Here is a 49,496-nt window from a genome sequence, read left to right as displayed (position 1 = left end):
CCCCCGCCGCCCGCCCCGCCCCCCCCCCCCCCCCCCCGGGGGGGGGGGGGGGGCCGGCCCCCGCCCCCCCCCCGGGCCCCGCCCCCCCCCCCCCCCCCCCCCCCACCACATGCTCAGACGCGGATGCGACATTTCGTGCACGGCACGCACATTATCAGAAGGGTATGGGCACTCGTGCCGGAGGAGGACTATCGTGGATTCATGTTCGTCGTATTGCTGAACTACACGGCTCCGCAATCGGACATCGACGGCGCATTGGTGGATCACTATGAGTGGGTGAGCAGACATTACGAGGCCGGTGACTTCATCACGACCGGCCACCGCGCTCCGGAACCGGGCCGCCCGCTGACCGGGGGCGTGCTCATCGCCAGATCCATGTCCCGCGGCAGGCTGGAGGCCATCCTCGCCACCGATCCCTTCGAGCTGCGAAAACTCGCCCGGCACGAAGTGATCGAATTCCAGGCGCTGCGCACCGTGCCGGAAATGGCGAAGTACGCCGACCAGCTCGTCCCGACCAGCGAATAAAGCGTTCGCGCTGATCCGCGCCTGGGCTGCCGCGCCGAGGAGCGGATCAATGCGATCCCTTTTCCTTCGACTCCTTCTTCGCCTTCTTCTGCGCTTTCTTGACTTCGCGTGCTTTCGCGTCCTTCAACGCTTCCCGCAGCACCACGATCGGGCATTGCTTGCACGGCGGTTTCGAAAGGCAGCACTTCCGCTTGACCTTGATCGTTTTCTTGCCCACGACTGGCTTCCCGCTGCCGGAGGGGTCCGCTCGGGGACCGGACACCGCCACCCTAGGTCGGTCCCGCTGGTTCCGGCGAACCAGCGGCCGCGGGTGTTGCGCTCAACACCTGTCCGCGGCCCCGTTCGGGAAGTGCTCTACGCTGGACTAGGCCGCGTGTCGACAACGCACCGAGCCTCAGCAAGTGTCGGGCCTTCGACAATGACGGCCCCGCCGTCCGCGATCGGCCGCCTTCTCACGATGGGTGAGCCTGCCGGAGCACGGGGTTCTCGGAACGCGGGTCCGCGCCGGGGGCCGCAACTTCCCGCAGCGGCGGCAGCGGGACGGCGGTCGGCCGAGGTCGACTAGCGCCCGCCGCCAGACCTGATCTTCGTCTTCCAACTCATGGAGTGCTCGCGTGCCCGCCACCAGCGTCGCCGAACCGAACCAGCGGATCCGCAATGATCTGCGCAACGTCGCGATCGTCGCGCACGTCGACCACGGTAAGACCACCCTGGTGGACGCCATGCTGCGGCAATCCGGCGCCTTCTCCGAACGTGCCGAACTCGTCGACCGGGTCATGGACTCCAATGACCTGGAACGGGAAAAGGGCATCACGATCCTGGCCAAGAACACGGCCGTCCGGCGGGAGACCGAGGACGGTCCCGTCACCATCAACGTCATCGACACCCCGGGCCACGCCGACTTCGGCGGCGAGGTCGAGCGCGGCCTGTCCATGGCCGACGGCGTGGTGCTGCTGGTCGACGCCAGCGAAGGCCCGCTGCCGCAGACCCGCTTCGTGCTGCGCAAGGCGCTGGCCGCGAAGCTGCCGGTGATCCTCGTGGTGAACAAGGTCGACCGCCCGGACGCGCGCTGCGCCGAGGTCGTCGAAGAGGCCCACGACCTGCTGCTGGACCTCGCCTCCGAGCTCGACGACGGCGAGGGCTCGGTGGACATGGACGCCGTGCTGAACCTGCCGGTGATCTACGCCTCCGCCCGCTCCGGGCGCGCGAGCCTCACCCAGCCCGCCGACGGCGACCTGCCCGAGGACGAGGACCTCACCGCGCTGTTCGACGTGCTCATGGAGCACGTGCCCGCGCCGGTCGGCGACTACGAGGCACCGCTGCGCGCCCTGGTCACCAACCTCGACGCCTCCGCCTTCCTGGGCCGCATCGCGCTGTGCCGCATCCACGCGGGCACCATGCGCAAGGGCCAGACCGTCGGCTGGTGCCGCGAGGACGGGTCCGTGGAGAAGGTGCGGATCACCGAACTGCTCATCACCGAGAACCTGGACCGGGTACCGGCCGCCGAGGCGCACGCCGGTGACCTGGTGGCGATCGCGGGCATCCCGGACATCACCATCGGCGACACCCTCGCCGACGCCGACGACCCGCAGCCGCTGCCGCGGATCACCGTGGACGACCCGGCGATCTCGATGACCATCGGCGTGAACACCTCGCCGATGACCGGCCGCAACGGCGGCACGAAGGTCACCGCGCGGTTCGTGAAGAACCGCCTCGACGCCGAGCTGATCGGCAACGTCAGCATCAAGGTCGTGCCGACCGAGCGCCCCGACACCTGGGAGGTGCAGGGACGTGGCGAGCTGGCGCTGGCCGTGCTCGTGGAGACGATGCGCCGCGAGGGCTTCGAGCTGACCGTGGGCAAGCCGCAGGTGGTCACCAAGACCATCGACGGCAAGCTGTGCGAGCCGTTCGAGCGGCTCACCATCGACTCCCCGGAGGAGCACCTGGGTGCGATCACCCAGCTGCTGGCCGGGCGCAAGGGGAAGATGGAGACGATGGAGGGCCACGGCACCGGCCGCATCAAGCTCGACTACGTGATCCCCTCGCGCGGCCTGATCGGCTTCCGCACCGAGTTCCTCACCGAGACGCGCGGTACCGGCATCGCCAACCACGTCTTCGAGGGCTACTTCCCGTGGGTCGGCGAACTGCGCACCCGGCACAGCGGCTCGTTGGTGGCGGACCGCACCGGCCCGGTCACCAGCTACGCGATGATGCAGCTGGCCGACCGCGGCACGTTCTTCGTGGAGCCCGGCGCCGAGGTGTACGAGGGCATGGTCGTGGGCGAGAACCCGCGCGCCGAGGACCTCGACATCAACGTCACCAAGGAGAAGAAGCTCACCAACATGCGCTCCGCCACCGGCGACGAGCTGGAGCGGCTGGCCCGGCCCCGCACGCTGGGCCTGGAGGAAGCGCTGGAGTTCTGCTCCGCCGACGAGTGCGTCGAGGTCGGGCCGGACGCGATCCGGGTCCGCAAGGTCGTGCTGGACGCGACGACCCGCGGCCGGGAGCGTTCCCGGGCCAAGGCTCGCGACAACGGCTGAGTTCCCTGAGCAGAAGCTGAGCGTTTCCACCCCGGTGTGCGGCGCCGCGAGGACGCGCGGAACCATGAGTGCTTCCGCGCGTCCTCCGACAGGGGGACATCGCGTCCGCCTGCGATCGGCGACCGGGAACGAGGGGAGGTTCGGCAGCGTGCACCAGGGTCGACGTCCGCTCACCGTGGTCAGCTTGCTGGTGACGATCGGGAGCTTGGTGGTGGCGTGCACCGACGCGCCGCCGCCTCCGCTGGTCGCGCCGCCGGAGCCGAGTCCGCAGACGGCTCCGTCGACGCAGCCGATGCCGACCGAGGTCGTCGTCGGCGTCGACTCGCTGGAGGGCGGGTTCAACCCGCACACGCTCGCGGACCTGTCGCCGACGAGCTCGGCGCTGTCCAGCCTGATGCTGCCCTCGGTGTTCCGGCCCGGGCCAGACGGGGCGAACGCGCTGGACACGACGCTGATGGAGTCGGCGGAGGTCGTGCCGGAGGCGGAGCGGTTCACGGTGCGCTACCGGATCCGCAAGGAGGCGGCCTGGTCGGACGGCGCGCCGATCGCCGCCGAGGACTTCGTCTACCTGTGGGAGCAGCTGCGCTCCCAGCCCGGCGTGTCGGATCCCGCCGGGTACCAGCTGATCGACGACGTGCAGTCGCGCAACGGCGGCAAGGCCGTCGAGGTCACCTTCGAACGGCCCTACCCGGGCTGGCAGAGCCTGTTCGCGAACCTGCTGCCCGCGCACCTGCTGCGGGACGCGCCGCGCGGGTGGACGACGGCGCTGGACAACGGCTACCCGGCCTCGGGCGGGCCGTTCGCGATCCGCCAGGTCGACCTGCAGCGCGGGGAGATCATCCTGGAGCGCAACGACCGGTTCTGGGGCAAGCCCGCGGTGTCCGACCGGATCGTGCTGCGGGCCAGCGACCAGGCCGGTCAGGTCGCCGCGCTCCGCAGCGGGGACCTGCACATGGCGGTGTTCGGCGCGGACCGGAACACCATGGGCGCGCTGCGCGACCTGGGGTCGTCGGTCCAGGTCAGCACCGTTCCCCGCCCGGCGACGATGCAGGTGCTGCTGCGGCCGACCAGCGCGCAGCTCGCCGACGCCCGGGTGCGGAACGCCGTCGTGGCCGGTCTGGACCGCGAGGCGCTGATCGACGTCGGCAGCGGTGGCGGGCCGGGGGACCAGCTGCACGCGCACGCCCAGGTGCTCGCGCCCTCGGAACGCGGGTACACCCCGACCGAGCCGCCCGGCACCGACGGACCCGATCCGGCGCGCGTGCAGCGGCTGCTCACCGAAGCCGGGTACGAGCACCGCGCCGGGGCGTGGACCAAGGACGGCCGCACGCTGAACCTGGTGATCGCGGCCCCGTTCGAGCACGAGCAGTACATCCGGATCGCCGAGGACGCGGCGGCGCAGCTGCGGGCCCAGGACATCCAGGCCACCGTGGTCACCCCCACCGGCGACCAGCTCTTCGGCGAGATGCTGCCGGCGAATCCGCTGTCGGAGGAACCCGGTGCGGCGAGCTCGGTGGACATGGCGATCGCGCCGCGCCCGGCCGACGGAGATCCGGCGGCGATGATGGCCACCTCCTACGGCTGCCCGGGCGTCGACTCGGACGACCAGCCGTTCCCGTTCACCGCCACGGGGTTCTGCGACCAGCTGCTGCAGCCGACGATCGACGCCGCGCTCAGCGGGGCGCTCCCGTTCCCGGAAGCCTCGGCGAAGGTCGAATCGGTGCTGTGGTCGCAGGCCGTGGCGCTGCCGCTGTACCAGCAGGCGCAGGTGCTGGCGTTCGGCCGGGACGTGACCGGGGTGCAGCGCGGGAACGGCCTGTCGGGCCCGTTCTCCACCGCGGCCGATTGGAAGGGCACCCCCAGCGACAACGACGGGTACTGACCTCCGGCCGGGCCGGGACAGCGAGGAGAGAGCGTGGATTCGGGGCCGTTGCAGCAGATCAGCACGTTCCACATGCGCCAGCGCATGACGTTGATGGTCAACCGGTACGAGATCCGGGCCGACGACGGCCACGGCGGCGAAGGCGAGCTCGTCGCGTTCGCGCAGCAGAAGCGGGTCGCGCTCAAGGAGCAGGTCACGCTCTACGCGGACACCGACAAGACCCGGCCGGTGGCGGGTTTCCGGGCGCGGAAGGTGATGGACCTGGCCTCCGGCTACGACGTCACCGACGCGGCGGGCGCGCCGATCGGCTCGTTCCGCAAGGACTTCCGCAAGTCGCTGACCCGGTCCACCTGGCACGTGGAGCAGCCCGGCCACCCCGGCTGCGTCGGGCACGAGCGCAGCAAGGCGATCGCGCTGCTGCGCCGCGGGTGGGAGTTCATCCCGTTCATCGAGAACATCCCGTTCTTCTTCCCCTACCACTTCGACTTCACCGTGGACGGGGAGGTCGTGCTGTCCGTGGAGAAGAAGTTCGCGCTGCGGGACCGCTACGTGATCACGGTCCGGGACGACCGGCTGGACCGGCGGGTGGTGTTCGCGCAGGCGGTCGCGCTGGACGCGCTGCAGGGCCGCTGAGCTGATCGTCCGGGGGATCCGGTCCACCGGCTCGGGTGAAAGTTGATCGACGCTGGTTGACAGGGCGCGTCGCCGGCTGCTCGACCACCGCGCGGAGGGGCGCGCCGCGCCGATTACGCTGTGCAGGTGACGCTGACGGCTCCTCCCCGGTTGTTGCTGGTGCACGCGCATCCGGATGACGAGACCCTCTGGACCGGCGGGACGATCGCCCGCTACGCGGCGCGCGGTGTCCAGGTGACGGTGGTGACCTGCACCCTCGGTGAAGAGGGCGAGGTCATCCCGGAGAGCCTGCGGGGACTGGCCGCCGACCAGGCCGACCAGCTCGGCGGCTACCGGGTGGGCGAACTGCGCTCCGCCTGCGCGGCGCTGCGGGTGGCCGACCACCGCTTCCTCGGCGGCATCGGCCGGTGGCGAGATTCCGGGATGCTGTGGGAGGAACCCGGCCGCGCCGGGGCGCTGCCCTCGGCGCACCCGCGGGCGTTCGCCGTCGGCGACCTGGCCGAGCAGACCGATGCGCTCGCCGAAGTCCTGCACGAGGTGCGGCCCCAGGTCGTGGTGACGTACGCGGCTGACGGCGGCTACGGCCATCCCGACCACGTGCGCGCGCACGAGGTGACGATGGCCGCGGCCGAACGCGTCCCGGACGTGCTGCGGGTGTTCCACGCGGTGCCGTCCCGGGACCGGATCCGCGCCGGGCTGGTCGAGCTGGCCACCGCCGAAGCACTGCCGTTCGAGCTCCCCGACCCGGCGGACCTGGCGAGCGTGCCCGACGAATCGATCACCACGGTGATCGACGTCGCGGACCACCTCCCGGCCAAGATCCGCGCCCTGCGCGCCCACGGCACCCAGGTCCGGGTGTGGGTGGACGAGTGGAACAACGAGGACGGCCCCGGCGCCTACGCGCTGTCGAACGGAGTGGCGCACCCGCTGACCGGGACCGAGCACTACGTGCTGGCCACCGGTGATCCGGCGGGCGGCGAGCAGGACCTGTTCGGCGGGCTCGGGGTGAGCGGGACCGAACCGGTGGAGCCGAGGTGAGCGGCCTCGACCGGCTGGTGTTCGGCTTCCTGCTGCTCGACGCGGTGGTACTGGCGCTGGTGGAGGTGCTGTACCTGCCGCTGTGGATCGGGAGCACGCCGTTCCCGATCACCACTGCGGTGGCGGCGGTGACGACGCCGATGCTGGTCTCGGCGGCGGGCCGGCTCGCGCCGAGCAGGCGGGTGGCGGCGGCCCCGCTGGTGGTGTGGTTCGCCACCATCTTCGTGTTCGGCCTCTTCGGCCCCGGCGGCGACGTCATGCTGATGGGCAACGACTGGCGCACGTTGTTGCTGATCGGAGCGGGGACGCTGCCGTCGGCGATGATGCTCGGGATCGTCCTGGGCAGGTCCGCCGGCAGGTGAGGGGGCGGCCGTGGCCGAGGTGCTGACCGACGAGCGGGTCGCGGTGGTGCTGCGCCCGTTCGTGCGCGCGACGACGCCGCTGCTGGAGGTGCTCCGGGAGTCCGATCCGCTGCGGCTGCGCGGCCGGTTCGCCGACGCCGCGGCGGGAGCCGAGGCCGCGGATGTCGTGAACGCAGGCACCGAGAACGCGGGCGTCGGGAACGCGGGCGTCGGAAGCGCGGGAGCCGAGAGCGCGGATGCCGAGAACGAGACCTCTTCCACCGCCCCGCGGGCCCCGGCACCGGACGAGTCGCCGGAGAGCGGGCCCGCCGCGGCCGAGCCGTCCCGCACCCCGGACGACTCCGCGGCGGACGCGCCCGGGGTGCTGCACAAGCTGCTGCGCCAGCTGGACGGCATGCGCCTGCCGGGCAGCTCCACCTGGGACGCGATGAGCGTCGACGAGCGCTGCGACTGGTGGGCGCAGCGGGTGGGCAGGCTGGTCGCGGTCGTGGCGGGCCTGCCGCGGTTCGGCGGCGCGCTCACCTCGCGGCTGCCGATCCGCAACGCGCTCGGGATGGCCGGGCAGGGCCTGGTGCTCTCGGCGATCGCCGCCGAGCACGGCGTGGCGGACCGGGCGACCCGGGTGCGGCTGATCGCGAAGGTGCTGCTGGACCGCGATCTGCCCCCGGAGGTCGCGTCCGGGGAGCGGGGCGGTGCGCAGGCCGAGGAGGACGCGATGACGGCCGAGCTGACCGAGGAGCTCGACGAGGCCCGCCGCACCGGCGGCACCCGGGTGCGGGCGGTGGTGCGCACGGTGTGGCGAATGGCACGTGCCCTCTGGGAGATCGACTCCGAACTGGACAAGCGGCCGCAGGGCCGCTTCTACCACGAGTGGATCGGCAACGTGCCCGTCGTCGGCGTCGTGGGTGGTTACCTGGGCGAACGGTCCGCGCTGCGCCGCATCGCGAAGCAGGGTGCGAAGTGGTTGCGGGCGGATGCCCACGGGGCGGGACACTAGCGATCCGAGGAGTTCATGGCGTTTACCGCCCTCGGCGCCCCGAAGTATGGTCGAAATGGTGCCCGCGCGACGGGACCACCTTGGTTCGCGGCGGTGGGCCCGGGGGATACTGGCATCGGCCGGGTAGCGGAAGCCTGGTCCGGATCGAAACTAGCAGGAGAGCAACCGTGACCTACGTGATCGCCGAGCCCTGCGTCGACGTGCTCGACAAGGCATGCATCGAGGAATGCCCTGTCGACTGCATCTACGAGGGCGGGCGGATGCTCTACATCCACCCCGATGAGTGCGTCGACTGCGGTGCTTGCGAACCGGTCTGCCCGGTGGAGGCCATCTACTACGAGGACGACGTCCCGGACGAGTGGGGCGCCTACACGAAGGCGAACGTGGACTTCTTCGACGAGCTCGGTTCGCCCGGCGGCGCGGCCAAGGTCGGCAAGGTCGACAAGGACGTCGAGCCCGTGACCAGCCTGCCGCCGCAGGGAGAATGAGCTCCGGGACGCGCGAGCCGCGCGGTCCGCGGCTGCCGGATTTCCCGTGGGATTCCCTGGCCGCCCAGACCGCGACGGCCCGCTCGCACCCGGACGGGCTGGTGGACCTGTCGGTCGGGACCCCGGTCGACCCGGTGCCGGAGCCGCTGCGCGCGGCGCTGGCCTCGGTCGCCGAGGTGCCCGGCTACCCGGCGACGCACGGCACGCCGGAACTGCGCGCCGCAGCCGTCGAGGCGCTGGCCCGCAGGCACGGGGTGACCGTCGACCCGGCGGCGGTGCTGCCGACGATCGGCTCCAAGGAGCTGGTCGCCTGGTTGCCGACGCTGCTGGGCGTGCGGGCCGGTGACGTGGTGGCGATCCCGGAGCTGGCGTACCCGACCTACGAGGTCGGTGCGAAGATCGCCGGCGCCGAGGTGGTGCGGCTCGCGCCGGGGGAGGCCCCGCCCGCGGGGACAGCGCTGGTGTGGCTGAACTCGCCGTCCAACCCGACGGGCCGGGTGCTGGACGCGGCCGCGCTGGCCGAGTCGGTGCGCGCGGCGCGCGAGGCAGGGGCCGTGGTGGCCTCCGACGAGTGCTACCTGGCGCTGGGGTGGGAAGCCGAGCCGGTGTCGGTGCTGCACCCGTCGGTGACCGGCGAGGACCCCACCGGGGTCCTGGCGGTGCACTCGCTGTCGAAGTCCTCGAATCTGGCCGGCTACCGCGCCGGGTTCATCACGGGTGACCCGGACCTGGTGGCGCGGCTGCTGGAGCTGCGCAAGCACGCGGGCATGATCATGCCGCGGCCGGTGCAGCAGGCGATGACGGCGGCGCTGCTCGACGACGAGCACGTCGAGGCGCAGCGCGAGCTGTACGCGGCCCGCCGCGCGGTGCTGCGCCCCGCGCTGGAGGCCGCCGGGTTCACCATCGAGCACTCGCGCGCGGGCCTGTACCTGTGGGCGACGTGCGGGGACGACGCCTGGGAGACGGTGGGCCTGCTGGCGCAGCGCGGCATCCTCGTCGCGCCCGGCACGTTCTACGGTCCCGGCGGGCAGCGGCACGTCCGGATCGCGCTGACCGCACCGGACGAGCGGATCGAGGCGGCCGCGGCGCGGCTGGGCTGAGCGGCGGGCGGCCGCCGGTCGAGCGCGCCGCCCGCTCACACCTTCGCGGCACTGCTGCGCAGCTCGCGCCAGCGCTCCCACCACTGCTCCCGGTGGTCGACCCGGCGGGCGTGCTCCCGTTCGACGAGGCGACCGGACACGAACGCGAGCCGGACGTCCGGCCCGAGGTCCGCGAGCAGTCGCCGCACCTGTTCTTCGGCGTTGCGAGCGTCGTGGAGTTCGCCGAGCACGTCCTGGAACCGCTTCGCGGCGGCGAGCAGCTGCCGCATCGGCTTGCCGGACACCGGCTCGGCGAGTTCCGCGGTCCACCGCAGCCGCTTGCCGAGGAGGCGGAGCTCGTGCAGCTCCTCGTCGGTCGCGCCGGGGCCCACCTCGTCGACCGCGCGGCGCAGCCGGCGGTACTGCTCGGCGACGAGGGCGCGGAGCTCGCGCATCCCGCTCTGCTCCACGGCGGAGGCGGGCAGCGGTTCGCGCACGGCCGAGGTGAGCGCGTCGACCAGCGCCCGGTAGCGCTGCCCGGCCAGCACGGCCAGCAGCGCCTCCCGCGCGGCGCGGTGCTCGCGGCTCGCGGCGTCGAACAGCCTGCCCGCCGATTCCCGTTGCGCCGCGTCGAAATCGGCGGCGTCCCGGTGCAGCCGCGCCAGCAGCACGTCCAGGTCGCGGACCACGCCGAGCTCGCGGCCGAGCCAGCCGAGCTCCGCGCGCAGCGGTTCCGACCAGCGCTGGTCCAGGAAGGGGGCGGCGGAGCGCAGGACCACTCGCATCCGGCGCACCGAGATCCGCATCCGGTGCACCGGTTCGGCGGTCTTCTCGCGTCCGGCCCCTGCTTCGCCGTCCAGCAGGGCGCGGGTGCTGAGGTCCAGCGCGGCGCGGACGTGCTCGGCGATCGGGTCCGCCCGGCCCGCCACCAGCGGTTCGGGTGGCAGGCCGGGCGTACCTGCGGGGCGGTCCATACCACCAGTGTCGCCGATCCGGGCCCGGTGAACCCCCGCCCTTCGGCGGTCGGATCGGCGTAGTGGTCAGTCGTTCGCGTGCAGCGCCGCGTTCAGCTCGACCTTCCCGCCGGTGCGCGGGCGGACCTCCACCGCGCCGGTGGCGGAGTTGCGCAGGAACAGTAGACCGTCGGATCCGGACAGCTCGCGCGCCTTCGTGAGGGTGCCGTCCGGCAGCGAGACCTTGGTGCCCGCGGTGACGTACAGCCCGGCCTCCACGACGCAGTCGTCGCCGAGGGTGATGCCGACGCCGCCGTTGGCGCCGATCAGGCAGCGCTCACCGATGGAGATGACCTCCTTGCCACCGCCGGAGAGGGTGCCCATCACGGACGCCCCACCACCGACGTCGGAGCCGTCCCCGACGACGACCCCCGCCGAGATCCGGCCCTCGACCATCGACGCGCCGAGCGTGCCCGCGTTGAAGTTCACGAAGCCCTCGTGCATGACGGTGCTGCCGCTGGCCAGGTGCGCGCCCAGCCGCACCCGGTCCGCGTCGCCGATGCGCACGCCGGACGGCGTCACGTAGTCGACCATCCGGGGGAACTTGTCGACGCTGTGGACGGTGACCGGGCCGCGGGACCGCAGCCGCAGCCGGGTCGCCTCGAAGCCCTCGACCGGGCAGGGGCCGTGGTTGGTCCACACGACGTTGGACAGCAGCCCGAACATGCCGTCCAGGTTCTGCCCGTGCGGGCGGACCAGGCGGTGCGAGAGCAGGTGCAGGCGCAGGTAGATGTCGTGGGTGTCGGCGGGCTCGTCGGAGAGCCTGCCGATCTCGGTGCGCACGGCGACGACCTCCACGCCGCGGGCGTCGTCGCGGCCGAGCAGTGCGGCCCCGGCCTCGCCCAGGGACCGCACCGCTTCCTCGCCGGTCAGCCGGGTGGTGCGGGATTCGCCGGGCTCACCGAGCTTGACGGTGGGGAACCAGGTGTCCAGCACGGTGCCGTCGTCGGTGACGGTGGCCAGGCCGATGCCGTGGGCGCCGGTGCTCTGCGGGTCGGGTGTCTGCGCGCTCATGCGAAAAACGGTAATCGGCGCATTCCGGCACCGCCCTGCAGGGGTCGGCTCGGCAGGCGGCACCGGCACTGTTCGTGATCGCGCGATTGCCGGGAGCGAGCGCGGATTCCGGCCGCTGGACCGTCCACCGTGGACTCCGCGGGTGCGGCGGCGTCGGCGCGGCGGTGCGCGCACCGCCGCGGGTAGCCTGCCTCGGGTGACCGACCTCCTCGATCTCCGCGCCGATCCCGTCGAGCTGACCGCCGCGCTGGTGGACATCCCCAGCGTCTCCCGGGACGAGCGGCGCCTCGCCGACGCCGTGGAGCACGCGCTGCGCGCCCAGGCACCGCACCTGGAGGTGGTGCGCAACGGCGAGGCCGTGCTGGCCCGCACGAACCTCGGGCGCGCGTCCCGGGTGTTGCTCGCCGGTCACCTGGACACCGTGCCGATCAACGACAACCTGCCGTCCCGGCGCACCGGTTCCGGGGCCGACGAGGTGCTGCACGGTTGCGGGACCGTGGACATGAAGGGTGGCGACGCCGTCCTGCTGCACGTGGCCGCGGCGCTGCCGGAACCGCGCCACGACCTCACCTTCCTGTTCTACGACTGCGAGGAGATCGCGGCCGAGCACAACGGGCTGAACCGGATCGAGCGGGAGCTGCCGGACTGGCTGGACGGCGACCTGGCGATCGTCGGCGAACCGTCCAACGCCAGCATCGAAGCGGGCTGCCAGGGCACGCTGCGGGTGGAGATCCGCACCAGCGGTGCCCGCGCGCACACCGCGCGCGCGTGGATGGGGGAGAACGCGATCCACGGGGCCGAGCCGATCCTGCGCAGGCTGCTGGACTACGTGCCGCGGCAGCCGGTGATCGACGGCCTCCAGTACCACGAAGGCCTGCAGGCGGTGCGGATCGAAGGCGGGGTCGCGGGCAACGTCGTGCCCGACTCGTGCCTGGTCGCGGTCAACCACCGCTTCGCCCCGGACAAGTCGCTGGCGGAGGCCGAAGCCCACGTCCGCGAGGTGTTCGACGGTTTCGACCTCACCGTCGTGGACGGCTCCGGCGGCGCGCTGCCCGGCCTGGGTTCGCCCGCCGCGGCCGAACTTGTGGCGGCCGCGGGCGGGGAACCGGTGGCGAAGCTCGGCTGGACCGACGTGGCCCGGTTCGCCGCGCGGGGGCTGCCCGCGGTGAACTTCGGCCCCGGCTCGCCGACCCTGGCGCACACCCAGCAGGAGAACGTGCCCACCGCCCAGATCCGGAGCTGCGCCGAGGCGCTCACCCGCTTCCTGAGCTGAGGCCGGGGGCGATGCGGGCGTCGCGCACCTGCGGGACGCCCTCGACGTCGGGGACCCCGGCGGGGTCCGGGATCTGGTCGAGCGCGGCGGGATCCGCGGTGGGTCGCCGGGTGGGCCGCTCGTCCGGGCGCTCCTGCCCGGGCTGGGACTGGGCGTGCTCCACGAAGCGCAGGAGCTCCACCGGGAACGGCAGCACCAGCGTCGAGTTCTTCTCCGCCGCCACCTCCACCACGGTCTCCAGCAGGCGCAGCTGCAGCGCCGCCGGGGCGTCGGCCATGACGCCCGCCGCGTCGGAGAGCTTGCGGGACGCCTGGTACTCGCCGTCGGCCGCGATGATCCGGGAGCGCCGTTCCCGTTCCGCCTCGGCCTGCCGGGCGATGGAGCGCTTCATCGACTCCGGCAGCGAGACGTCCTTGATCTCCACCCGGTCGATGTGCACGCCCCAGTGCAGCGCCGGGCTGTCGATCATCACTTCGAGGCCCTGGTTGAGCCGCTCCCGGTTCGACAGCAGGTCGTCCAGGTCGCTCTTGCCGATGATGGAGCGCAGCGACGACTGGGCGACCTGGCCCATCGCGAACAGGTAGTCCTCCACGTTGACCACCGCGCGCGCCGGATCGGTGACGTTGAAGTACACCACCGCGTCCACCCGCACCGTGATGTTGTCCCGGGTGATGCCCTCCTGCGCGGGCACCGGCATGGTGATGATCTGCAGGTTCACCTTCCGCAGCCGGTCCACGCCCGGGATCACGAAGGTGAGGCCGGGTCCGCGCACCGACTCCTGGAGCCTGCCGAAGCGGAACACGACGCCCCGCTCGTACTGCGTGATGATCCGCGCCGCGGAGGCCGTGCAGATCACTCCGATGACCAGGACGATGACGAGCAGTTCGATGAGCATGGCCGCCCCCTGACCGCGGCGCCGCCGACGTACCGGGGCACCGCTCGGGTCCCGTCGTACCGCCCACGGTACTCCCGGGAGCCGCTTCGCGGGCAGGTCGGCGCAGGTCAGCACGGCCCTTCGGCCCTATCGGCACCGGACGGCACCACGTGGTCACCGGCGCGGCACCCGGTGTTCTCCGGCGGCTGCATACCCTCGAACCATGACCATCGAGGGTTCACCGAACGGCGCCGAGCGCCCGCAGGAGAAGCGGCGCGGGCCGGTCGTGCTCCGCCGCTCCCGCCTGCACGAACCGACGACGACCGATCAACGCCTGCTCGATTCGCGCGGCCCCACCGACTGGGTGCACACCGACCCGTGGCGGGTCATGCGCATCCAGTCGGAGTTCGTGGAGGGGTTCGGCGCGCTGGCCGAGGTGCCGCGCGCGGTGACCATCTTCGGCTCCGCCCGGACCCCGCGCGAGCACCCAGAGTACGAGATGGGGGTGCGGCTCGGCGCGGCCATGGCCGACATCGGCTGTGCCGTGATCACCGGTGGAGGGCCGGGCACCATGGAGGCGGCGAACCGGGGCGCCTCCGAGGCGGGCGGGCTGTCCGTCGGCCTCGGCATCGAGCTGCCCTTCGAGCAGGGGCTCAACCCGTGGGTGGACCTCGGGGTGAACTTCCGGTACTTCTTCGCCCGGAAGACCATGTTCATCAAGTACGCCCAGGCCTTCGTCTGCCTGCCCGGCGGGTTCGGCACGATGGACGAGCTGTTCGAAGCGCTCACCCTGGTGCAGACCAAGAAGGTGACGAAGTTCCCCGTGGTGCTGTTCGGCCGGTCCTACTGGCAAGGCCTCTACGACTGGGTGCGGGACACGATGCTCGCGTCCGGCAAGGTCGGCGAGAAGGACCTGGCCCTGCTGCACCTGACCGATGATGTGGAGGATGCGGTGCGCATCGTGGAAGAGGCCTACCAGGCCTGGGAGGAGGCGCATTGAGCGCGGAGGAGACCACCGGGAACGCGGTGTGCGTGTACTGCGCCTCCGGGCCGGTGGACCAGCGGTACCTGACCCTCGCCGCCGAGGTCGGCACCGGCATCGCCAAGCGCGGCTGGACGCTCGTCTCCGGCGGCGGACGCGTCTCCATGATGGGTGAGGTGGCGCGCGCGACCCGCGTGGGCGGCGCCCGCACCGTGGGCGTCATCCCGCGGGCCCTGGTGGACCGGGAGGTCGCCGACGACGACGCCGACGAACTGCTCGTGGTCGACACCATGCGCGAGCGCAAGGGCCTGATGGACGCGCACGCCTCGGCGTTCCTGACGCTGCCCGGCGGCATCGGCACCTGCGAGGAGCTGTTCGAGGTGTGGACGTCCCGGTACATCGGCATGCACGACAAGCCGGTGGTGATCCTCGACCCGGACGACCACTACCGCGGGATGCTGGAGTGGGTGCGCGGGCTCGTCGCCGACGGTTTCGCCTCGCAGCGCTCGCTGGACTCGCTGGTCGTCGTCACCGACGTCGAGTCCGCCCTGGACGCCTGCGCGGTGCCGGCCCGCTGACCCGGCCGCCGCCGGTCCGAGCCGGGCCGCGCGGTGGACGTGCCAGGATCGGGAGCATGACGCCTCAGCCCGCGCTGCGCTTCGGGGACAAGGACGTGGCGGCGGACCGGCCGCTGGTCATGGCCATCGTCAACCGCACCCGCGACTCGTTCTTCGACCGCGGCGCCACGTTCGCCGCCGACGCCGCGCTGGCGGCCGTGGACGCCGCCGTCGCCGACGGCGCCGACATCGTCGACATCGGCGGGGTCCGCGCCGGTGCGCAGGGCGAACGGGTGGGTGCCGACGAGGAGTCCCGCCGGGTGGTGCCGTTCGTGGCCGCGGTCCGCGAGCGGCACCCCCGCCTGGTGATCAGCGTCGACACCTGGCGCGGCACCGTCGCCCGCCGGGTGTGCGAGGCGGGCGCCGACCTGCTCAACGACACCTGGGCCGGCGCCGACCCGGAGGTGGCGCGAGTCGCCGCCGAGTTCGGCGTGGGCGTCGTGTGCTCGCACACCGGCGGTCTGCCGCCGCGCACCGACCCGTACCGGGTGCGCTACTCGGACGTGGTCGCGCAGGTCGTCGCCGAGCTGGTGGAACGCGCCGAATCCGCGGTGGCGCTCGGCGTGCCGCGCGGCGGCGTGCTGATCGATCCGACCCACGACTTCGGCAAGAACACCTGGCACGGGCTGGAACTGGTGCGGCGCGTCTCCGAGCTCGTGGACACCGGGTGGCCGGTGCTGATGGCGCTGTCGAACAAGGACTTCATCGGCGAGACCCTCGACGCGGAGGTGTCCGAGCGGCTGGAGGGGACCCTCGCCGCCACCGCGATCGCCGCGTGGGGCGGCGCCCGGGTGTTCCGCGCGCACCACGTCGCCGCGACCCGGCGGGTGGTGGACATGGTCGCCGCCATCGCGGGCACCCGGCCGCCGCACCAGGTCCTGCGCGCCCTCGCCTGAGCCCGCCTCCGCGCGCTCGCCCCGGTCGACGGGGCGCGGGCCGGGAGGCACCGCGTCCGCCGCGCGCGTTCGACGGCGGGCGGTTCAGCGGTTCAGAAGGCGTCGTCGATCATGCGCCCGGTGGCGGCGACGGGGAGCGCGGCATCGAGCTCGGTGAGCAGCGGGGCGAGCCGCAGCCAGCGGGAACGCACCCGCGGTGGGCTCGGGTACGGGCGGTTGATCTCCTGGGCGAGCTCGTCGATCCGCCACTGCGCCTCGTCCAGCTCCAGGCCGGTCGCGGGCAGGTTGTGCACCGCCTCCACCAGCGCGGCGATGCGAACTCGAAGGTCATCGAGGCTCGACCGGACCGACAGCGCGCTCGGTGCCGGTGTGGCGTCGGGCTGGCGGCGGGGAACGGGCAGGACGACCTCCCGATCGTCGATCGAACCGGTGGCTTGTCGTTCGCTGTCGTCGCGCACGCCGACCTCCTGGCCTCCTCGTCGGCACGCGCCCGGCTCAAGGGCGCGTCTGGTGATCCGCAGTGTGCTGCCGCCGGGCGGCGGCGATGAGGGCCTCATGAATCGATCCACTCGTTCGGTCGAGCAATGCCCCACGAACGGGGCGATGGTGCCGCGGGCCCGGTCACGAACCGCGATCTACCTGCCCGCCGCTCGGCCGAACCGGGGCGACTCCGTTCGCCGCGAACTCCGGCCACCCGGGTGAGTGATCGAACTCACCCGCGGGGGAATCGGGAAAGGACCAAGGTCCCCTTGTATCGGGACGGTGACAGTGGTGGCGAATGACCGTAGAGTCGCTACCTGTGAAGGCTGATGCGCTCCGCGGCCACCTCGACGCTCTGCTGCTGGCCACCCTCGACGGCAGACAGCTGCACGGGTACGCGATCATCGAGGCGTTGCAGCAGCGCAGCGGCGGCGCGCTGGACCTCCCCACGGGCACCGTGTACCCGGCGCTGCGCCGGTTGGAGCGCGCGGGCTACGTCACCAGCGCCTGGAGCACCGTCGGCGGCAGGCAGCGCCGCACCTACCGGCTCACCTCCTCCGGCGTGGAGGCGCTGCACGCGGAACGCCGGGCTTGGCGCGAGTTCACCTGCGCCATCGAAGGCGTCCTCGAAGGCAAGGCCGTTCCCGCCCAGGCGCCCGCCAAGGCCTGATCGCCCGTCGACGCGGGACGGCCGGCCGCCGGGGCACGAGCAGCGCCATGCGAGCCGTGCCGAGGTCTGCTGCCGCCCGGCGGGGCGGGCGTGCCACGATCGGAGCGTGGCTAGTGCGCTGATCTACCTGTTCGTCGTGCTCGTGGTCGCCGCGGTGATCTACCTGCTCGCTGCCCTGGTCTTCGGCCGGGGGGAGCAGCTGGAGGCGCTACCGCCCGGAGCGACGCCGACCAGACTGCCCGCCGTCGACGTCGAAGGCGCCGACGTGCGCTCGCTGCGGTTTCAACAGGTGCTGCGCGGGTACAAGGCTGCCGAGGTGGACTGGGCGCTGGAGCGGCTGGCCAACGAGATCGACGACCTGCGCGGCCAGGTCGCCGTCCTGCAGCGGCAGCTCGACATCGCGGGGGATCAGCTGCAGCGCGCCCGGTCGGTCGACCGGGAGGAGTGAGTCGGGTGGGCAACGCGCAGCTGCGGCTGGAGGTGCCGGTGCGCGCCGCACCGGAGCAGGTGTGGGCGGCGGCGACCGACTGGTCGCGGCAGGGCGAGTGGATGCTCGGCACCTCGGTGCACGTGGTCAGCGGTGACGGCGGCCTCGGCTCCACGCTGGCCGCGTTCACCGGGCTGCGCGGCGTCGGCTTCCTGGACACCATGGAGATCATCGAGATGCGGCGGCCGCTGTGCTGCCGGGTGCGCCACACCGGTGGCCTCGTGTCCGGCGAGGGCGGTTTCCGGGTGATCGGGCACTGCCAGGCCGACGAGTCGACCTTCGTGTGGTGGGAGGACCTGTCCGCGCCCACCGGCACCGGCGCGCTGTGGCCGGTGGTGCGGCCCGCGGTCAACTGGGGCCTGCGGCGGTCGCTGGACCGGTTCGCCGAGTTCTGCCCGAGCTACCGGCCGCGCACCGGGTGAACCGGCGCGGGGGGGCCGACCGGCGGACGGCCCGCGGTGCGGCTCAGCGCCCGATGAAGTTCGGCGTCCGCTTCTCCACGAACGCGGCCACCGCCTCGCGGTGGTCGGCGGTGCTGCCCGCCTCGTTCTGCGCGCCCGCCTCCACGTCCAGCGCCTCGTCGAGGCCTTCGGCGGCGGCCGCCCGCATCGTCTCCTTGATCCGCGCGTAGGCGCTGGTGGGGCCGGTCGCCATCCGCGCGGCGAGTTCCATCGCCGCCTCGGTCGCCTGGCCCGCGTCCACCACCCGGTTGACCATGCCGATGCGCAGCGCCTCGTCGGCGGCGACCGGTTCGGCCAGCAGCAGCAGTTCCATCGCCCGTCCGTAGCCGATCAGCCGCGGCAACGTCCAGGACGCGCCCGAATCGGTCGACAGCCCCACGTTCGCGAAGGCCATCAGGAACTTCGCGTCCGCCGCGGCGATCCGCAGGTCGCTGGCGAACGCCAGCGAGGCGCCCGCCCCGGCGGCGCTGCCGTTGACCGCGGAGATGATCGGCTTCGGCATGGTGGCCACCGCTCGGATCAGCGGGTTGTAGTGCTCCTCCACCGTCTTCAGCGGACTGGGGTCGTCCGCCTGCAGCTGCGCGATGTGCTCCTTGAGGTCCTGGCCGGCGCAGAACGAGCGCCCGCTGCCGGTGAGCACCACCGCGCGCACCGCGTCGTCGGCCGCGGCCTCCCGCAGCGCGCCGACCAGCGCGAGCTTCAGCTCGACGTTGAGCGCGTTGAACGACTCCGGCCGGTTGAGCGTGATCAGTCGCACGCCACCGGTGTCGCGGGTCAGCAGTACATCGGACACTTCTCGCCCTTTCGTCGCCTGGGAGGTGCGGGCCGCGCCCGCCCTGACCAGCGCATCCACAGTGGACCGCGCACGGTCGGTGCCGGGTCGATCACGGAGCGCGGTTCCGGGGTGGTCCTGACTGGACGGTCGACCGGAAATGCCGCTGCCGCCGCACGACGCCCGCACGGGTGGCCGTGCGGAGAGCCGAAAAGCCCGGAAAACGCCCGCACGACGGCTGAGTCTGCCACCTGCCACGGGCATTCGACCAGCGCAACAGCGACACGAGTTGATCGGTTCGGTTTCGCGGCTGCGTCCGGATGGGGGAGAATGGAGCCGGACCCGGCTGGTTGTGGGCGATCAGTGGGTGGGAAGAGTTCACGGAGGGAGCACGCTATGGCGGCCATGAAGCCCCGGACCGGTGACGGTCCCCTCGAGGTGACGAAGGAGGGTCGCGGCATCGTAATGCGCGTCCCCCTTGAGGGCGGTGGGCGGCTCGTCGTCGAGATGTCGGTGGAGGAGGCAAAGAACCTGGGCGATGCCCTGGAATCTGCCACCGGCTGAGGCCGCTGCGCAAGCGATCGGCGTGCACCCGATCGTCTCACCGGCTCTGGCATCCGAGTTCGATGCCGGAGCCGGTGTCCGTGGAGTGGCCGAGACGGCCTTGTCTCTTTGAATGCGGGAAGGATCTCAATCCGTGTCCGATTCCTCGGTGTTCGGTTCGTCGCGGTCGCCGGAGCAGGCAGCGCTCCCGGTGATCCCGACGGCACTGGTCGAAGTGGACGTGGTCTCGCGGTGGCGGGACGGCGTGCCGACGGCGGTGCCGGTGTTCGACGGGGCCTCCGGGCCCGACCTGGCCGCCGCGGCCGAACCGTGGGGAGCGGACGTCTCGCTGCTCGAAGCGTTGGGTGTGACCGCGTCCGTGGGCGAGGTGCGCACCGTGCCGCTGCCGGACGGGCGGTTCGGCTGGGTCGTCGGGGCGGGCTCCGGCGAGCCCGGCCACTGGCGCGCGATCGGCGCGTCGATCGCACGGGCGGCGCGCGCCAAGCTCGGTGAAGGGGTCGCGTCGGACGACGATCCCGCCGACCTGGGCGACGCGGCGGACGCGGAGTACGTCCAGGTGCTGCTGCCCGCGGACGCCGACGTCGAGCTCGTCTCGGCGTTGACGCTCGGGCTGTCGCTGGGCGACTACCGGTTCCGGGTGTCGGCGGAACCGGCCGCGCCGCGGATGCGCAAGGCATTGCTGGTGGTTCCCGGCGGGGCGGACGCGGACGCGTTCCGCGTGGCCGTGGCCCAGGCGGAGGAGCTGGCCGCGGCCACCTCGCTGACCCGGGACCTCGCCAACGCCCCCTCGAACGTGAAGAACCCGGCTTGGCTGGCCGGTGCGGGCACCGCGCTCGCCGGTCCGCTGCAGGGCGTCACCGCGACCGTGCGCGACGAGAAGTGGCTGGCGGACAAGGGGTTCGGCGGAGTCCTCGCCGTCGGGGGCGGTTCGGTGAGCCCGCCGCGGCTGCTGGAGCTGGCGTGGCGTCCGGACGGCGTGAAGTCCGGCCCGCACCTGGTGCTGGTCGGCAAGGGCATCACCTTCGACACCGGCGGGCTGTCGCTGAAGCCCGCCGACGGCATGCACCTGATGCGCACCGACATGGCCGGGGGCGGCGCGGTGCTCAGCGCACTGCTGTCCATCGCCCGGCTGCGGCTGCCGGTGCGGGTGACGGCGCTGGTGCCGTCCGCGGAGAACCACGTGTCGGGCAGCAGCTACCGGCCCGGTGACGTGGTGCGGCACTACGGCGGGAAGACCACCGAGGTCGGCAACACCGACGCCGAGGGCCGCATGGTCCTGGCGGACGCGCTGGCGTACGCGGTGGACCGCCTCGAACCGGACTACCTGGTGGACGTGGCCACGCTGACCGGAGCGATGAAGGTCGCGCTCGGGCTGCGCACCGGTGGCCTGTTCAGCACCGACGAGCGGCTCGGGAAGGCGCTGCGGGACGCGGGCGAGCGGGTCGGCGAGTCCTGGTGGCCGATGCCGCTGCTGGAGGACCACGCGGCCGACGTGCGCGGCGAGCTCGCCGACGTGCGGCAGGCGCCGCAGGGGCCCGGCGGGATCACCGCCGCGCTGTTCCTGCGCGAGTTCATCGGCGACGTGCCGTGGGCGCACCTGGACATCGCGGGCCCGGGACGCGCGGACAAGTCCTACGACGAGGTCGTGCCGGGCGCGACCGGCTTCGCGGCCCGCACCCTGGTCGAACTGGCCGCCTCCCTCGCCGCGTGAGGTAGGCGCTGCTCCGACGATCCCGCGGTGGACCTGGTCCCCGCGGGATCGTCGCGCGTCAGGGCCGGGAGGTGGCGTGGTCGCGGAACGCGCGCACCACCGGCGGCGGGGTGCGGCCCGCGGGCCAGGCCATCCCCACCGTGCGGTGCGCGGCCGGGGACAGCGAGATCTCCACGGTGCCCGCCACCTCGCCACCGACGGCCCGGGGCAGCAGCGTGACGCCGAGACCGGCGGCGACCAGGCCGCGGAGCGTGTCGACCTCTTCGGCTTCCCAGCTGGGCCGCAGCGGAACATCGGCCGCCTCGGCGAGTTCGGTGACGATGTGCCGCAGTCCGTAGCCCGGGCCCATCAGCGCGAACTCCTCGGCGGCCAGCTCCGCGAGCCGCACCTCCGCGCGCTCGGCCAGCGGATGGGCGGGCGGCACCACCGCGACCAGCTCGTCGCGCGCCACCGCCACCGACTCCCACTCGGCTCCGGTCGGCAGCGGCGAGACCAGGCACAGGTCGAGCCGGCCGTCCAGCGCGCCCGCCAGCATGTCGTCCCTGGCGCCCTGCACGAGCCGGAACCGCACCCCGGGATGCCCGGCGCGGAACCCGCGGATCAGTTCCGGCACCAGGGCGCTGCCCATGGTGTGCTGGAAGCCGAGCGAGATGCGGCCGCGGTCCGGGTCCAGCTCCTCGACCACCTCGCGGCACCGGTCCGCCAGCTCCGCGTAGGCGTGCTCGGCCGCGGCAGCGAGCTGGGCGCCGGTGCGGGTGAGCCGGACCCCGCGCCCTTCCTTCGTGACGACATCGGTGCCGAGGCGATCGGCGATCCTGGCCAGCGCGCGGCTCACCGTGGGCTGCGGGACGCCGAGCCGCGCCGCCGCGCGTGTGAGATGGCCCTCGGCGGCGACGGTGCGCAGCAGGTTCAGCGTCGGGGCGAGATCGGCGGTGAGCTGGGCGGCGTCCAGCGGCAGCTCGGATTCATGCGACACGGCATGAATCGTGCCCTCCTCACGCATTGGACGCATTAATTAGCCCGGCTTACGGTCGCCCACGTGCTCACCGACGACCTGAACCGGATCCGCCGCATCAGGATCGCGCTGCTCATCGGCGCCCTGGCCCTGTTCGCGCTGCTCTACGCGCCGCAACCGGTGCTGCCCCAGTTCTCCGACGCCTTCGGCCTCGCGCCAGGCACCGTGGCGCTGCTGGTGTCGGCGGGCACCCTCGGCCTGGCGATCGCGGCGATCCCGCTCGGCACCCTGTCCGAGGTGTACGGCAGGCGGCGGATCATGGTCGGCTCGCTGCTGCTCGCCGAAGCGATCGGCGTGCTGCTGCCGTTCATCGGGTCTTTCCCGCTGCTGGTCGGGCTGCGGCTCGTGCAGGGGGCCGCCGTCGCGGGCATCGCCGCCGTCGCCGCCGCCTACCTCGCCGACGAGACGGGAGGACGGGACCTCGGCACCACCATGGGCCTGTACGTCGCGGGCACCACCGTCGGCGGCATGTCCGGCCGGCTGCTCGGCGGGATCGCCGGTGACTACGCGGGGTGGGCCGGTGGCGTCGCGGCCGTCGCCGTCCTCGGCGCGATCTGCACCGCCGGGTTCGTCCTGCTGCTGCCGCAGGAGCGCCACCAGCGGCGCCAGGAACTGCGGTGGAAGCCGCTGCTGGTCGGAGTGCGGGCCGCAGCCACCGATCCGGCGCTGCGGCCGCCGTTCCTCGTCGCCGCGCTCGGCATGGGGGCGTTCGTGGCCGTCTACAACGTGCTCGGGTTCCGGCTGGTCGAGCCGCCGCTGTCGGTGCCGCCCGCGCTCGCCGCGCTCGCGTTCCTGGCCTACGCGGCGGGCACCGTGACCTCGGCGGTCGCCGGCCGGCTGGCCGACCGGTGGGGGAGGCCCCGAGTGCTGCTCGCCGGGCTGGGCACCGCGCTGCTGGGGCTGCTGCTGATGCTGGCCGGGAACCTGGTGGTGATCCTGGTCGGGCTGGTCGTGTTCACCGGCGGGTTCTTCGCGGCGCACTCGGTGGCCAGCGGCTGGGTGGGCCTGCTCGCGTCACCGTCGGCGCGCGGCCAGGCCTCGGCGATGTACCAGCTCGCCTACTACGGCGGCAGCAGCGTCGGCGGAGTCGTCGGCGGCGTCGCCTACGCGGCCTGGGGCTGGAACGGGATGTCGGCCGTGCTCGGCTGCTCGATGCTGCTGGCCGGGATCGCGGTGCTGAGCGGCAGGCGCTCCGAGCGCCGACGGGCGAAGCCGGTGGTGGCTCCGGCTCAGGTCGCGTCGGAGTCGTAGGGCGGCCGCTCGCCCTGTTCCAGCGGGCGCTGCGGCTTCGGGGGCTGCGGCGGCTTCGGTGCGGTGGTGCCGCCGTTCGTCCCGCTCCCGTTCCCGTTGCCGTTCAGCGGCGGGTCGAGCGGGTTCTCCCCGTCGAACAGGTGCTTGGTGACGGCGCTGCGCGGGTTGAAGTCGCGGATGCCGCGCAGGTCCTCCAGCGGCTTGCGCAGCTCGTCGAACTCGGGGCCCAGTTCGGAGCGGAGGTGGTCCCTGGCTCCGGTCGCGTACTGCTTGACCTGGCGGATCGTGCGGCCCAGCCACGCGGCGCCCTCGGGCAGCCGGTCCGGGCCGAGGATGAACAGACCGGCGACGATGAGGACCAGGATCTCACCCCAGCCGATGCTGTCGAACACCTCGGATCACCTTTCACTCCCGTGCTTCGCGCTGCGCGCGCCGCCCAGCCTACCCATCGGGTGGTGCCCGGTGGAAACGCCACTTTTCCCAGAACTGCGCGCGATCAGCGCAGCGCCACGTCCAGCACGAGCTCCCGTCCCTGCCGCACCACCGTCACCGGTACGGTCTCGCCGACGCGGTGCCGGTCCACCGCCACCACCAGCTCGTCCGCGGTGCTGACCTTGCGGTCGCCGACCCGGATGATCACGTCGCCCTCGGCGATGCCCGCCCCCGCGGCGGAACCGCCGTCGCGCACGTTGAGCACCTGGGCGCCGTCGGTGGTGCCGTCGTTCACGGACTTGGCGTTCACGCCGAGGTCGGCGTGCGCGGCCCGCCCGGTGCGGATCAGCTCCTGCGCGATGCGCCGCACGTCGTCGATGGGGATCGCGAAGCCCAGCCCGATCGAACCGCCCTCGCCACCGGAGCCGATGGTGCGGATACCGCTGTTGATCCCGACCACCGCGCCGTTGCCGTCCACCAGCGCGCCACCGGAGTTGCCCGGGTTGATCGCCGCGTCCGTCTGGATCGCGTCCACCACCGCGTTGGTGTCGGTGCCCTCCCCGGCCAGCCGCACCGGCCGGTGCACCGAGCTGACGATGCCGGTGGTGACCGTGCTGGCCAGGCCCAGCGGAGAACCGACGGCGATCACCTGGTCGCCGACCGCGAGATCGCCGGAGCGGCCCAGCTGTGCCACCGTCGGGTTCGCCACCTCCACCTTGATCACGGCGAGGTCGGTCTTCACGTCCCGGCCCACGATCCGCGCGGGCACCCGGCTGCCGTCGCTGAACACCGCCGAGACGGTGGCCCCCGGCGTGTCCGCGGCCATCGACACCACGTGGTTGTTCGTGACGATGTAGCCGTCGCCGTCGATGACCACCCCGGAACCGCTGCCGCCCTGCGCGCCGACGTGCACCTCCACCGAGACCACGGCGGGCACGATGCGGCGGGCCACGGCGGACACCCCGCCGCTGGGCCGGTCCACGCCCGGCTCCACCTCGGCGAGCGTCACGTCCGGGTTGGTCAGCGGATTGCCCTCCTCAGCGGTGATCCGGCCGACGAAACCGCCGACCCCGGCCAGCAGCACGGCGACCCCGGCGAGCGCGGCCAGCGAGCGCGGCCGGACCCGGCGGCCGAACAGCACCTCGCGGGCGCTCAGCAGCGGACCGGGCCCGGGCTCGGGCGCCGCTTCCGGAGTGGCTTCGGGGACCGCGGGCGGGCCGATCACGGAGCTCGCCGACGGGTTGCGCCACGGGTCCTGGTCGCCGCGGTCGCTCCAGAACGAGGCGGGTTCGTCGGCCGGGTGAGCGGGCGGGGTCTCCCCGGGTTCGCGCTGCAGCGATTCGGCGGAACCCTGCGGACGGCCGAACGCCTTGACCAGCGCGTCCGGCGGGGGCGGGGCCTGCTCGACGCCGGGTGCGCGCTCGTCCGACCCGGGCTGGAAGCTGCCGGAGACGCCGGCGGGCCTGCCGAAGACGGCGGCCTGGGCGGGATCGACCTCGGGGTGCCGCGGCGGCGCGTCCTGGGCCGGGCGGGAGACGTCCGCCGCGGGAACTCCGCGGGCGGGGGCGGCCGAACCCGGTCGCCACGGGTGCACCGCGTCGCCGTCGGGTGCGGATGGGACCTCGTGGCGCTGGTCGTCCTGCGGCCGAGCCTGATCGGGTCGCACCGGGTCGGATCCCTGCGCGGGTTTCCTCGGCTGCTCGCTCATCGCTCCCCGGGCCTGCGAAGTCGTCGACACATCGGCATGCGAGTGGATCACACGAGGGCGACCGCCCGCGCACCGGTACGTCCCCATCCTGCCCAGTGCCAGGTGAAGTCCGCGTAGGAGCGGGGCGACGGCCCGGTGATCAGGGCTGCGCGGAAGCGGAGAGCAGCGGCGCGCCGGATGGCGTCACCGGGGCGTCGGCGCCCGGCGTCGCATCGGACGGCGGCGCCGGCGTCGTGGTCGAGGCGGGCGCCTCGGAGGGCGGAGTTCCGCCTCGCTCGTCGAAGCGCGCCGAAGCGGGGATCAGCGCCGAGTCGTAGGCCTCGCCGGGCAGCGGCAGCGGCGGGCCCGCGTCGGTCGGTGGGAGCTGGTCGTCCGGAATGCTCACCAGCGCCAGCGCGCCGAGCACCAGCCCGGAGAACACGACCCCCGCACCCGCTCGCCTGCCGCGACCACCGCGCGGTTCATCATCGGGCCGGGTCGAGCCGAGCGGTGCGCTGGACCCCATCGGCTGCCTGCCACCGCCGAGGGGAGTGCTGGAACCGAGCGCCGCGCCGGAACCGAACCGGCCGGGGCGCGCGCCCGGGTTGACCGCGACGAGCTGCCCCTCCTCGGTCAGCGCGAGCCCGTCGGGCTGCGCGGGGAGTTCGGCGCTCGACGGTATCGACTGCAGGGCTTGCAGCAGTCCGGCGGACATCGACGGGCACGACGCGGAGCGCACCGCCGCCCGGGCCTGCCGTTGGGCGGTGGCCTCGGCCGCGCAGGCCGGGCACCTGGCGAGGTGGGCGGCCGCGCGGTCGTGGGCGCCGGCGGTCAGCTCTCCGTCCACGAATGCCACGAGCGCGTCCAGTGCGAGGTGCTGTTCGGACAGCCCCCACCCCCGCCGAACCGTCATGCCGAGTCCTCCCGAGCCTGCTCCCGCCTAGCTTCCAACGTGGCCTTCAACATCTGCCTGCCGCGGTGGATCCTGCTGCGCACAGTACCGAGCTTCACCCCGAGGGTGGTCCCGATCTCCTCGTACGACAGCCCTTCCACGTCGCACAGCACCACGGCCGCGCGGAACTCCGGCGGCACCTCGTCCAGCGCGGCCTGCAGGTCCGGGTCCAGGTGCGTGTCGTAGAACACCTGCTCGGGGCTGGGGCCGGTGCTGGGCAGCCGGTCGGTGTCCTCGGGCAGGCCCTCCATGCGCAGCCGGGAGCGGCGCCGGGCCATGTCCAGGAAGAGGTTCGTGGTGATCCGGTGCAGCCAGCCCTCGAACGTGCCGGGCTTGTAGGACGCCAAGGAGCGGAAGACGCGGATGAACGTCTCCTGCGTGAGGTCCTCCGCGTCGTGCTGGTTGCCGGTGAGCCGGTACGCCAGCCGGTACACCCGGTCTGCGTGCTCCCGGACCACCTCGTCCCAGGACGGCGGCGTCCACGCCGCCTCCGCGACGGGTGCGGTGGCGACGGCGTGCTGGTCGGCTCGAACGGCCGGACTCATCGACTGTGTTGGCATCGGACGAGAAGCCACCTCCTGCGGCGTGTGCATCCGGGGAACGAACGCGGCCGCCGGTTTGTTCCCCGGCGGAGGCCGGGCGTGGCCGGTGGGACGCGCGTTCCGCGTGCTGCCCTCGTTGCTGGGAGCGGCGGTCCGCTCCCGGTCGATACCCACTCTCGCGCGCGCTCGTGAGGGACGGATGAAAAGGCCCTGAGAGCAGCCTGAGAACCTGACGTTCACCTGATCGGCGCAAGATCCGACGTGATGCCGGAAACAGCCGTCTAACGATGTGCCGAACGAAGGCAACCGAACCGGCCGCTGAAGATAATCTTGCGCCTCGTGATACCCGAGACGTCGATCGGCACCGGTCCCCTGGACCGGCCGGGCAGCATGCTCGGCGACGCCCGCGGATCCATCGGGCACGCGGCCGACCCAGCGGAAGAGTCCATCGACGGGTCCGCGGGCGCCGCGCTGCGCTTCCTGGCGACCGTGCTGCGCGCGAAGTCCGTCGTCGAGGTGGGCTCCGGCACGGGCGCCTCGGCGAGCTGGCTGCTCCGCGGCATGGTGCCCGAAGGCGTGCTGACCTCGATCGACATCGACGCCGCCGCGCAGCACATCGCGCGCGAGGCGCTGGCGGCCGAAGGCGTCCCCCGGTCCCGCACCCGGTTCATCGCCGGGCTGGCCGAGCGGGTGCTGCCGAAGCTCACCGAGGGCGCCTACGACCTGGTGTTCGTCGACGCGATGCCGACCAAGTACCCGGCGTTCCTCGAACTCGGCGCACCGCTGCTGCGTCCGGGCGGGGCCATCGTGTTCGCCGGGCCGGTCGACGCCGCGCAGCGGCAGGAGCCGCGCGCCCAGGCGCTGCGCGAGCTGACCAGGGCGGTGCGCGCGGACGAGTCGCTGGTGCCGGTGGCGCTGCCCGTCGGCGACGGCCTGCTGGCCATCGCCCGCACCGAGCAGTCGTGACCGCCGAGCAGCGGTGACCGCGCGAGCGCAGCGACCGCGGTGAGCCCGCGCGGCGGCGACCTCTCCTGAACGCTCGCGGATCGATCAGGCCGGGGAGACCGACAGGAGTTGACCGGCGAGGCCGCGGGCGCGGGTGGACAGGCGCTTGGCGACGTCGGTGAGCACCTGCGCGGCGGGCGACTCGGGGGCCTCGACGACCAGCGGAGTGCCGCTGTCGCCCGCTTCGCGCAGCCGGGTGTCCAGCGGCACCTGGCCCAGCAGCGGGACCTCCGAGCCGACGGCGCGGCTCAGCGAGTCGGCCACGATCTGGCCGCCGCCGCTGCCGAAGACCTCCATGCGCTGCCCGTCGGGCAGTTCCATCCAGGACATGTTCTCCACGACGCCGGCGAGCCGCTGCCGGGTCTGCATGGCGATGGCGCCCGCGCGCTCGGCGACCTCGGCCGCGGCCTGCTGCGGAGTGGTGACGACGAGGATCTCGGCGTTCGGGATGAGCTGGGCGGTGGACAGCGCGATGTCCCCGGTGCCGGGCGGCAGGTCCAGCAGCAGCACGTCCAGGTCGCCCCAGAAGACGTCGGAGAGGAACTGCTGCAGGGCGCGGTGCAGCATCGGCCCGCGCCACACGACGGGCGTGTTGCCGGGGGTGAACATGCCGATGGAGATGACCTTCACGCCGTGCGCCTGCGGCGGCATGATCATCTTCTCGACCTGGGTGGGCTTGCCGCCCGAGCCGAGCATCCGCGGGACCGAGTGGCCGTAGATGTCGGCGTCGACCACGCCGACCGACAGCCCGCGCTTGGCCATCGCGGCGGCGAGGTTCACCGTGACGCTGGACTTGCCGACGCCGCCCTTGCCGGAGGCCACGCAGTACACGCGGGTCATCGAGCCGGGTTCGGCGAACGGGATGCGGGGTTCGTCGGCGTTGCCGCGCAGCTTCTTGCGCAGCTCGGAGCGCTGCTCGTCGCTCATCACGTCGAGCTCGACGGTCACCGCCCGCACGCCTTCGACGGCACCGACCGCGGTCTCGACCCGCTGCGTGATCGTCTCCCGCATCGGGCAGCCCTGGACGGTCAGGTACACGCCGACGGCGACCGCGCCGTCCTCGACGGCCACGGATTTGACCATGCCGAGATCGGTGATCGGCTTGTGGATCTCCGGATCCTCGACCTGGGTGAGGGCCTGGCGGACGGCCTCTTCGGTGGGAGCGGAGTGCGTGCTGGTCACGGTTGCGGTGACACCGACCCTTCCTGCGGCTGTGCTTGCCCTCGATGCTACGGGCCGACCGTCGATGTTACGGGCCGGTAGCTCCGGGAACACCGGCGAGGTGCGCAGCGCGTGACGGCCCGCCGGGGCGTCCGGATCGCGTCCGCGGGTGCGCTCGGAGGTGGCGGAACAGCCCTGTGCGCTGGTTTATTCCAGGCACCGGCCCCGACGTGCTCACATCTGGGAAATGCGGGGGCGCTTCGCATTCGTGTGACTGCCCTCCGTAGTATCACTCATCGTGACCGAGACGGGTCTTGATCGATTACCCACTCGTGGCGAGCTGCTGGCCTATCGAACCTTCCTGCGCGCGCACGCCCGCGTCACGCGCTGCCTGGAAGGAGATCTGATCGCCGAGCAGCGGCTGACGCTGGCCGCCTACGACGTGCTGCACGCGCTTTACGAAGCGCCCGAGCGCAGGCTGCGCATGACCGAGCTCGCGGACGCCGTGCTGCTGTCCAGGTCCGGCGTGACGAGACTGGTCGACCGCCTGGAGCGGATCGGTCTGGTCAGTCGCGTCCGGGTCGATTCGGACGGCAGGGGGGTGCTCGCGGTGATCACCGAGGCCGGCGAAGGCCGGTTGCGCACCGCATCCAGAACGCACCTCGGTGGAGTGACCCAGTACTTCCTTTCGGTGACCGAGCCGCGGGAGCTGGAGGAGTTCGCCCGGACCTGCGAGAAGCTCGCCGCCGGCGGCGTTCCGGCCCCGCCGGGGCAGCGCGCCCAGGCCTGATCGCGCGTTCGCCGCCGCGCGATCACGCGTCCTCGCGGCCCTCCGCGCCCTGGCGGCGGCGCCGCGCGCCCGCGCTCTCGGTGCCGGGCAGCTCGTCGCGCAACCGGTCGAGCTCGCCGCGCAGGTAGTCGCGGGTGGCGACCTCGCCGATCGCCAGCCGCAGCGCGGCCAGCTCCCGCGCTAGGTACTCGGTGTCGGCCTTCGTCTGCTCGGCCCGCGCGCGGTCCTCCTCCAGCGACACCCGATCCCGGTCGTCCTGCCGGTTCTGCGCCAGCAGGATCAGCGGCGCCGCGTACGAGGCCTGGGTGGAGAACGCCAGGTTCAGCAGGATGAACGGGTACGGGTCCCAGCGCAGGCCCACCGCGAACAGGTTCATCGCGATCCAGCTGATCACGAACACCGTCATCCAGAACAGGAACTTGCCGGTGCCGAGGAAGCGGGCCACGCGTTCGGAGATCTGGCCGAACAGCTCCGGGTCGAAGTCCACGGTGAACCGGCGCGGCATCCGGGGCTGGTCGAGCCGCCGCCGGGACAGCAGTTCAGGCATCGTCGCTCGCTTTCGGTGCGTCCGGGGAGTTCCGGTCGTCGGGCAGCCCGCTCTCCCGCCAGTTCTCCGGCAGCAGGTGGTCGAGCACGTCGTCCACCGTGACCGCGCCGATCAGGTGCTCCTGGTCGTCGAGTACCGGACCGCACACCAGGTTGTAGGCGGCGAAGTAGCGGGTCACCTCGGCCAGCGTCGCCGTCGGCGGCAGGCTCGCCAGGGTGGTGTCCAGCGCGCCCGCCACCAGCGTCGACGGCGGTTCGCGCAGCAGCCGCTGGATGTGCACGCAGCCCAGGTAGCGGCCGGTGGGCGTCGCCGACGGCGGGCGGCAGACGAAGACCATGCTGGCCAGCGCCACCGGCAGCTCCGCGTTGCGCACCATCGCGAGCGCCTCGGCGATGGTGGCGTCCGGGCCGAGGACCACCGGCTCCGGTGTCATCAGGCCGCCCGCGGTGTCCGCCGAGTAGGCGAGCAGGCGCTTCACCGGGGCGGACTCGGCGGGCTCCATCAGCTCCAGCAGCCGGTTCTTGTCCACTTCGGGCAGTTCGGCGAGCAGGTCGGCGGCGTCGTCGGGGCTCATGGCCTCCAGCACGTCCGCGGCCCGGTCCTCCCCGAGGTGCCCGATCAGGTCCTTCTGGTCGTCCTCGGGCAGTTCCTCCACGACGTCGGCGAGCCGTTCGTCGTCGAGCGCCTCGGCCACCTCGTAGCGGCGCTTCGCGGGGAGTTCGTGCAGCGTGCTGGCCACGTCCACGGCGCGCATCGTGTCCAGCAGGGCCAGCAGCTGCGCCACGCCCTGCGGCCGGTCGGTGAGCTCCGCGGCGGCGAGCCCGGTGATCTGGTCCCACTCCACCACCTGCACCGGACCGCGCCTGCCGAGCCGCCCGGTGCGCTCCCGGACCGCGAGCCTGCTGATCCGCCAGTCGCGGGTGCGGGTCTGCTCCAGCGCCGCGTCCACCAGCACCGCCGAGGCGCCGGTGGCGGCGAGGGTGACCTTCGCGTCCAGCAGCTGCCCGAGCACCAGCACCTCGTTGGGCCGCTGGTGGAACTGGCGGGTGTTGACCGAGCCGGTGGCGAGGGTGACCGCGTTCGGCTCGACGCGCACCACCCGCAGCATCGGCACGAAGATCCGCCGCCGCGCCGCCATCTCCATCACCAGGCCGAGGATCCGCGGCGGCTGCCCGGCGGCACGCAGCCCGGCGACGACGTCGCGCACCTTGCCGATGGACTCGCCGTCCGGGCCGAACACGGCGAGCCCGGCGACCCGCGCCGCGAAGACCCTGGTTGTGGCTGCCACGCTGATCAGGCTAGTCGCCGGGCCGGTGCCGGGCAGTCGCGGCGACCGGGGTCACAGCCGGTGCGGTGCGGGCCGTGGTAGAGAGCTGGGTGCCCGTGCCCGATGAGGAGGTTCCCCGTGGTCGATCGCCGACGTGCCCGCCGCAGCTGCCTGGCCGTTCCCGGTTCCAGCGCCAAGATGATCGACAAGGCCCGCGGGCTGGCGGTGGACTCGTTCTTCCTGGACTTGGAGGACGCCGTTGCCCCGCTGGCGAAGGCGGAGGCACGCGGCCGGGTCGCGGCCGCGCTGAACGAGGGCGGCTGGGACGGCAAGATCCGTTCGGTGCGGGTCAACGACCTCACCTCGCAGTGGACCTACCGGGACGTGGTGGAGGTCGTGGAGGCCGCCGGGGAGAACCTGGACACCATCGTGCTGCCGAAGGTGTCCACCCCGGACCACGTGCGCTGGCTGGACCTGACGCTGACCCAGGTGGAGCGCGCCACCGGCCTGGAGGTCGGCCGGATCGGCGTCGAGGCGCAGATCGAGGACGCGCGCGGACTGGCCGAGGTGGACGCCATCGCATCGGCATCGCCGCGCGTCGAAGCGCTGGTGTTCGGCCCCGCCGACTTCATGGCCTCGATCGGCGTGCGGTCCATGGTGGTCGGCGAGCAGCCGCCCGGCTACGACGTGGGCGACGCCTACCACTACGTGCTGATGCGGATGCTGGTGGCGGCGCGGGCGCACGACGTGCAGGCGATCGACGGGCCGTACCTGGCGATCAAGGACGTCGAGGGGTTGCGGCGGGTCGGCGGCCGCTCGGCGGCGCTGGGCTTCGACGGCAAGTGGGTGCTGCACCCGGCGCAGGTGGACGCGGTGAACGAGCTGTTCTCGCCGCGCCAGGCGGACTACGACCACGCGGAGAACGTGCTGGACGCCTACGAGTGGCACACCTCGGAGGCGGGCGGCAAGCGCGGCGCGGCGATGCTCGGCGACGAGATGATCGACGAGGCCTCCCGGAAGATGGCGTTGGTCATCGCGGGCAAGGGCCGCGCCGCGGGCATGTCCCGCACCGACCGCTGGACCCCGCCCACCGGGTGATGACCTGCGCCGCACCGCCCGTGTGGGCGATCCCGGGGCCGGTGCGGCGCGGTACGTTCTGATCAACAGTGATCGCCGGAGCCGCCGCTGGACGAACCGGCCCCGGCGTGCGGGTCGACCGAGGGGGCGGCGACGTGGCGGATCAGGAACCGGTGGGCGAACCGGGGGGGCGTGAACCGGACGCGGTGTCGCGGACCGGCGCGGAGAACGACCAGGAGCTCCGGCTGGCGCTGGCGATGCGCGGCGGGGCGAGCCTCGCGGTGTGGATCGGCGGTGCCGTCGCCGAGATCGACCTGCTGCGCTGCGCGACGTCCCGGTCGGACCGGCCGGCGGTGGACCGGGCGGCCGCGGACCGGGCGGGACGGGTCGAACCGCCCCGGGCGGAGCGCACCGATGTGGACGCCGAGCACCCGTGGGCGGCGCTGGCCGGGCTCGCCGGCTACGACTCGGTGTCGGTGGACGTGCTCGCCGGGGCGTCGGCGGGCGGGCTGAACGCGACGCTGCTGGCCGCCTCGATCGTCTACGGCATGCCGTTCGAGGACATGCGCGAGCTGTGGGTGCGGCTCGCCGATCTGGAGGCGATGAGCCGCGCGGTGCCGAAGTTCTGGCACCGCAGGCCCGATTCGCTGCTGGAGGGCGACGACTACTTCCGCGCCGAACTGGCCCGGCTGATCACCGAGCTCACCCCGCATCCGCGGGACGCCCGCAACCTCGGGTCCCGGCTGGACCTGCTGCTCACCGCGACCCTGCTGGACCCGGTGCTGGAGCGGCACTTCGACGGCCGCTCCGGGCCGCTGGTCGAGCAGCGCCGCACCGCCATGTTCCGGTTCCGGCACCGCGGTCGCTCCGGGCAGCCGCTGTCGGACTTCGGCACCGGCCCCGACTTCCCGGCGACCGCGCTGCGGATGGCGCAGGCGGCGCGCGCCACCTCCTCGTTCCCGTTCGCGTTCGAACCGGCGCAGGTGCACGCGAGCATCGGCGGGGCACCGGCCGGACAACCGGACATGCTCGGGGTGTTCTCCGAGACGACCACCGATCCGCGCCCGTACCGGGTGATCGACGGCGGGGTGCTGGACAACATCCCGGTGACCGCGGCCGTGGAGGCGATGGCCGCGGTGCCCACCGAGCGGCCCAGCTCGCGCTGGTTGCTGTACCTCAACCCGGAACCGGAGACGGTCGGCGAGGGCAGGCCGCTGAGCAGGCAGCTGGCGCTACCGGTGGCCTCCACCGCGATGAGCGCCCGCATGTCGCAGGAGTCGCTGCTGGCCGACATCCACGCGCTCGACGAGCACAACGCGGCGGTGCAGCGCACCGAACTGCGCCGCAGGTCCGTGTTCGCGCCGCTGCTGGCCGCCGCCCCCGCCGTCCGCGAAGCGGAGCTGCTGGCCCAGGCCGAGCGGGTCGAAGCGGAGTACGCGGTGGTGCGCGCGGAGCTGGACGCCCAGGCGGTGGTGCGGCTGCTGGTCGAACCCGCGGGCAGCGAGGACGGCAGGCTGCTGCCGCCGGTGGTGGGCGAACCCCTCGAAGGCTGGTCCCCGCAGGTCCGCACCGTGCTGGGGCGTCGGCTGGGCGCGGTGCTGGCCGGGCTGGCGCTGGCGGAACCGGGGCGGGTGTTCGACGACGTGCGCGGGCTGCACTCCGGGGTGCAGGAGTGCCTGGACTGGGCGCGGGACATCGGCCGCTGGGCCGAGGCGGAGCAGCTGCCGGTGATCGGGCGCTGCAAATCGGAGCTGTACCGGCTGCGCACCTTCGCCCAGGTCCTGGAGGGCCACGCCGACCGGTACTGGGTGGACGGCGCCCGGCACGAACCGATCGTCGAGCTCGGCGAGATGTCGGACTGGGTGCTGCGGGTCGCCGACCGCCGGGACCGGCTGCAGCACCGGCTGCCGTCCCCGGTGCGGCCGCTGCTGGGCGCGGTGCTCGACGAGGTGGACCGGGGGGAGCGGTTCCAGCGCGCGCTGGAGGAGTTCGCCGCCGAGCTCTCGTCGATCGCCGAGTCCTCCGGCGCCGACGCGGTGCCCGAGGACGAGCACGGGGTGGACGCGGTGGCGGAGGCGCGGGTGGTGCTGCACCGCATCGCCGACCGGCTCGCCGCCGCGGCTCCGCCGCGCGGGGACGGCGAGCGGTCCGGGGCGCGCTCGCCCGGGCACGCCCCGGAGCGCACCGCCTCCCCCGAGCAGGTCGGCTACGCGCTGCTGGAGCGCACCGAGCGGCGCGCCGCCGTGCTCCGCGCGCTGGTGGTGCTGACCGCGCCGCTGGACGTCGGCCGTTCGCCGGGCGACCGGATCAACCTGCTGCGCGTCGTCAGCGATGCGCGCTCCCCGCTGCCGTTCGACGCGCTGCGCACCGGCGGCGAGCTGCACGTCGAGGACAAGGTGCGCGGTGGCGACCTGGGCAACTTCGGCGCGTTCCTGTCCGCGCGGTGGCGCGCGAACGACTGGATGTGGGGGCGGCTCGACTCGGCGTCGGCGCTGGTGGGGCTGCTGCTGGTCCCGGCGCGGCTGCTGCGGCACAGCGGCGGCCTCGGCCCGGAGGGCATCGCGGACCGGCTGCGGGAGATCGTCACCACCCCGACCCGCGCGGAGCTCGGCGACGCCGCCGGTTCCGAGCGGTGGCGGGCGTTCCTGGCCGAGCTGTGGGAGCGGCACGCCGACCAGGTGCGCGCCGAGCTGGCGGCCATGTTCGCCGACCCGGTCGACGAGCACCCGCTGACCCGCACCAAGGAACTCGTCGTGGAACGGCTGCACTGGACGATCGCCGCCCAGGAGGTGCCGTTCGTCGCGACCGTCGCACCCGGCGCCGACCCGGGCGAGCCCGCGCTGCCGGACATCCCCGAACCGGAGCCGCTCGCCGACGAGGTGCGGCGCTACTCGGTCGGCCGCGAGCGGGTGGCGGACCTCGGCGAGCCCCGGCTCGCCTCGATGGCGACCCGGGCCGGGCTGGTGGCCTACCGCGCGGTGCGGCCGGGCACGGCGGGCGTGCTGCGGCTGCTGGGGCGGGTGGCGACGACCGTGGTGAAGCCGGTGCTGCTGCTGGCGGTGCTCGCGGTCGCCGCGCCGCGCCGCGTGGCGCTGGCGGCGTTGCTCGGCGCGACGGCCGTGGTGCTCAGCGGGGTGGCCCCGGCCGGATCCGATGCGCTGTTCCCGCGGGAGGTCTCGCTGAGCTGCCCGGCCGTGCCGCCGGCGGATCCGGACGGCACGACCTACTGCATGGGCTGGTACCCGGGCGCGTCGGCCGGGGACCGGATCGCGGTGCTGCCGCCGGACTCCTCGGCGGTCGCGGCGCTGCGGCCGTTCACCTTCGATCCGTTCCAGATGAACGCGGGTGTGCTGCTGGCGCTGATCGTGGTCGCCGCTTCCGCGCTGTGGCTGGGCTTCCGGTCGCTGAGCCGGGGCCGGGGCGCGGCCCGCTGGCTGCCTGCCGCGATCACCGCGGTGGTGGTGACCGCGGCGGTGGTGTGGATCGCCGACACCGGGCTGACGCTCGGACCGCAGGGGCTGGTGCTGACGGCCGTGGCGGTGAACTTCCTGCTCTCGCTGGGGCTGCGGCCGTGGGGCCGGGCCGTGGCGGCGCTGCTGTCGGCGGCCGTGTTCACCACGGCGCTGTGGCTGGTGGACCCGCCGGTGGGCGAGGTCGGGTGGCTGGTGCCCACCGCGATCGCGGCCGCCTACGCGCACATGGTGCTGCTGTCCACGGTGGACCTGCTGCGGCCCCGCCCGCGCCCCGAGCACGGCGCCGAGCGGTCCGGGACGGCGGGCGGCACCGGTTCCGCCCGATCGGAGGTGGTTCGCGGCGAACCGGTCGCCGGCCCCCGAACACTATGATCAGCGAGGTGAGCGACTACCCGGCCGGCCCGGTGCAGGCAGGCGTCCCGTACCAGCTGCTCGCCCGCGACGCCCGGCACCGCTGGTGGCGGCCGCTGGTGGCGCTGCTGGTGTTCGCGGTGCTGGCCTTCGTGCTGCTGCTGGTCGCCATGCTGGTGCTGGCCGCGTTCGTGGTGTACCCGGCGGGTTTCGGGGACGTGCGGATCGCGGCGCTCGTGCGGGACCCGGAGTCGGTCGAGGCGCTCGTGCGGGATCCGTTCGTGCTGCTGTTCGTCTCCTTCGGGGCGCTGGTCTCGCTGATCCCGGCGGCGGTGCTCACCGCGCTGTGGGTGCAGCGGCGCAGCCCGCGGCAGCTGATCGGGGTCACCGGCCGGTTCCGCCGGCGGTGGTCGGCGGAGTGCCTGCTCGCCGCCCTCGCGGTGTTCGCCGTCGCGTTCGCGGTCTCGGCGCTGCTGACCTGGGTCACCGGGGGTTCGTTCGGCCCCGGGTTCCCCGGCTGGGCCGACTACGGGCGGGTGGCGCTGCTGGCGCTGGTGGTGGTGCCGGTGCAGAGCGCCGCCGAGGAGTTCGCCTTCCGCGGGTTCCTGCTGCAGGCGGTGAGCGCCTGGTTCCGCACCCCGTGGCCCGCGATCGCGCTGACCTCGCTGCTGTTCCTGCTCGGCCACGGCTACACCGATCCGCTGGTGTGGTGCCAGCTGCTGGTGATGGCGGTGTCGATGTGCTGGCTGGTGGTGCGCACCGGCGGCCTGGAGGCGGCGATCGCGCTGCACGTGGTGAACAACTCGCTGAGCCTGCTCGTCGGCGGCCTCGGCGGGGTACCCGGGGTGGAGCAGGCCGGGGACTTCCCCGTCGGCGACGTGCTGCCGTTCATCGCGGCGATCCTGGCCTACGCCTGGTGGGCGGATCGGCGGGCGGCGCGCCGCGGCGCGTGGAACGTCACCGGCGGCCGGGTGGAGCTGCGGCCGTGGTCGCTGCGCCCCGCCACCCAAGACGATCTCCGGCCCGAGGTGTCGGGGTAGCCTGGAGGTGGGGACGATAGGGGACGAATCGGGCTCCTGCCGGTCCCGCCAGGAAGTGCGCTCCACGGAGGTGTCAGCGGTGTCCTACCCGTTTTCCGGCTCGGCTCGGCCGGCGCCGGGTTCACCGAGCAGCATGCCCACCCCGCCGACGGGGTGGCCGATCGGCTCGTACGGCACGTACGAGGAGGCGCAGCGCGCGGTCGACCACCTGGCCGGCTCGGACTTCCCGGTGCGGGAGGTGACCATCGTCGGTGTCGACCTGATGCTCGTGGAGCGGGTCACCGGCAAGTTGACCTGGGGCAAGGTGCTGGCCGGTGGAGCGGCCTCCGGGGCGTGGATCGGGCTGCTGATCGGCCTGGTCATGAGCATCGCGTCGCCGCAGGGCACCGGCGCGCTGAGCTCGATGCTGGCCGGACTGGGCGGCGGCATCCTCATCGGCGTCGGGTTCGCCGCCGCCGGGTACGCGGCGATGCGCGGGCGGCGGGACTTCTCCTCGGCGAGCCAGCTGGTCGCGGGGCGCTACGACGTGCTGGCCCAGCCCCGGCACGCCGAGCACGGCCGGAACCTCCTCGCGCACCTGGCGATGCGCCCGCAAGCGTCCCCGTGAGCTCGTCTCTCCGGGGCTCGTCCGGGGTCCCGCCGCGGCGGAGCATTCTGGCGGACGGCGGTCAGCCGTCGTAGTGGTAGCGGCAGGCGGCGATCTGGATCTGGTCCTCCTGGACCCGGTAGACCAAGCGGTGCTCATCGGTGCTGCGGCGCGACCAGAACCCGTGGAACCCGTGCTCGAGCGGTTCCGGTTCGCCGATGCCCTCGTTCCCGTTCCGTTCGACGTCCTTGAGCAGCGTGTTGATCCTCGTGCGTACCTTGCGGACCTGGCTCCGCCACCAGACGTGATCCGCCCACGCGTTCGCATCCCGGACGAACTTCATTCGACGAGGTCCCGCGTGACGCCCCCGCCGTGCTCGAGCCGTTCGATCGAGGACAGCAACCTGCGGGCGTTCTCCGGGCTCTCGAACAGGTAGGCCGTTTCCTTCAGCGACTCGTAGTCGTCCAGCGCGACCAGGACGACCGGCTCGTGCCCGGCCCTCGTGATCACGACCTCCTCGCGGTCGTCGACCACGGAGTTCAGCGTTTCGGCGTACTCGGCGCGGAACTCGGAGCAGGACATCGTCTTCATCGGTCACCTCCTCGGCGTGTGGAAAGTTGTACGCCTCTTCCGCTCGTGTCGGGACCCCGCACCGTTCGCGGACACCGGCGGTGCGCACGGTTGGGGGCTTGTCGCGGGTGTCGGCGGCGCCCTAGGTTGCTGTCACCGCGCTGATCATCGGTGCGGCGGTGGCGTGCGGCGGGGCGCGGGCACTCGGCCTCGGGCGCACCTGCGCGAGCAGACCGGGAGGTCCGACCACGGTGAGGGTGCGCAGACGCGCTGGGGGCGCGGTCCGGCTGGCCGCGGCGTGCGGGACGGCGGTGCTGGCCGTCTCGGCCCTGAGCGCCTGCGCGGCCCCGCGGCACGACGACGTCGTCAACCTGTACTACGCGCCGGAGGAGAACCTCCAGACCGTCGTCGACCGGTGCAACGACCAGGCCGACGGCCGGTACCGCATCGTCTACCACAAGCTGCCGCGCGACGCGGACGGCCAGCGCGAGCAGCTGGTGCGCAGGCTGGCCGCGCAGGACGACGGCATGGACGTGCTCGGCCTGGACACCACCTGGACCGCGGAGTTCGCCCGCGCCGGCTGGGTCCGCGAGTGGACCGGCGCGGACCGGCGGCGAGCCGAGGACGGCACCCTCGCCGGACCGCTGGCCTCGGCCCGCTACGGCGGGAAGCTGTTCGGGGCGCCGAAGAACACCAACGTGCAGCTGCTCTGGTACCGCTCCGACGTGGTGGACCGGCCTCCGCGCACCTGGGACGAGATGATCGAGCAGGCGAAGCGGTTCGAGGCCGCGGGCGAGCCGTCGACGATCCTCGTCCCGGGCGCCCAGTTCGAGGGCTACGTGGTGCAGTTCAACACCCTGCTGGCCTCCGCGGGCGGGAAGCTGATCTCCGACGACGGCACCCGCGCCGTGGTCGACGAAGGCGTGGTGCGCGCGCTGGAACAGCTCAAGGCCCTCGCCGACTCCGGGCTGACCAGCCGGTCCATGTCCAACTCGCAGGAGGACGACGTCCGGCTGGAGTTCCAGCAGGGCGACGCGGCGTTCCAGCTGAACTGGCCGTTCGTCTACCCGTCGATGCAGGAGGACGCGCCGGACATCGCGCGGAACGTCCGCTGGGCCCGCTACCCGAGCTCCGACCCGGCGCGGCCCAGCAAGGTCACCCTCGGCGGGTTCAACCTCGCCGTCAGCGCCCACTCGCCGAACCCGCAGGCGTCCTTCGACGCGGCGCTGTGCCTGCGCAGCCCGGACAGCCAGCGGTTCTCCGCGATCCACGACGGGGTGCCACCCACCATCGAATCCGTCTACGCCGCACCCGAGATGGCCGCCGAGTACCCGATGCGCGACACCATCCTGGAAGAGCTGCGGGACCCGGCGATCCGACCGATCACGCCCGCCTACCAGAACGTCTCGACGGTGCTGTCGAAGCTGCTGTCCCCGGCGTCGCGGATCGACCCGCCGCGCACCGCCGAGCGGATCCGCACCGAGGTGCAGAATGCCCTGGATTCGCGGGGGGTGCTGCCGTGACGTCCGCCGTCGACCAGGCGAAGCGCGCCGAGCGCAGGCTCGGCTGGATGCTGTGCGCACCGGCCGCGCTGGTGATGCTCGCCGTCACCGGCTGGCCGATCCTGCACGCGGTGTGGCTGTCGTTCCAGCGCTACGACCTCAAGTACCCGGACCAGCGCGAGTTCGTGGGACTGGAGAACTACCTGACGGTGCTGTCCGACCAGTACTGGTGGACGGCGTTCGGCACCACGCTGCTCATCGTCGCCACCCAGCTGGTCATCGAGTTCGTGCTGGGCATGGCGTTGGCGCTGATCATGCACCGGGCTGTGCTCGGGCGCGGCCTGGTGCGCACGGTCAGCCTCATCCCGTACGGCATCGTCACCGTCGTCGCCGCGTTCAGCTGGCGCTACGCGTGGACCCCGGACACCGGCTACCTGGCGAACCTGGTCACCGACGGCGCGCCGCTGACCGAGCGCGGCAGCGCGCTGGCGATCATCGTGCTGGCCGAGGTGTGGAAGACGACGCCGTTCATGGCGCTGCTGCTGATGACCGGACTGGCGCTGGTGTCCGAGGACCTGCTGGAGGCCGCGCGGATCGACGGCGCCTCCCCCTGGCAGCGGTTCACGAAGGTGATGCTGCCGGTGATGAAGCCGGCGATCCTGGTGGCGGTGCTGTTCCGCACGCTCGACGCGTTCCGGGTCTTCGACAACATCGTGGTGCTCACCGACGGCGCGCAGGACACCTCCTCGGTGTCGGTGCTGGCCTACAACAACCTGATCAAGGGGTTGAACCTCGGCATCGGCTCCACCATGTCGGTGCTGATCTTCCTGGCGGTGGCGCTGATCGCGTTCCTGTTCGTGAAGCTGTTCGGCGCGGCCGCGCCCGGCGCCGACGAGGACGGGGGCCGCCGATGAGCCGGAAACCGGCCGACACCGCCAAGTGGACGGTGCTCAACGCGGTGGTGGTGACGTACGCGCTGGTGCCGGTGCTGTGGATCGTGTCGCTGTCGTTCAAGACCTCCGCGGGGCTCAGCGACGGCCGGTTCATCCCGGCGGAGTGGACGCTGGCGAACTACGCGGCGATCTTCCAGACCGGCGAGTTCCTGCGCGCGCTGCTCAACTCGATCGGCATCGCGCTGATCTCCACGGCGATCGCGGTGGTGCTGGGTGCGATGGCGGCCTACGCGATCGCGCGGCTGGACTTCCCCGGCAAGCGGGCGCTGGTGGGAGTGTCGCTGCTCATCGCGATGTTCCCGCAGGTCTCGCTGGTCGCACCGCTGTTCGAGATCGAGCGGACGCTCGGGCTGTTCGACACCTGGCCGGGGCTGGTGCTGCCGTACACCACGTTCTCGCTGCCGCTGGCGATCTACACGCTGTCCGCGTTCTTCCGCGAGATCCCGTGGCAGCTGGAGGAGGCGGCCACCGTGGACGGCGCGACCCCGGGGCAGGCGTTCCGGAAGGTGATCGCCCCGCTGGCGGCGCCCGGGGTGTTCACCACGGCGATCCTGGTGTTCATCTTCTGCTGGAACGACTTCCTGTTCGCGATCTCGCTGACGTCGACGGAGGCGTCCCGCACGGTGCCGGTGGCGTTGCAGTTCTTCACCGGCGACTCGCAGTTCGAGGACCCGACCGGGACGATCGCCGCCGCGGCCGTGGTGATCACGGTGCCGATCGTGCTGTTCGTGCTGCTGTTCCAGCGCCGCATCGTCTCCGGGCTCACGTCCGGGGCGGTCAAGGAATGAGCGCGGCCCGCGCGATCAGGTGGTGCCGGCGAACTCCTGGACCCAGTAGTGCCCGTAGGTGCTGCTCGGGTCGTAGGCGTGGCCGACGCCGATGCCGGTGAACCTGCAGTCGAGGATGTTCGCCCGGTGCCCGGGACTGGTGATCCACTGGTGGAAGGTCTCGGCGGCGGCCGCGTTGCCGGCGGCGATGTTCTCGCCCAGCACCTCGGCGCGCGGCAGCACCCGGACGGGGGAGACGGCGTCGGAGTGCGCGAAGTAGTTCTGCTCGGCCATGTCCGCCGCGTGCGCCTGCGCGGAGTGCTCCAGCTCGGGTGCGGGTGCGAGCGGACCGCACCCGGCCTCGGCTCGGACCTGGTTGGTGCGGTCCACGATCTCGGCGGTGAGCGCGTCGAGCCGGGTCTCGTCCGCGTGGGCGGGCGGTGCGGAGGCGAGCAACAGCGAGCACAGCAGGATCGACCGGGCGTACCGGGCCGGGCGGGCGAACATCCGCACCACTCCTCGATTTCAAGGGGTTCCAGGTGCGGACAGTTCTAACCCGCTTTCCGGCGCGCCGACCGGGGAATCCGCGCAACGGGTGATCCGCGAACGCGTGCGGATCACCCGAACGGGAATGCGATCAACGAGGTCCACAGTGGACCCGGGGAATTCAGCCCTGCTGCGCGATGATGATGAACAGCGTCAGGATCCACCCCATCAGCAGGGTGGTCAGCAGGGCGAGCTTGTTGGTGGCGAGACGAGTCATGGCGGTGCCTCCCGGCAGCGTGAGAATGATCGATGCGAATGTCGTCTCACGATGTGGGGGCGGCGGTGCCGCAACGGTGATCAGCGCACGGCGGGCGTGCGCGGCGAGGCGGACAGCGCGTCCCACATCGCACCGGGTTTTCGCCCCCGGCGCGGCGACCTGGGACTTCGCTCCGGTGCCACGTTCCCCGATCCGCTCAGCGGCAGCCTGCGGGTGAACACCCGCCGCCCCATCGCACTGCGGCGCACGACGATCGACATGACTACCTCCTCACTTCTTCCCGACGCGCACCGGAATCCTCACGGCGGCGAATCGTTCGGGGAGAGCGCTCGCGGCGCGGAACCGCGGCGGTCGAGCCTCTGCGGACTACATCGCCCGGGTGATCGAAAACGTTACGGCACGCGGTCACAGCCATTTGTTCCGCCGGAAGATCTTGAACAGCGTCAGGCAGGCCAGCATCATCACCAGCAGCGTCGCCGGATAGCCGAAGGTCCAGTGCACTTCCGGCATGTTGTCGAAGTTCATCCCGTAAATCCCGGCGATCATCGTCGGCGTCGACACGATCGCGACCCACGCGGAGATCTTGCGCATGTCGGTGTTCTGCTGGAGCGTGATCTTGGCCAGCGTCGCGTCCACCAGCGTGGTCAGCAGCTCGTCGAACGAGGCCACCCGCTCGGACACCGTCGTCAGGTGGTCCTCGACGTTGCGGAAGTAGGAGCGCACCTCCTCCGGCACCATCGGCGTGTAGCCCTCGGCCAGCCGCTGCAGCGGCTTCGCCAGCGGCATCACCGCGCGGCGCAGGTCCATGACCTCGCGCTTCATCAGGTAGATCTGCTCGGCCTCGATCTTGGTCCGGGGCGCGAACACGGCGGCTTCCATCTCGTCGATGTCGTCCTGGATGGCCTCGGTGACCTCCAGGTACGTGTCCACCACGTGGTCGGCGATGCCGTGCAGCACCGCGGCCGGACCCAGCTGCAGCTGCTCCGGGTCGGTCTCCAGCTGCGAGCGGACCTGGGCGAGGCTGGCGTGCTTGCCGTGCCGGACCGTGATCACGAAGTCGCGGCCCACGAACGCCATCAGCTCACCGGTCTCCACGATCTCGCTGTTCGCGGTGAGCTTCTCGTTGGCGATGTAGCGCACCGTCTTGAGCACCATGAACAGCGTGCTGTCGTAGCGCTCCAGCTTCGGCCGCTGGTGGGCGTGCACCGCGTCCTCGACGGCCAGCTCGTGCAGCCCGAACGTCTCGGCCAGCCCGTTGAGCTGCGCCTCGTCCGGTTCGTGCAGCCCGATCCAGACGAACCCGGCGCCGCGCCTGCGCACCTCGTCGATCGCCTCGGCGTGCGACCGGTCGCCGGGCAGTCGCACCCCGTCCACGTACACGCCGCAGTCCACGACGTAAGCGGGTGGGGAAGCCGGGCCGGGCGCGGTGCGACCGCTGAGGCGCGCTGCGCGGTTGCGCAGGCCGAGCGAGGGAAGGCTGGGCACGGCGACCTCCAAGGGCGGGAATCGGATCTCGGGTGATCTCGACCGCGCATCCCCACCGGCGCCGATGGGCACCTGGAACCGGCCTAGCCGCAGGCCTCCCAGGCGGGGATGCGATTGGTACTACTCGGAAGCGCGCTATCGGCACCGCCGCTCACAATCCCTCACCTCCTTCTGCCCGACTCGCCGTGCGCGAGTGGTCCGGACCGGCCAACGGTTCACGATACTCGTCGTTCTCGGTACGGGCGGCGGCGGTGCCGGGTGTGCTGGGACACGGCGAAACGGGTGAACTTCTGCCGCGCGCACGCCTGGAACGCCCTGGATTTCGCCCGGATCGCGCCGATTGTGCGAACCGCCGGATCCGCCGGTTTCAGCTCCGGGCGGACGGGCCCGGGAGCTGCCCCCAACCCCGCAAGGTCGCGGCGAGCCCGTCGGTCAACCGGTGTTCGGCGTCGAGTGTGGCAAAGCTCGCAGCATCCGCCCACATCGCGTCGGCCGCGTCGTCGCCGGGCGAAAGCACCACGTCATCGGCCCGGCACGCGTAGTCGTGGATGTCGAACGTCCCGGTCGGGGCCGGGCGCAGCACCCGCCCCAGCCACCTGCCGACGATCACGGAGAGTCCCGTTTCCTCCGATAGTTCGCGCCGTACCGCCGAACGATCGGTTTCTCCGGGCTCCACCTTGCCGCCGGGCACCGACCACCGGCCCCTGCCGGGCTCGTTGGCCCGTTTCACCAGCAGCAATCGTCCGCGCGGGTCATGCACGACGGCGCCGACGCACCGGATCAGCGGTCCGTTGGTTATGCTCACCGACACGGAGGGTAGTTGATCCGGACGGTTCGGCTAACGACTGACCCAAGTGCGGGACAATGCTGCCCTACAGCCGCCGAGTGCGGTACAACAGATCGGCAGGCGCCAGCGTGTTCAATGGCTTTTCGGACGGGGTGTATCGCAGTGAACCTTAAGAAGATCCTGACTTGGGCCGGGGTCGCGTTCCTCCTCTTCTTCCTCTTCTCCGCCCCACAGCAAGCCGGTGACCTGGTGAACAACATCCTGGGAAGCCTCCAAGAGGCTGCGCAGGCGGTCATCACCTTCATGCAGAACATCTTCGTGTAGCAGCGCCGAAGGGCGGTTGACGTGTTCGCGCCGAGGGATCCCGACGAGTACCTGCTCGACACCGAACGCCGGGTCATCCGGCTCCGCAGACACTGGGCGAGCCTGGTCTGGGAACTGTTCGAGGCGATCGGGTTGCTGGTCGGCGTGGTCATGGTGTCCCAACTGCTGCCGCAGGACACGAGCCTGCCGCAGAACGTGCTCTGGTACGCGGGCCTCGTCGTGCTGCTCCGGTTCACCTACCAGGTGCTGGACTGGTACGTGGAGCGGATCGTCGTCACCGACAAGCGGTTCCTGATCGCGGAGGGCATCTTCACCACCAACGTGGCGATGATGCCGATCGGGAAGGTCACCGACCTGACCTTCCAGCGGACCCTCGCCGGGCGCATGTTCGGCTACGGCACGTTGGTGGTCGAGTCGGCCGGGCAGATCCAGGCGCTGAACCGGATCGAGTACGTGCCCAACCCGGACGAGGTGGAGGACGCGATCTCCTACCTGGTGTTCGGGGAGAAGAAGGCCCAGCAAGAGCGTTTCTCCATGCTCAAGGCCCGTCGCGCGGCGGTGGGCAAGAAGAAGGCCAAGCTTCCGAGCTGAACCGGTCGCTGCCGAGCCGGGGTCGCGGGATCTCCCGCGGCCCCGGCTCTTCTTCGTGGGCTGGTTCGGGAGGTACCGGGACCATCGGCGAGACTGTGCCCAGCGGAAGACCGGTCCGCCGGGCCGGTCGAGGAGCCGGGCCTTCGCCGCAGCGGCGTGACCTCCGCGGCGACCGCAGCCCGCCGCCGGTCGACGGACCGGCCCGAACGGAAAGGCCACGCTTGCGCATCGACCTGCACGCCCATTCCACCGAGTCCGACGGCACCGACACGCCCGCGGAGCTCGTCGACGCGGCGATCGGAGCGGAGCTGGACGTCGTCGCGATCACCGATCACGACACCACGGCGGGCTGGGCGGAGGCGGCGGACACCGTGGCCGCCCGTGCCGGGCGGATCCGGGTCGTCCCGGGCGCGGAGCTGTCCTGCACGTGCCCGGACGGGAACGGCCGCGACATCACCGTCCACCTGCTGGCGTACCTGTTCGACCCGACGTCCGCGGCGCTGGTCGCCGAGCAGTCGAGGTTGCGGGCGGAGCGGCGCGGCCGGTTGCGGGAGATGGCCGAGCGGATGGAGGCCGAGGGCTTCCCGGTCGACGCGGACGAGCTGATGGCGGGGCTGCCGCCGGACTCGCCGGGCGGCAGGCCGCACCTGGCGCGGCAGCTGGTGCGCGCCGGCATGGTGGCCAGCGTCGACGAGGCCTTCGCCCGGTACCTGGGCAGCAGCGGCCGCTACTACCTGCCGCGCACCGACACCCCCGTGCTGCGGGCGATCGAGATGATCGCGGACGCGGGCGGGGTCACCGTGCTGGCGCACCCGTTCGCGCGCGCCCGCGGCCGGGTGGTGAACGCCGAGGTGGTGGCGGAGCTGGCCGCCCGCGGCATGACCGGCATCGAGGTCGACCACCCGGACCACGACGAGCCGACCCGGCAGGAGCTGCGGGAGCTCGCCACCGAACTGGACCTGGTGCCGACGGGCAGCAGCGACTACCACGGCACGAACAAGACGATCCGGATCGGGCAGGAGACCACCGCCCCGGAATCGCTGCGGCGCTTGATCGACAAGAGCAGCGGCAGCGAGGTGTTCACCGCGGGCTGACCGCCGTGATCAGCTGATCCGGTGAGTTCCGGGCGCCGCGCGGGGGGAAACGCGACGCGACGGCCCGGCTGCGTAGTGTGGTGCGAGTGCAGGGACAGCTCGGCCTCGAAGGCATCCCCGGCAAGCTCGTCCGGGTCACTCCCGCGAAGCTCGCGAACTGGGAAGGTTGCCCGCGCAAGTTCCGGATGACCTACTTGGACCGGCCCGCCCCGGCGCGTTCCGGTGCCCGCGCCAACGCCACGCTCGGCGCCGTCGTGCACAACACGCTGAAGGCGTTCTTCGAACTCCCGCCCGCCCAGCGGACCGCCGAGAAGGCGGTGCTGCTGGTCCGGCAGTGCTGGAAGGACGACGGCTTCGCCGGCCGGGTCCAGGCCGCCCGCTACCGGGAACGCGCCCAGCGGTGGGTCGCCGACTACGTCGAACGGCTCGCCCCCGGGACGGAACCGGTCGCGGTGGAGCGGTGGGTCTCGGCCTCGGTGGGCTCGATCATCGCCGAGGGCAGGGTGGACCGCATCGACCGGCGTAACGGCGAGCTGGTCATCGTCGACTACAAGACCGGCAGGCGCGCGGCCACCGACGAGGACGCCCGGGAATCGCGGGCGCTCGCCCTGTACGCGGTCGCCGCGCGGCGGACGCTGCGCGCGCCGACCGGACGGGTCGAGCTGCACCACCTGCCCAGCGGGCAGGTCGGGGCGTGGGAGCACACCCGAGCCTCCCTCGACGAGCACGTGGAACGGGCCGAGCGGCTGGCCGGGGAACTCCAGTCCGCCTCCGACTCGTTCGAGGGGGGAGCGGCCGGGCCGGACGTGTTCCCGGCGAACCCTGGCGGGCGCTGCGCGTGGTGCGAGTTCCGCGCGCACTGCCCGGAAGGACAGCAGGCCGCACCCGCCGCCGAACCGTGGGCCGGGTTGGCCGAGTGACGGACCAGAGGAACGACGACATGGACATGCCCCGCCGAGCGCAGCAGGAGGCCGTGCGCGGAGGTGCTCGGCACCGGCCCGCGCCGCAGACGCTGCGCCGCCCGCGCCCGGCGGCCGGAACCCGGCCGGGCGAGGGCGCGGAGCAGCCGGGGGCCGTGCCGTTCCGCTCGGAGTCCCCGACCCGCCCCCGGCGTGAGCGGGTCGAGTGGCACGACGAGGACGAGTTCGACGCGGACGACGCCGAGGCCGCGGCGGTGCGCGGCCACCGCGGCGCCGCGGGCACCCGGATCGGGACCTGGTTCCGCGGGCTGACCGGGTCGCTGGCGCTGGGGCTGCTGCTGGTGGCGCTCGCGCTGATCGGCGTGCAGGTGTGGGCGACCCGGCAGGGGCAGGACGGCCCTGGCACAGCCATGATCGTTTCTCATGCGGTGGCGGCGGTGCTGGCCCTGGTGCTGCAGCGCTTCGCCGATCGGAACCGGGACCGGCGCGGCGCGGCGGCGCTGCTGGCGGTGCTGGTGGCGGTGTTCGGCACCCTCTGGTTCTGGTGGTGGTTGTAAGGCCCTCGGGCTCCGCGCTCGACGTCGTCCGCGAGGTCACCGCCGACCGGCTGGGCGATCCTGGTGCGGGCGGCGTGGGGAGGCTCCGGGCCGCGCTCGTTCCGAACACCGACGGCGAATCCGGCATCCCGGGCTGAAGCCGGGACCGGACGAACCGCAACACCGGACGAATCCCAACACCGGCCGACCAGCCCGGCACCGGCCGAGCAGCCCGGCACCGGCCGAGTCAGCCCAGCGCGACCAGGTTCGGCCCGCGCTGTTCCAGGACGGTCGTGCCCGCGGAGTCCAAGCGCACCGGACCGTCCCAGCCCTGCCGGTCCACCGGGATCAGCCGCTCGCGCGCGCCCGTGAACCGGTCCAGCACCGCGATGCCCGCAGGCATCGGGACGAGCAGCTTCCCGCCGTGCAGCGCACCCGGCCCGAGCGCGCCCGGCACCTCCCACAGGGGCGCGAAGGTGGCGGCGTCCAGCGCGACCGTCGTGGCACCGTTGTTCCAGTACAGCAGGCCGCCGAAGGTGGCCCCGGGAACGTCGCCGATCTTGTCCTTGACCTGCCGGTACTGGTGGTCGTCGAGCACCGCGACGCGGAACGGCCGGTCCGGTCCGGCGGTGGCCAGCCCGTCCAGCACGCGCTGCTCGGTGATCGCCGG

The 49,496-nt window shown here is 72.7% G+C and carries 55 protein-coding genes (1 of these 55 only partly in view); 34 read left to right on the top strand and 21 right to left on the bottom strand.

The features are described from left to right. Nucleotides 1–201: 201 nt before the first annotated feature. Nucleotides 202–525 carry a YciI family protein gene (locus LCD35_RS09185; protein ID WP_224956067.1) on the top strand — a complete coding sequence of 108 codons (324 nt, stop codon included), beginning with the start codon at nucleotides 202–204 and terminating at the stop codon, nucleotides 523–525. 46 nt (nucleotides 526–571) lie between these two features. On the opposite strand, the gene LCD35_RS09180 is transcribed toward LCD35_RS09185, so the two are convergent. After that, the gene (locus LCD35_RS09180) at nucleotides 572–742 is read right to left on the bottom strand and encodes a hypothetical protein (protein WP_224956066.1); all 171 of its coding nucleotides are present in this window, start codon (nucleotides 740–742) and stop codon (nucleotides 572–574) included. Between the two features lie 397 nt (nucleotides 743–1,139). On the opposite strand from LCD35_RS09180, the gene typA reads away from it, so the two are divergent. The 8 genes from typA (at nucleotide 1,140) to dapC (ending at nucleotide 9,565) form a co-directional block, all read left to right on the top strand. After that, the gene (gene typA / locus LCD35_RS09175; protein ID WP_224956065.1) at nucleotides 1,140–3,065 is read left to right on the top strand and encodes a translational GTPase TypA; all 1,926 of its coding nucleotides are present in this window, start codon (nucleotides 1,140–1,142) and stop codon (nucleotides 3,063–3,065) included. 148 nt (nucleotides 3,066–3,213) lie between these two features. Continuing rightward, nucleotides 3,214–4,947 carry an ABC transporter family substrate-binding protein gene (locus LCD35_RS09170; protein WP_224956064.1) on the top strand — a complete coding sequence of 578 codons (1,734 nt, stop codon included), beginning with the start codon at nucleotides 3,214–3,216 and terminating at the stop codon, nucleotides 4,945–4,947. A gap of 33 nt (nucleotides 4,948–4,980) precedes the next feature. After that, the gene (locus tag LCD35_RS09165) at nucleotides 4,981–5,580 is read left to right on the top strand and encodes a hypothetical protein (protein ID WP_224956063.1); all 600 of its coding nucleotides are present in this window, start codon (nucleotides 4,981–4,983) and stop codon (nucleotides 5,578–5,580) included. A gap of 126 nt (nucleotides 5,581–5,706) precedes the next feature. After that, nucleotides 5,707–6,618 carry an N-acetyl-1-D-myo-inositol-2-amino-2-deoxy-alpha-D-glucopyranoside deacetylase gene (mshB, locus tag LCD35_RS09160; protein WP_224956062.1) on the top strand — a complete coding sequence of 304 codons (912 nt, stop codon included), beginning with the start codon at nucleotides 5,707–5,709 and terminating at the stop codon, nucleotides 6,616–6,618. Next, nucleotides 6,615–6,980, top strand: a complete 366-nt coding sequence (locus LCD35_RS09155) for a hypothetical protein (protein ID WP_224956061.1) — start codon at nucleotides 6,615–6,617, stop codon at nucleotides 6,978–6,980. Before mshB ends, LCD35_RS09155 begins: the two co-directional genes overlap by 4 nt. A gap of 10 nt (nucleotides 6,981–6,990) precedes the next feature. After that, the gene (locus tag LCD35_RS09150; protein ID WP_225044036.1) at nucleotides 6,991–7,977 is read left to right on the top strand and encodes a hypothetical protein; all 987 of its coding nucleotides are present in this window, start codon (nucleotides 6,991–6,993) and stop codon (nucleotides 7,975–7,977) included. 167 nt (nucleotides 7,978–8,144) lie between these two features. After that, a complete protein-coding gene (gene fdxA, locus LCD35_RS09145) occupies nucleotides 8,145–8,465 on the top strand; it encodes a ferredoxin (RefSeq protein WP_224956059.1) in 321 nt (106 codons plus the stop codon). Further along, nucleotides 8,462–9,565, top strand: a complete 1,104-nt coding sequence (gene dapC, locus LCD35_RS09140; protein ID WP_224956058.1) for a succinyldiaminopimelate transaminase — start codon at nucleotides 8,462–8,464, stop codon at nucleotides 9,563–9,565. The genes fdxA and dapC overlap by 4 nt, the downstream gene beginning before the upstream one ends. A 35-nt stretch (nucleotides 9,566–9,600) precedes the next feature. Here the strand turns inward: dapC and LCD35_RS09135 are convergent, their stop codons facing one another. After that, a complete protein-coding gene (locus LCD35_RS09135) occupies nucleotides 9,601–10,518 on the bottom strand; it encodes a CHAD domain-containing protein (RefSeq protein WP_224956057.1) in 918 nt (305 codons plus the stop codon). Nucleotides 10,519–10,584: 66 nt separating this feature from the next. After that, nucleotides 10,585–11,571 (bottom strand): 2,3,4,5-tetrahydropyridine-2,6-dicarboxylate N-succinyltransferase, encoded by a 987-nt coding sequence (gene dapD, locus LCD35_RS09130; protein ID WP_224956056.1) that lies wholly within the window; start codon nucleotides 11,569–11,571, stop codon nucleotides 10,585–10,587. Nucleotides 11,572–11,767: 196 nt separating this feature from the next. On the opposite strand from dapD, the gene dapE reads away from it, so the two are divergent. Then, a complete protein-coding gene (gene dapE / locus LCD35_RS09125) occupies nucleotides 11,768–12,844 on the top strand; it encodes a succinyl-diaminopimelate desuccinylase (RefSeq protein ID WP_224956055.1) in 1,077 nt (358 codons plus the stop codon). On the opposite strand, the gene LCD35_RS09120 is transcribed toward dapE, so the two are convergent. Further along, nucleotides 12,825–13,739 (bottom strand): slipin family protein, encoded by a 915-nt coding sequence (locus LCD35_RS09120; RefSeq protein WP_225044035.1) that lies wholly within the window; start codon nucleotides 13,737–13,739, stop codon nucleotides 12,825–12,827. The two genes, dapE and LCD35_RS09120, sit on opposite strands and share 20 nt — an antisense overlap. 202 nt (nucleotides 13,740–13,941) lie before the next feature. On the opposite strand from LCD35_RS09120, the gene LCD35_RS09115 reads away from it, so the two are divergent. From LCD35_RS09115 to folP, 3 genes are read left to right on the top strand one after another with little or no spacing between them, the layout of a single operon-like run. Beyond that, a complete protein-coding gene (locus tag LCD35_RS09115) occupies nucleotides 13,942–14,718 on the top strand; it encodes a TIGR00730 family Rossman fold protein (RefSeq protein ID WP_224956053.1) in 777 nt (258 codons plus the stop codon). Beyond that, the gene (locus LCD35_RS09110) at nucleotides 14,715–15,278 is read left to right on the top strand and encodes a TIGR00730 family Rossman fold protein (protein WP_225044034.1); all 564 of its coding nucleotides are present in this window, start codon (nucleotides 14,715–14,717) and stop codon (nucleotides 15,276–15,278) included. Before LCD35_RS09115 ends, LCD35_RS09110 begins: the two co-directional genes overlap by 4 nt. Nucleotides 15,279–15,334: 56 nt before the next feature. Further along, nucleotides 15,335–16,213, top strand: coding sequence for a dihydropteroate synthase (folP, locus tag LCD35_RS09105; RefSeq protein WP_224956051.1), 879 nt, complete (start codon nucleotides 15,335–15,337; stop codon nucleotides 16,211–16,213). Between the two features lie 92 nt (nucleotides 16,214–16,305). Here the strand turns inward: folP and LCD35_RS09100 are convergent, their stop codons facing one another. After that, entirely contained in the window at nucleotides 16,306–16,671 is a 366-nt protein-coding gene (locus LCD35_RS09100; RefSeq protein ID WP_225044033.1) for a hypothetical protein, read from the bottom strand. Between the two features lie 341 nt (nucleotides 16,672–17,012). Between LCD35_RS09100 and LCD35_RS09095 the strand changes: the two genes are divergently transcribed. The 3 genes from LCD35_RS09095 to LCD35_RS09085 all read left to right on the top strand — a co-directional run bounded on the left by LCD35_RS09095 (nucleotide 17,013) and on the right by LCD35_RS09085 (nucleotide 18,272). Next, a complete protein-coding gene (locus LCD35_RS09095) occupies nucleotides 17,013–17,363 on the top strand; it encodes a PadR family transcriptional regulator (RefSeq protein WP_224956049.1) in 351 nt (116 codons plus the stop codon). A gap of 106 nt (nucleotides 17,364–17,469) precedes the next feature. Continuing rightward, nucleotides 17,470–17,811 (top strand): DivIVA domain-containing protein, encoded by a 342-nt coding sequence (locus LCD35_RS09090; RefSeq protein WP_224956048.1) that lies wholly within the window; start codon nucleotides 17,470–17,472, stop codon nucleotides 17,809–17,811. A 5-nt stretch (nucleotides 17,812–17,816) separates the two neighbouring features. Next, complete coding sequence (locus LCD35_RS09085; protein ID WP_225044032.1) at nucleotides 17,817–18,272, top strand: SRPBCC family protein; 456 nt, start codon at nucleotides 17,817–17,819, stop codon at nucleotides 18,270–18,272. Nucleotides 18,273–18,315: 43 nt separating this feature from the next. Here the strand turns inward: LCD35_RS09085 and LCD35_RS09080 are convergent, their stop codons facing one another. Further along, complete coding sequence (locus tag LCD35_RS09080; protein ID WP_224956046.1) at nucleotides 18,316–19,104, bottom strand: enoyl-CoA hydratase-related protein; 789 nt, start codon at nucleotides 19,102–19,104, stop codon at nucleotides 18,316–18,318. Nucleotides 19,105–19,479: 375 nt separating this feature from the next. On the opposite strand from LCD35_RS09080, the gene LCD35_RS09075 reads away from it, so the two are divergent. Continuing rightward, nucleotides 19,480–19,647 carry a DUF3117 domain-containing protein gene (locus tag LCD35_RS09075; protein ID WP_009949794.1) on the top strand — a complete coding sequence of 56 codons (168 nt, stop codon included), beginning with the start codon at nucleotides 19,480–19,482 and terminating at the stop codon, nucleotides 19,645–19,647. Between the two features lie 112 nt (nucleotides 19,648–19,759). Further along, nucleotides 19,760–21,358, top strand: a complete 1,599-nt coding sequence (locus LCD35_RS09070; protein ID WP_224977646.1) for a M17 family metallopeptidase — start codon at nucleotides 19,760–19,762, stop codon at nucleotides 21,356–21,358. Nucleotides 21,359–21,416: 58 nt separating this feature from the next. Here LCD35_RS09070 and LCD35_RS09065 read toward each other — a convergent pair whose 3' ends face one another. Beyond that, nucleotides 21,417–22,334 (bottom strand): LysR family transcriptional regulator, encoded by a 918-nt coding sequence (locus LCD35_RS09065; protein WP_224956044.1) that lies wholly within the window; start codon nucleotides 22,332–22,334, stop codon nucleotides 21,417–21,419. Between the two features lie 63 nt (nucleotides 22,335–22,397). Between LCD35_RS09065 and LCD35_RS09060 the strand changes: the two genes are divergently transcribed. Continuing rightward, nucleotides 22,398–23,624: an MFS transporter gene (locus LCD35_RS09060; protein ID WP_224956043.1), complete on the top strand. Its 1,227-nt coding sequence runs from the start codon at nucleotides 22,398–22,400 to the stop codon at nucleotides 23,622–23,624. On the opposite strand, the gene tatB is transcribed toward LCD35_RS09060, so the two are convergent. The 4 genes from tatB to sigE form a co-directional block, all read right to left on the bottom strand. Continuing rightward, nucleotides 23,603–24,016, bottom strand: a complete 414-nt coding sequence (gene tatB, locus LCD35_RS09055; protein ID WP_224956042.1) for a Sec-independent protein translocase protein TatB — start codon at nucleotides 24,014–24,016, stop codon at nucleotides 23,603–23,605. The two genes, LCD35_RS09060 and tatB, sit on opposite strands and share 22 nt — an antisense overlap. 104 nt (nucleotides 24,017–24,120) lie before the next feature. Further along, nucleotides 24,121–25,764: a trypsin-like peptidase domain-containing protein gene (locus LCD35_RS09050; RefSeq protein ID WP_224966089.1), complete on the bottom strand. Its 1,644-nt coding sequence runs from the start codon at nucleotides 25,762–25,764 to the stop codon at nucleotides 24,121–24,123. 139 nt (nucleotides 25,765–25,903) lie between these two features. Beyond that, nucleotides 25,904–26,656, bottom strand: a complete 753-nt coding sequence (locus tag LCD35_RS09045) for a zf-HC2 domain-containing protein (protein ID WP_224956040.1) — start codon at nucleotides 26,654–26,656, stop codon at nucleotides 25,904–25,906. Next, entirely contained in the window at nucleotides 26,653–27,240 is a 588-nt protein-coding gene (gene sigE, locus LCD35_RS09040; protein ID WP_224956039.1) for an RNA polymerase sigma factor SigE, read from the bottom strand. The genes LCD35_RS09045 and sigE overlap by 4 nt, the downstream gene beginning before the upstream one ends. Before the next feature lie 336 nt (nucleotides 27,241–27,576). Between sigE and LCD35_RS09035 the strand changes: the two genes are divergently transcribed. Further along, the gene (locus LCD35_RS09035; RefSeq protein WP_224956038.1) at nucleotides 27,577–28,203 is read left to right on the top strand and encodes a class I SAM-dependent methyltransferase; all 627 of its coding nucleotides are present in this window, start codon (nucleotides 27,577–27,579) and stop codon (nucleotides 28,201–28,203) included. 84 nt (nucleotides 28,204–28,287) lie between these two features. Here the strand turns inward: LCD35_RS09035 and LCD35_RS09030 are convergent, their stop codons facing one another. Then, a complete protein-coding gene (locus tag LCD35_RS09030; protein ID WP_224956037.1) occupies nucleotides 28,288–29,424 on the bottom strand; it encodes an Mrp/NBP35 family ATP-binding protein in 1,137 nt (378 codons plus the stop codon). Between the two features lie 277 nt (nucleotides 29,425–29,701). Between LCD35_RS09030 and LCD35_RS09025 the strand changes: the two genes are divergently transcribed. Next, complete coding sequence (locus LCD35_RS09025; RefSeq protein WP_224956036.1) at nucleotides 29,702–30,193, top strand: MarR family winged helix-turn-helix transcriptional regulator; 492 nt, start codon at nucleotides 29,702–29,704, stop codon at nucleotides 30,191–30,193. A 22-nt stretch (nucleotides 30,194–30,215) separates the two neighbouring features. Here the strand turns inward: LCD35_RS09025 and LCD35_RS09020 are convergent, their stop codons facing one another. Then, the gene (locus tag LCD35_RS09020) at nucleotides 30,216–30,740 is read right to left on the bottom strand and encodes a DUF1003 domain-containing protein (protein WP_224956035.1); all 525 of its coding nucleotides are present in this window, start codon (nucleotides 30,738–30,740) and stop codon (nucleotides 30,216–30,218) included. Further along, nucleotides 30,733–32,028: a magnesium transporter MgtE N-terminal domain-containing protein gene (locus LCD35_RS09015; protein ID WP_224956034.1), complete on the bottom strand. Its 1,296-nt coding sequence runs from the start codon at nucleotides 32,026–32,028 to the stop codon at nucleotides 30,733–30,735. The genes LCD35_RS09020 and LCD35_RS09015 overlap by 8 nt, the downstream gene beginning before the upstream one ends. Before the next feature lie 102 nt (nucleotides 32,029–32,130). Between LCD35_RS09015 and LCD35_RS09010 the strand changes: the two genes are divergently transcribed. The 4 genes from LCD35_RS09010 to LCD35_RS08995 all read left to right on the top strand — a co-directional run bounded on the left by LCD35_RS09010 (nucleotide 32,131) and on the right by LCD35_RS08995 (nucleotide 38,555). After that, nucleotides 32,131–33,105 (top strand): CoA ester lyase, encoded by a 975-nt coding sequence (locus LCD35_RS09010; protein WP_255614586.1) that lies wholly within the window; start codon nucleotides 32,131–32,133, stop codon nucleotides 33,103–33,105. Between the two features lie 134 nt (nucleotides 33,106–33,239). After that, a complete protein-coding gene (locus LCD35_RS09005; RefSeq protein WP_225044031.1) occupies nucleotides 33,240–36,929 on the top strand; it encodes a patatin-like protein in 3,690 nt (1,229 codons plus the stop codon). Nucleotides 36,930–36,937: 8 nt separating this feature from the next. Further along, nucleotides 36,938–37,948: a CPBP family intramembrane glutamic endopeptidase gene (locus tag LCD35_RS09000; RefSeq protein ID WP_225044030.1), complete on the top strand. Its 1,011-nt coding sequence runs from the start codon at nucleotides 36,938–36,940 to the stop codon at nucleotides 37,946–37,948. A gap of 79 nt (nucleotides 37,949–38,027) precedes the next feature. Continuing rightward, complete coding sequence (locus tag LCD35_RS08995; RefSeq protein ID WP_224956030.1) at nucleotides 38,028–38,555, top strand: general stress protein; 528 nt, start codon at nucleotides 38,028–38,030, stop codon at nucleotides 38,553–38,555. 61 nt (nucleotides 38,556–38,616) lie between these two features. On the opposite strand, the gene LCD35_RS08990 is transcribed toward LCD35_RS08995, so the two are convergent. Further along, nucleotides 38,617–38,877 carry a Txe/YoeB family addiction module toxin gene (locus LCD35_RS08990; RefSeq protein WP_224956029.1) on the bottom strand — a complete coding sequence of 87 codons (261 nt, stop codon included), beginning with the start codon at nucleotides 38,875–38,877 and terminating at the stop codon, nucleotides 38,617–38,619. Then, nucleotides 38,874–39,125 (bottom strand): type II toxin-antitoxin system Phd/YefM family antitoxin, encoded by a 252-nt coding sequence (locus tag LCD35_RS08985; RefSeq protein ID WP_224956028.1) that lies wholly within the window; start codon nucleotides 39,123–39,125, stop codon nucleotides 38,874–38,876. Before LCD35_RS08985 ends, LCD35_RS08990 begins: the two co-directional genes overlap by 4 nt. A 236-nt stretch (nucleotides 39,126–39,361) precedes the next feature. Here LCD35_RS08985 and LCD35_RS08980 point away from each other — a divergent pair, with 236 nt between their 5' ends. The 3 genes from LCD35_RS08980 to LCD35_RS08970 are packed head-to-tail and all read left to right on the top strand — an operon-like array spanning nucleotide 39,362 to nucleotide 42,347. Further along, complete coding sequence (locus LCD35_RS08980; protein WP_224966091.1) at nucleotides 39,362–40,627, top strand: ABC transporter substrate-binding protein; 1,266 nt, start codon at nucleotides 39,362–39,364, stop codon at nucleotides 40,625–40,627. Between the two features lie 47 nt (nucleotides 40,628–40,674). Further along, a complete protein-coding gene (locus LCD35_RS08975; RefSeq protein ID WP_304612886.1) occupies nucleotides 40,675–41,520 on the top strand; it encodes a carbohydrate ABC transporter permease in 846 nt (281 codons plus the stop codon). Beyond that, the gene (locus tag LCD35_RS08970) at nucleotides 41,517–42,347 is read left to right on the top strand and encodes a carbohydrate ABC transporter permease (protein ID WP_224956025.1); all 831 of its coding nucleotides are present in this window, start codon (nucleotides 41,517–41,519) and stop codon (nucleotides 42,345–42,347) included. The genes LCD35_RS08975 and LCD35_RS08970 overlap by 4 nt, the downstream gene beginning before the upstream one ends. A 15-nt stretch (nucleotides 42,348–42,362) precedes the next feature. Here LCD35_RS08970 and LCD35_RS08965 read toward each other — a convergent pair whose 3' ends face one another. From LCD35_RS08965 to LCD35_RS08950, 4 genes are all read right to left on the bottom strand, one after another. Next, on the bottom strand, nucleotides 42,363–42,833 hold the full coding sequence (locus LCD35_RS08965) for a CAP domain-containing protein (RefSeq protein ID WP_224966092.1): 471 nt from the start codon (nucleotides 42,831–42,833) through the stop codon (nucleotides 42,363–42,365). A gap of 336 nt (nucleotides 42,834–43,169) precedes the next feature. Next, on the bottom strand, nucleotides 43,170–43,349 hold the full coding sequence (locus tag LCD35_RS08960; RefSeq protein WP_224956023.1) for a hypothetical protein: 180 nt from the start codon (nucleotides 43,347–43,349) through the stop codon (nucleotides 43,170–43,172). A 145-nt stretch (nucleotides 43,350–43,494) separates the two neighbouring features. Then, nucleotides 43,495–44,574: a magnesium/cobalt transporter CorA gene (gene corA, locus LCD35_RS08955; RefSeq protein ID WP_225044029.1), complete on the bottom strand. Its 1,080-nt coding sequence runs from the start codon at nucleotides 44,572–44,574 to the stop codon at nucleotides 43,495–43,497. A gap of 367 nt (nucleotides 44,575–44,941) precedes the next feature. Further along, nucleotides 44,942–45,379, bottom strand: coding sequence for an NUDIX hydrolase (locus LCD35_RS08950; RefSeq protein WP_224956021.1), 438 nt, complete (start codon nucleotides 45,377–45,379; stop codon nucleotides 44,942–44,944). 144 nt (nucleotides 45,380–45,523) lie between these two features. Between LCD35_RS08950 and LCD35_RS08945 the strand changes: the two genes are divergently transcribed. The 6 genes from LCD35_RS08945 (at nucleotide 45,524) to LCD35_RS08920 (ending at nucleotide 48,984) form a co-directional block, all read left to right on the top strand. Further along, nucleotides 45,524–45,685 (top strand): hypothetical protein, encoded by a 162-nt coding sequence (locus tag LCD35_RS08945; RefSeq protein ID WP_224956020.1) that lies wholly within the window; start codon nucleotides 45,524–45,526, stop codon nucleotides 45,683–45,685. Nucleotides 45,686–45,706: 21 nt separating this feature from the next. Next, on the top strand, nucleotides 45,707–46,276 hold the full coding sequence (locus LCD35_RS08940) for a PH domain-containing protein (RefSeq protein WP_224956019.1): 570 nt from the start codon (nucleotides 45,707–45,709) through the stop codon (nucleotides 46,274–46,276). A 221-nt stretch (nucleotides 46,277–46,497) separates the two neighbouring features. Further along, nucleotides 46,498–47,370 (top strand): PHP domain-containing protein, encoded by an 873-nt coding sequence (locus LCD35_RS08935; protein ID WP_224956018.1) that lies wholly within the window; start codon nucleotides 46,498–46,500, stop codon nucleotides 47,368–47,370. A gap of 86 nt (nucleotides 47,371–47,456) precedes the next feature. After that, nucleotides 47,457–48,290 carry a PD-(D/E)XK nuclease family protein gene (locus tag LCD35_RS08930; protein WP_224956017.1) on the top strand — a complete coding sequence of 278 codons (834 nt, stop codon included), beginning with the start codon at nucleotides 47,457–47,459 and terminating at the stop codon, nucleotides 48,288–48,290. Continuing rightward, entirely contained in the window at nucleotides 48,287–48,847 is a 561-nt protein-coding gene (locus LCD35_RS08925; protein ID WP_224966095.1) for a hypothetical protein, read from the top strand. The genes LCD35_RS08930 and LCD35_RS08925 overlap by 4 nt, the downstream gene beginning before the upstream one ends. Continuing rightward, the gene (locus LCD35_RS08920; RefSeq protein ID WP_224956015.1) at nucleotides 48,838–48,984 is read left to right on the top strand and encodes a hypothetical protein; all 147 of its coding nucleotides are present in this window, start codon (nucleotides 48,838–48,840) and stop codon (nucleotides 48,982–48,984) included. Before LCD35_RS08925 ends, LCD35_RS08920 begins: the two co-directional genes overlap by 10 nt. A gap of 89 nt (nucleotides 48,985–49,073) precedes the next feature. On the opposite strand, the gene LCD35_RS08915 is transcribed toward LCD35_RS08920, so the two are convergent. Then, nucleotides 49,074–49,496 carry the 3' portion of a hypothetical protein gene (locus LCD35_RS08915; protein ID WP_224966096.1) on the bottom strand. The gene runs 1,014 nt beyond the window's last position, so the window shows 423 of its 1,437 coding nt (coding positions 1,015–1,437); its start codon lies beyond the right edge, outside the window; it ends in the stop codon at nucleotides 49,074–49,076.

It is taken from the genome of Saccharopolyspora sp. 6V (assembly GCF_020176785.1).
Classification (GTDB): domain Bacteria; phylum Actinomycetota; class Actinomycetes; order Mycobacteriales; family Pseudonocardiaceae; genus Saccharopolyspora_C; species Saccharopolyspora_C gregorii.
Note: the sequence above shows the minus strand (reverse complement) of the source record. Positions and strands in the feature narration are given on the sequence as shown.

Excerpts from the sequence above, each read along its gene's own strand:
- LCD35_RS08965 (WP_224966092.1), bottom strand. The coding sequence starts at position 42,833 with ATGTTCGCCCGCCCGGCCCGGTACGCCCGGTCGATCCTGCTGTGCTCG.
- LCD35_RS09120 (WP_225044035.1), bottom strand. The coding sequence starts at position 13,739 with ATGCTCATCGAACTGCTCGTCATCGTCCTGGTCATCGGAGTGATCTGC.
- LCD35_RS09185 (WP_224956067.1), top strand. The coding sequence starts at position 202 with ATGTTCGTCGTATTGCTGAACTACACGGCTCCGCAATCGGACATCGAC.
- LCD35_RS08970 (WP_224956025.1), top strand. The coding sequence starts at position 41,517 with ATGAGCCGGAAACCGGCCGACACCGCCAAGTGGACGGTGCTCAACGCG.
- folP (WP_224956051.1), top strand. The coding sequence starts at position 15,335 with ATGACGCCTCAGCCCGCGCTGCGCTTCGGGGACAAGGACGTGGCGGCG.
- dapD (WP_224956056.1), bottom strand. The coding sequence starts at position 11,571 with ATGAGCGCGCAGACACCCGACCCGCAGAGCACCGGCGCCCACGGCATC.
- LCD35_RS08990 (WP_224956029.1), bottom strand. The coding sequence starts at position 38,877 with ATGAAGTTCGTCCGGGATGCGAACGCGTGGGCGGATCACGTCTGGTGG.
- LCD35_RS09020 (WP_224956035.1), bottom strand. The coding sequence starts at position 30,740 with ATGCCTGAACTGCTGTCCCGGCGGCGGCTCGACCAGCCCCGGATGCCG.
- LCD35_RS08960 (WP_224956023.1), bottom strand. The coding sequence starts at position 43,349 with ATGTCGATCGTCGTGCGCCGCAGTGCGATGGGGCGGCGGGTGTTCACC.
- LCD35_RS09075 (WP_009949794.1), top strand. The coding sequence starts at position 19,480 with ATGGCGGCCATGAAGCCCCGGACCGGTGACGGTCCCCTCGAGGTGACG.
- LCD35_RS09010 (WP_255614586.1), top strand. The coding sequence starts at position 32,131 with ATGAGGAGGTTCCCCGTGGTCGATCGCCGACGTGCCCGCCGCAGCTGC.
- LCD35_RS09115 (WP_224956053.1), top strand. The coding sequence starts at position 13,942 with ATGACCATCGAGGGTTCACCGAACGGCGCCGAGCGCCCGCAGGAGAAG.
- LCD35_RS09045 (WP_224956040.1), bottom strand. The coding sequence starts at position 26,656 with ATGACGGTTCGGCGGGGGTGGGGGCTGTCCGAACAGCACCTCGCACTG.
- LCD35_RS09050 (WP_224966089.1), bottom strand. The coding sequence starts at position 25,764 with ATGAGCGAGCAGCCGAGGAAACCCGCGCAGGGATCCGACCCGGTGCGA.
- LCD35_RS09135 (WP_224956057.1), bottom strand. The coding sequence starts at position 10,518 with ATGGACCGCCCCGCAGGTACGCCCGGCCTGCCACCCGAACCGCTGGTG.
- LCD35_RS09070 (WP_224977646.1), top strand. The coding sequence starts at position 19,760 with ATGCGGGAAGGATCTCAATCCGTGTCCGATTCCTCGGTGTTCGGTTCG.
- sigE (WP_224956039.1), bottom strand. The coding sequence starts at position 27,240 with ATGAGTCCGGCCGTTCGAGCCGACCAGCACGCCGTCGCCACCGCACCC.
- dapC (WP_224956058.1), top strand. The coding sequence starts at position 8,462 with ATGAGCTCCGGGACGCGCGAGCCGCGCGGTCCGCGGCTGCCGGATTTC.
- LCD35_RS08985 (WP_224956028.1), bottom strand. The coding sequence starts at position 39,125 with ATGAAGACGATGTCCTGCTCCGAGTTCCGCGCCGAGTACGCCGAAACG.
- LCD35_RS08975 (WP_304612886.1), top strand. The coding sequence starts at position 40,675 with ATGCTGTGCGCACCGGCCGCGCTGGTGATGCTCGCCGTCACCGGCTGG.